Source organism: Mesorhizobium monacense (genome assembly GCF_056781675.1).
Map to the genome: position 1 here is coordinate 4,445,378 of NZ_CM165567.1, position 57,671 is coordinate 4,503,048.

The window sequence follows — 57,671 nt, forward strand, 5'->3', positions numbered from 1 at the left end:
TCAAACGCGAGTCACGGCCAATACTTCATGCCCGTAGCTTAAGCAGAGCGGGGGCTCGCACACATGTATGCTGATATCATCTCGGGAATAGCTGTTACTTCGATAGTCGTCGGAATCGCCGGTCAAGCCGTCCTACTTTGGATCGCACTGCGCGGCCTCAGTTGGACGCCGGCGGCAGATATCCAGACCATCCGAAGCGGCATTGCAGCGCGAAGGCGATTGGCCTGACGGCCACGCTGTCGCTCCCGGCCAAGCGGGTTTAGGGCGCTGTAAACTCAACCTTCATGTTCAGCTTGGAGGGCGCAGGGAGTCGCATGAGATAAAGGTCGCGGGAGCACTCGGGCAACCCCTGGATGGTCATGCGCCCAGTTTCCATCACATAGCCTCGGTCGGCGATGCCCAACTCGGCACACGTGTTCTGCTCTACCAGAAGCACCATGATGCCCAGCGTCTTCGAATTGGGATCACATCCATGATTTGCGCGACCAGGATTGGTGCCAGCCCCATGCTCGGCTCGTCGAGCAAAGGCCGGCAGGCCGCGCATCAGCGCGCGGGCAATCGCCAGTTGCACCGAAGTCGGAATGCCCTGTCCCCCGGCGGCTAAGCAAACACCGCCAGGTATCCGGCGCAAAATGGTCTGGCTCGGAACGATGACGTCTTGTACCGCAACATCGGTTTCTTCAAGGTAGGGCAACGACGGATATAGATGTCGTTGCTTGCCGATTTGACCGGAAGGTTAACAGCACGATGCCGCTCATGACTCGACGATTGGGAGCCAGGAAGCTGGCGCGCCCAGCACGACGTCTCGGAGACCTGACTGCGATGTTTGTCCTGATTGCCAGGCCGCTCGCTTTTGGGATCGCCCTCTTGTTGGCTGGTCAGGCACAGGCGCAGGCGCCGGCGACCGTCCCGCCTGAAAGGGTCAAACAGCTGTTCGAGCTTCTCGACGATCCTTCAGTGAAGGCCTGGGTGGCCGAACAACGAAATCAGGACGCAGGGTCAACGGGAGCGCCTGCCGGGGCAGGAGCTACGCCGACCGACGCATCGTCCGGCGCTGCGGCCGCACCAGGCCAGATGAATACGATGGCATCCTCGACGCTCGATCGGATCAGGCACCATATCGAAAGGATCGTGCGAACTTTGCCCCTGCTGCCAGGCCAGTTCGGGCGCGTTCGGGCAGAGACCATGCAGGATATGTCCAGCAAGGGGTCTGCCAGCGTATTGATTCTGATTGCGATGTTCATCGCTGCCGGCCTGGCGCTCACTTGGGCAACGTACAAGGTCACCCGTCCATTTCGCCTTTGGGTTATCGCGCAACCGAAGGATACGCCCATTGGGCGAGCCAAGAAGATTGGTGGTCGCACGCTTTATTCCAGCATGCTGATCGTCTCGTTCGCACTGGGCAGCGCCGGCGCGTTCATGTTGTTCGACTGGCCAATGCTTATCCGCGAGATTGTACTGACATTTCTGATGGCGGCAGTCCTTACATGGGGTGTGCGCATATACGTCATGGCCATGCTCGTCCCTTCCTTCATGAACGTCGAGAACGCCGTCGAGGTTCGTGGTTTGCCGATCACCAACGAAGCGGCTGACCATTGGTCCTATTGGCTACCCCGGATCGTCGGTGTCTTCGCCTTCTTCGGCGCCGCGTTTATCCTTTTGCCAGGTCTCGGCATCGATCGGGATGGAATGATGGTCCTGTCACTGGGTGCCGATTTCGTGCTGCTGTTGCTCTTGATGCTTGCCATTTGGCGTCGGCCAAGAACGCAGCGAGACGGTGCGCGCCACAGCGGTCACACGGAAGCGACATGGCTATTGACTGCTTATTTCGTCGTCCTGTTCCTGCAGCGTATCGCCGGCCTTTATATATACTTCTGGTTTACCTTCGCCGCATTCTTCCTGCCTTTGGCAATCGTGCTGACGCAGCGCGGGGTTAATTTCGTCCTGCGGCCGGGTTCGGAAGATGTCGGCCGGCCTACGATCCCGGCGGTGACGATCGCTGTCATCGATCGCGGAATCCGGATGATTTTGATCCTGGCGGCGGCTTACTTTCTCGCGCGTGTCTGGGGTCTGAACATGCAATCCATGCGGGACAGCGATACGACGACGACGTTCATATTGCGCGGCTTGATCAATGTCGTGGTCATTGCCCTCGCAGCCGATTTCGGCTGGTCGATCATCAAGGCTTTGATCGAACGAAAGCTGGGCATCGAAATACCGCACCCTGTGATCAGCGAGGAGGACGTCCCGATCCTCGATCCGCAGCAGGCCCGGCTGCACACGCTCTTGCCTATCCTCCAGAACATGCTGCTCGCATTGATCGTCGTGATGGCGGTGCTGATGATGCTCGCCTCTATGGGTATCCAGATCGGCCCACTGATCGCCGGCGCTGGCGTCGTTGGTATCGCTGTGGGATTTGGGGCACAAACCATAGTCAAGGACGTCATTTCGGGCGTGTTTTTTCTACTTGATGATGCGTTTCGTGTTGGCGAATACATTTTATCGGGCAATTACAAGGGTACTGTGGAAAGCTTTTCGCTGCGTTCGGTGAAGCTGCGCCACCATCGTGGTCCGCTGTTCACGATACCTTTCGGTGAACTCGGGGCAGTCCAGAACCAGAGTCGTGACTGGGTTATCGACAAATTCAACATCACCGTTGGCTATGACACTGATATCGACTTCGCTCGCAAGCTGATCAAGCGGATCGGCCTCGAACTGGCGGAAGATCCCGAGTTCAAACACTGGGTACTCGAACCAATCAAGATGCAGGGCGTACAGGAGTTCGGCGAATACGGCATCGTATTGAGGGTCAAGGCCACAACCAGACCGGGAGGCGCCTTCGGTATGAAACGCAAATTCTATGTACGCCTCCGCCAAGTCTTCAAGGAGCAGGGCATCGAACTCCCAATTCCGACAGTCCATGTCCAGGGGCTACAAAACCCCCATGGGGCAGAGAATGCGCCGTTGGAGATCACACCCGAGTTAAAAATGGCCGTCGCGCAGTCGCACACCAATCGGCGCAGAAAAAAAGGTAGCACGACAGAGTAGGAAAGCTGTGACACCTGCCGGTCACAGCGCGGCTTTCCGCAGGGCCAAAAAGTGAACGAGATGAACCGCAAATCGTTGTTTTTTCTGCGAAAAAAACTACGCCGGAGCACTCCAGACTACACTAACCCCTCACTCCCACCCGATCGTTCGCACTATACCTAACATGCTGATTTTGGTCGCGTAAAAGTCTTCGCTCTCAAAGATTACCGTCAGTTGTACCGTCTCGAAAGCTCGCTGTTGATTTCATTGGCAAATTTCGACGCTTCAGGTGGAAGTAGTGCGGGCGAAAAAAAGAGGCCATAGCTTGATGCGAGTTCGACAACGGAACTCCTGATTGCTCCGCTGCAGGCAGCACCAGCCTGACTACCTTACGAACGGATGCTCAATGACCTCTTTGCCGCCTTGAGCTTGGCAAAGTGTGCATCAGTGCTTCAGAATCTGGCTCAGAAACAGCTTGGTCCGGACATGTTTGGGATTGCTAAAGAAGCTGTCCGGCCTGCCTTCCTCGACGATCTGTCCGGCATCCATGAAGATCACGCGATCGGCCACCGCACGCGCAAAACCCATTTCATGGGTAACGCAAACCATAGTCATGCCATCGCGTGCAAGGCCGGTCATCGTGTCGAGCACTTCCGAGACCATTTCGGGATCGAGTGCCGACGTCGGCTCGTCGAAGAGCATCACCGCCGGCTTCATGCAAAGGCTACGCGCGATCGCTACGCGCTGCTGCTGGCCGCCGGAGAGCTGGACCGGGAATTTGTTCGCCTGTTCGGGGATGCGCACGCGTTCCAGAAACTGCAGCGCGGTCTGGCGCGCCTCGGCGGCCGAAACACCTTTGACCCACATCGGACCGGCCATGCAGTTCATCAGCACGGTCATGTGCGGAAACAGGTTGAAGTGCTGGAAGACCATGCCGACATTGCTGCGCACGTCGGCGACGTTCTTCATCTTCGGATGAAGCTCGATGCCGTTCACGGTGATGTCGCCTTCCTGATGCGCTTCGAGGCGGTTGAAGCAACGGATCAGCGTTGACTTTCCGGAACCGGACGGGCCGCAGATGACGATGCGTTCGCCCTTATGGACCGTCAGGTTGATGTCCTTCAGCGCATGGAATTGACCGTACCATTTGGACACGGCCTTGGCCTCAATGATCGGCTGAGCGCTCATCGCACCTTGCTCCTGGCATAGTGCCGTTCGATGCGGGACTGGATCAGTTCGAGGCAGATCGACAGGATCCAGTAGATGACCGAGGCCGAAATCAGCATCTCCATGTGCTGGAAGGTCTTCTGGCCGAGCGTGCGGGCAAGGAACATCAACTCCCAGACGCCGATGACCGACACCAGCGAGCTGTCCTTGAGCATGGAGATGAACTGGTTGCCGGTCGGCGGAATGATCACGGGAAGCGCCTGCGGCAGGATGATCCGGCGCATGGTCAGCGAAAAGCCGAATCCCATGGAGCGCGACGCTTCCCACTGACCCCGGTCGATGCTCTGGATGCCCGACCGGAAAATCTCGGTCATGTAGGCGCCGTAGCACAGCGACAGCGCCAGGATGCCGGCCGGCACGGCGCCGACGACGAAGCCTAGCTGCGGCAGACCGAGATAGATCAGATAGACCTGCATCAGCAGGGGCAAGCCGCGAAAGAAGGAGGTGTAGAAGCTGGCAATGGCATAGGCGAAGCCGTTGGTGGAGAGCTTGGCGACGGCGCCCAGGATGGCGATCAGGGAGGCGATGATGATGGAGATCGCCGAAACGTAGAGCGTGGTCACCACGCCCTGGGAAATCAGGAACGGCAGCTTTTCCCAGATGAAGGGCAGGCTGAGATGGAAGGTCTCGAAGAAGGCCAGGAAAAGCAGCAGCAGTTCCAGCCAGACGATGGCGATCTGGACGCGCAGCGAAGCAAAGCCGATCAGAACCACATTGAAGACGAACAGAAGCGCGATCATGAAAGCAATCGCGAACCTGCCGTAGAGACCGCTCTGGGACGGTTCGCCGATGATCGGGCGCATCAATTCGCCGAAACTCGTCGACGTCAGGTTGAAGGCGAGGAAGATCGCAAAGACGACGCCGAATATCGTCGCCACAAACCATGGCTTGTGCACGAGAATTTCGGCTTCGACGGTATCCGGGTAAAGCATCGACTGTCCCTTGGGGTGGTTGGCGGCCCGCTTAGAACAATTCGCCGTTTCATGGAAACGGCGAATTGTTCTATCTCTTTGTTTTTACGCAATTCCTGACGGAAAACCGCTTACACTTTTCCTGGAATTGCTCTTGAGCGGGCCGCCTGTGAAAGTCGAGACTATTTTACGATGGAATAATCGACCCCGTACCATTTCCTGGAGAGCGTGCTGAGCGTTCCGTCGCCTTTCATGCCCTTCACCGCATCGGCGATCTTGGCCGAGAATTCCGGGTCGCCATGTTCGATGGCGACGGCCAGTGGCTCGTAAAACACCGGCTCGCCGATCTGCTTGATCGGATAGCCGGCTTTCACCGCATCGACGATGCTGGGCTGGGACGAGACAACCGCGTCGAGCCGAACGCCATCGCCGATCCGCAGATCATCGAAGGCGGTGGTGGAATTCTCGTAGGAGTGCACCTCTTTCGGGTTGAGCTTGTACCCGAATGGCGGTGCGCCGGCCGCGTCGAGCGTCAAATCCTTCTTGGCGTAGGCTTCGAAGGTCGATGTCGTCGTCGCGCCGACGACCTTGCCGCCCAGATCGCTCAACGATTTGGCCTTGCTGTCCTTGTGAACGGCAACGGCGGCTGGCGTGAAGTAATAGACGGCGGGGAAATCGAAAATCTCGGCCCGCTTCTTGGTCGGCGTCATCGAGCCGACATGCATGTCCCAGCGGCCGACCCAGTTGCCGGCGGTGATGATGTCCCAGCCCGGCGTCACGAACTCGACCTTGACGCCGATGCGCTTGCCGATTTCCTTGGCCACGTCGACATCGAAGCCGTCGAGTTGGTTGTTCGCGTTGAGGAAGGACTGCGGCGCCCAGTTGGCATCGGTGGCGACCTTGAGGGTGCCGGCCGCCACGACACGGTCCAGCACCGCCCCGGCATAGGCAGGAAGCGTCGCCAGGGCAAAAGCCAGTGAAGCCGCCAGCGTGGTCAGTTTGACAGATGTTTTCATATGTTCAGTTCCCCTTGTTGTTGTTTGCTAATTTAGAAACGAGCTGGCTGGCGCCGTCTTCCGGCGAGCCAGAGGAGGTTTTTCGTGGCGGTTGCTCGGAAGGATGGTAAGCCGACCGCCGTTCCTGAGCCGCTTGTCCGGCCAGGATCCAGATTTTTTGCCGGTCATCGCGCTTCCGCCTTCATCTCGTCGCGCACCGTGCGCGCCACCCGAAAGGCCTCGACGCCGGCCGGAATGCCGCAATAGACTGATATCTGGATCAACGCCGCGCGGAGCTCGTCATCGCTCAGGCCATTGCGCATGGCACTGCGGAAATGCACGCCGAATTCATGCATGCGCCCCAAGGCGGCAAGCATGCCGAGATTGAGCAGGCTGCGCTGCTTGAGGTCGAGCGCCTTGTCGGTCCAGCATGTGCCCCAGCAATATTCGTTGAGGATATCCTGGAAGGGCCGTGAGAAGTCGTCGGCGTTGCCGATCGCCCTGTCGACATAGTCGTCGCCGAGAACCGTGCGCCGGACCGTTTCGCCGGCTTTCTGCAACGCTTCATCCATGGCTGGTTGCCCCCGCCGGTTGCGAATGGTCGGCCAGGAAATCCGCCATCAGGCCGGCCACCTGCGCCGGAGCCTCGATCAGGATCGAATGCCGCAATCCCGGCAGGATCTCGAGACGCGAACCACGGATCTGCTCGTGCATGTGGCGCGCCATGCGCGGGTTGGAACCCTGGTCGTCTTCGCCGGTGATGATCATTGTCGGCGACCTGATCTGGTCGAGGATGCCGCCGAAATCGGTCTCGGCCAGCACCCGGTAGGCGGCGGCGTAGCATGCCGGATCGTTTTCGGCATCGCGCCGGCGCAACTCGGCGATGACATCCGGATTGCGCTCCTGAAAATCCTCGGTCAGCCAGCGCGACAGCGACGCGGCATGATGTGCGCTCGGCTGGCTGGCGGTGAGCGCGGCAAGACGACCCAGAACCGCCTGGCGTTCCTCCACTGAGCGCCCGGCAACGGTTGCCAGCAGCACCAGCCGGTTGAGCCGATCGGGATGGGTCAGCGCCAGGCGCTGGGCGATGAGGCCACCGAGCGAGAAGCCGGCCAGATGAAAACTTGCGAAACCGACGTGATCGGGCAAGGCCAGCGTGTCGCCGACGAAGTCGTCGATCTCGTAGCGGCCCTTGATGCGGCTTGACCGGCCGTGGCCACGCAGATCGAACGTCAGGACCGTGAACTGGTCCTGCAGGCGAGCGACCACGCCGCTCCACGCTTCCAGGTAGGAGCCGACGCCGTGGATGCAGACCAGGTTGTGTGGCCCGCTTCCGTCGATGCGATAGTTGAGCTTGATGTCACCGTGGACGAAGGTACCGGCCGCCATCGCCGTCAACGCCCCACCGCAACAGCCTTGGCGCGATCCCGCGCGGCGAAATGCGGCATGACCTCGTCGACGAACAGCCTGATCGTCTTCTTCTGCAGCTCGAACGGCAGATTGAAGGTGAGCCCCAGGCAGTATTGGTCTACGCCGGCAGCCTCGTAATCCTCGAGCTTCTCGATGATCTCGTCGGGTGTGCCGAACATCAGGTTCTTGCGAATGCTCTCGGGATTGTAGTTGCCCTTGCCCTTGACGCTTTCGTAGGGAACGGCTTCCGGGAAACCGTTCTTCACCGTGCCGATGTTCTGGAACAGGTTCTCGAAGGCGCGCCCATAGTCGATCGCGTGGCGGACGGCGACCTCCCAGTCTTGCGGCCTGTCGTAGATGCAGGTGCGGCGCTGCATCATCAGGCGCGGGCGCGGCACCTCTGGATGGTCGGCAACCGCCTTGCGGAATTTTTCTCCAAGCACGGCGATTTCAGCGGCAGGCGCGGAAAGCGGCGTTGACAGGATGTTTGCGCCGATACCGACGGCCCAGTCGAATGTGCCGGGGTCGCGCGCCGCGACCCAGATCGGCGGATGCGGCGTCTGCAGCGGCTTGGGCACGCCGGCGGCGAGCGGGAATTTCCAATAGTGGCCGTCATGCGCATAGTCCTCGGCCCACAATTTCTTCACCGCCGGCACCAGTTCCTTCAGGTAGGCGACGCCCTTCTGTTGCGGCATGCCGCCGGCCATGCGGTCGAATTCATACTGGTAGGAGCCGCGGGCGATGCCGAACTCCAGCCGGCCGCCGGTCAGGTGATCGCAAAGCGCTGCTTCGCCGGCCAGCCGGATCGGGCTCCAATACGGCGCCACCAGCGTCGAGGTGCCAAGCCGGATCTGCTGCGTGTGCTGCGCAAGCCAAGTCAGCGTCATCAGCGGATTGGGCGAGATGGTGCACTCGATGGTGTGATGCTCGGCTGTCCACAGCGTCTCGAAGCCGCCCTCGTCGGCCATGCGGGCCAGTTCGAGCAGATTGTTCTTCACCGTCGCCATCGGCGTCTGCGGCGAGAAGCGCTCCATGGTCAGCGACACTGCAAACTTCATTCTCTGCTCCCGCGGGCTTTTGGTCGGTTTTGGACAGCGCTCAGCGCAGGCGAATGACGAAGGGATCCTGCATGGCTCCCGAATAATCGATCATGATGTTCTTCAGCCGGGAGAACTCCTCCATCACGTCAAACCCGCCCCGGCGGCCATAGCCGCTTTCCTTGAAGCCGCCATTCGCCGACATGAAGGAGGAGGCGCGATAGGTGTTGATCCAGACCGTTCCGGCGTCGACATTGCGGGCAAACCGCAGCGCGCGGTCGATGTCCTTGGTCCAGATGCCGGAAGACAGCCCATAGCGTGTGTCATTGGCGAGCGCGGTCATTTCCTCTTCCGAAGAAAAAGGGATGACGCCGACAACCGGCCCAAAAATCTCTTCCTGCATGAAGTCCATGTCGTTGCGGGCGTCGACCATGACCGTCGGTTCGAAATACCAGCCACCTGCAAGGTCGGCGGATTGCGGCCTGCGGCCGCCGGCGGCGATCCTTGCCCCCTGGCGGACGCCCGAGGCGACATAGCTTTCGACCTTGGCAAGCTGCGCCGACAGCGCCAGCGGTCCCATGTCGGTATCGTCGTTCAAGGGATGGCCGACCCTGATGCGCCTGGTGCGTTCGACCAGTGCATCGGCGAACCGGTCATAGGCGCTGGCCTCGACGAAACAGCGCGATCCGGCGACGCAGCTCTGGCCCGCGGCGGCGAAGATGCCCGAGACGACGCCATTGACGGCATGTTCCATGTCGACGTCGGCAAAGACGACATGGGGTGATTTCCCGCCAAGCTCCATCTGGCACGAAACCAGATTGGCCGCCGCATTCGCGGCAATGCGCCTGCCGGTGGCCGTGCTGCCGGTGAAGACGATCTTGGCTATACCCGGATGGCGGGTCAGCGCCTCGCCCGCACTGGCGCCCGTGCCGGTCACGACATTGACGACGCCTGAGGGAAAGCCGGCTTCCATGATCAGTTCGGCGAGTGCCAGCGTCGAGGCGGTGGCGTGTTCGGACGGCTTGATGACGACGGTGTTGCCGATTGCAAGACAGGGCGCCAAGGTGCCCGTAAGCAGCATCAGCGGCGAGTTCCACGGCGTGATCATGCCGACGACGCCAAGCGGCTCGCGCATGTTGAAGTTCAGCATGTCGAGCTTGTTGACGGGGATGGTGTCGCCCAGCAGCTTGTCGGCCATGCCCGCGAAGTAGGCGTAGGAATCCGGCATGGCGCGCATCTGCGCCCGCATTTCCTTGAGCAGCTTGCCATTGTCGCGCGTCTCGATCAGCGCCAGTTCGTCGGCATGTTCGGCCACGAGTTGCGCCAGCCGATGCACAAGCTTGCCGCGGTCGGTCTGAGTCATCCGGCGCCATGCCGGATCGGCAAAGGTCTTTCGCGCGGAGGCTACGGCGGCGTCGACATCGGAGGCGTCCGCTTCGGCCAGTTCATACCAGGGCTTGGCCATAGTTGGGTCATAGCTCGGAATATACTGGCCGCTTTTGGGAGCGACGAAGCCGCCGCCAATGAAAAGCTGCTGACGAGAATTCTCGAGCGATTTGACGATCGTTTTCATGGCTTTTCCTGTTCGATGTCCTGGGGACCCTGCGTCCATGGCTGCGAGCCACCGTCGATCCGTGCGAGACGCCCGCCATCGCCCGAATCCATGTAGATGCTGAAGCGCTCGTCGCTCCGCTCACGGCTATAGCGGCGCAGCAGCGCGCGGATCTCGCGGGCCGGGATGTCCTCGTGTGGAAGGTCGGCGAGCGGAAAGAAGCGGAACCCCGCGGGCATGGCGAAGGCGGCCGAAGCGCCGGAGAGACGGGCGCGATAGATGAGGTAGCCGGGATCCCTGTCGGCGACATCGAAGACCGAATAGAGGAACGTCTCGTCGGGCAGCAGTGTCAGCGCATCGCCGCCTTCGAGCTTGAGTTCGTTTTCCGCTTTCCGGCTCTTGGCGCTGGGCAGCACCCAGCCGCCCTTGCCGTCGGAGCGAAGCAGGATGTTTCCGTCCGCTTCGATCAGATAACCAACGATCATCGAGTGCGAGGCAAGCCAGCCCGGCGGCAGCGGATCCTTCACCGACGCATAGCGCCCCCGGCAAAAGCCGAGCGGCGCCGAGGGACTGGTGCCGAACGCCTGCACGGCGCCGATCAGCACGACGTGATCGCCGGCGTCGACGCGGTTGTGCACGGTGCAGTCGAACCAGGTCAGGCACTCGTTGAGGATCGGCGCGCCGGTGTGCACGCGGTCATGGCTGACGGATCCGAACTTGTCGTGAGCCTTCGAGGCGAAGACCGCCGAGACCTCGGTTTGCCCCTCATGCAACAGGTTGACCGCGAAGGAATCGGAAGCATTGAACGCCGCATAGCTGGCCGCCGCCTTGCCGACGCAAACCAGCAGAAGCGGCGGATCGAGCGAGACCGACGTGAAGGAGTTCGCCGTCATGCCGCGCGGCGTGCCGTCGGCATCGCGGGTGGTGATGACAGTCACGCCGGTCACGAAGGTTCCGAAAGCCCTTCTGAGGGCGATCGGATCGATCGTTGGTTGCGGGGTGGTCAGCATCTGGCCTCGTATTCCCTCTGCGATTGCCAGAAACGTTAGCCGCTCGTTGGGAACCGTTCTTCCTCCTGTTGAGAGGAACAGGAGGCGGAGGCGCTGCTGTGTTTGCGAGCAAGAACAGGGCATGCGATCCGGACAACAGTGGGCGTGTTCCCAAGCCGGAAAGCGTCTGCTCGGCGGATGCTGGACTGACGTTATTTTTCGGCGGAGGCGCGGCTGTCAATGACTTCGCGCAAGCGAATGGCGAGCTCAAAAGCAAAGCGCCGATCGGGCGAATCGAGATCGACGCCGAACAGTTCGTGAATGCGCGCCAGCCGGTACCGCAAGGTGGTCACGTGCAAGCCCATCGCGTCGGCGCAGGCCTGGCTGCGGCATCCTTCGCGCAGATACGAAAACAGCGTTTCCATATAGGGCGTGCCGTGCTGGCGATCGTGGTCGGCGATGGCGCCGACACTGTCCTGCACGAAGTCGCGAACGTCCTCGACATCGGCGGCAGCGACCAGCATCGGCAGTGGGCCGAAATCCTGGCTGGCAAACACGCCGGTGCGGCCGAACGAACGGCCGATGCGGATCATGCGCCGGCAGCGATCCCACGCCGTCGGATAGTCCGCAAGTTTGGTGCAGAGACCCGAGAGAACGACGAACGGCTCCTGGCCGAAATAGCGCCCCAGCTCCTCGGCGATCTTGCGCAGCAGCTTGTTGATGCGCTCCTTGTCGTCGCCCAGTTCGGGCGGGATCAGGCAGACAAGGCCGTTGTCGACGACGACGATGCCGGCCGCGACCGAATTCTGCTGCAGTAACCGGGTCACCGCATGATGCGGATCGACCGAACGTCCGGCGCTGCTTTGCGCGGCTTCAGGCAGGTCGATAACGATCATCTGCTGCGGCGACGCCAGCCCGACGCCGAGCCGTTGCGCCCGCTGCATCACGTCGGCGGCGTCGTGCGAACGATGCTCGACGACCTCCATGAACAGCTCCGTCAGGGTGCGCGTTTCGAAACGGAAGCGGATGAAACTGCGCATCATCTGGACGCTGAGCGCGAATTTGGCGCTGTCGAGCAGGAGCAGATCGAGCTGGCTGAACGGCTCCTGCATGGTGAAGATGACCAGCGCACCGACGGCCTCGGCGTCAACGCTCAGCGGCTCGATCTTTGCAGCGACACGCAGACGGCGCGTGCCGTCATCGAGGAAGAAAGTGTGAGCCTCGTTCTGCGACCGGTCGACCGCCGACCGCGCGACCTTCATGATCTGCCTGTGCAAAGTCGTGTTGGCAGCGAGCTGCCAGGCCGCGTCGTCGAAATGCTTCTCGCTCGGCGAGCGGCTGGCGACGATCAGGTTTGCGGTGAAATCGACCACGACTACCGGGTTGGGAACAAGCGCGCTGATCTTGCCGGCAAGCGATGAAACCGAGCTTTCCGCCAATGCCTGTTGCAGCAGCGACGTATGTGCCTGCAGGGCCTGCTGGAGCCGCTCAGCCGCCCGCTTCTCCCCACGCAGCTTATGCTGTTTTTCGACCGCGATTTCACCGAGATGGACGATCATGCCAATGAAGGCAAGGTCGTCGCCGCTGACGTCCATGATCTCCCGGGAGACGACGCTGAGCACCATTGGCCGACCGGCCTCGTCGACGCAACTCATCGGCATCACGAGAACGCTGCGATAGTCGCGTTCAAAAGCCTCCTTGCGATAGCCCGAAAACTCCTCCGAGACCCGGGCATCCCTGATGTAAACCGGCTCGTTGCGTTGCAGGGCGATGATCGACGGGCTGGTGGCGAGTTCCCAGCGGTCGGGGAGCGGCCGCTGGATCAAGGTCGGGTCATGGCGCACGATCACGTAGGCATGGCCATGCGGCGCGTCGATGCTCATGATCGAGCCCATCGTCCACCTGGCATGCCGGCAGGCAGCCAACACAAGATCGCGCAATACTGTGCTCAAGTCGCCGCCAGAGTTGATCAGGCTGGCAGCGTCCCGCAAGGACAGGATTTGCGACTGGTGGTTCACGTTGCGATCTGTTCCTGCTGGCCGGTCTGTTCCTGCTGACACGCCAAGGGCTGATAGAAGGGGCTGATATAAGCAATTCGCGGCCTTGCGAAGCTACACGTCTTCCGACAGCGAGACATCCAGATTTTCCTCCGAAGCGGAGGAAGACGCGTGGCCGGCCCCTCCCCTAGCCTGACGTCCGAGTTCTGCGCAGGAAAGGCCGTTGAAGCGAATGGAAATCAGGAAAATCTGCACCTTCATCGACGAGGTTCTGATCGAGGGCGGCAAGGCGGCAGGCAAGCCGGTGACATCAATCGTCGTCGCGGCCGTTTTGAAGAACCCTTGGGCAGGGCGAGGCTTTGTCGAGGATCTTCGCCCCGAGATCCTCGACGTCGCCCCAAAAGTCGGCGCCGAACTCACCCAGCGCCTGATCGCCCTGATGCCCCCGGCCGACATCGAGTCCTACGGCAAGGCCGCGGCAGTCGGCGTCAATGGCGAGATCGAGCATGCCTCGGCGCTGATCCACACGCTGCGCTTCGGCAACCTGTTCCGCGACGCGGTTGGCGGCACCACCTATCTCGAATTCTGCAACACCCGAAACGCGCCCGGCGCGCTGATGTCACTGCCGATGATGCACAAGAGCGAGAACGGCAGGCGCTCGCATTTCATCACCGCGAACTTCCAGATCGCCGACGCGCCAGGTGCCGACGAGGTGTTGGTTGCCATCGGCGCAGCCAATGGCGGGCGGGTGCACGCACGCATCGCCGACAGGTTTCAAGATATGGCGGAGATGGAGGCGAAGAACGGCTCATCGTGACCTCGAGGCGTTGCTCCAAGTGACGTGAATTTCGGATTGCCACGCTAGGTCTCGGCATTGCTCAGCACGGCGTCGCTCTCGGCCAACACCGCTCCCGGCAGCGGCCCTTTTCCAGAGCACCGAGATCGTCCTCGATTTGCTCGCGCCCGTGTGAAGCCGAGAATCGGCAAGGCAATTGCCGACTTGGCGAAGCTATCCTCAAGATATTGATTTTATTGGCGTTTTGTGGGTGAAACTCGGAACCCTTCCCGTATCGTTCCGTATGATCTCGCCATTGATTTAGCTCGAACTCGCGATTTCCAATATTGAACCCGGCTCGCAACGCCATTTGGCCACCCTTCTGCGATTCCCAGTTGGAAACGTTCAGTCCGACGATCCTTCGCGCCGAAAATCCGCGGCGAGGTAGTCGATGATGGCGCGGACGAGTCCACCCCTCGACGAGTGACCGAAGCAGGCGACATTGGCACCGGCCTCAGCAAGGCCGACCGCTATGGCCTGACCGATACCGCTGCCGGCGCCGGTGACCAATGCGACGTCGCCATCCAGTTTGAACAGATCCATTGGGGTTGTTCCTTCCGATTCCCTTGATCGCACAAGCAGGAGAGCCGATACGACAGCAACGATGCTATTACTGAACGACGTTTTGGCGATCCGCATTCTGATCAGCGGCCGAGAGAATGTTTGAGAGAGACAGCGACTGTCCACGACGCTCCTCCGGCACCCAGCGGAGAAAGCCGCCGATACGCCGTTGGACCTTGATCAGATGGCCGGCAGCGATGTCGCTCAGACGATGGTCAAGAAAGGGGTTGTCGACAGCGGACGACGCGGCCAAGAAGGTGAACGACCTGATGGGCGGCGGACTCTAGCCGAAGTCCATTGGCGTCGGCCCGGTATGGGCCGTCTGACCACGAAACTCCACTAGCGCGCCATGTGATGCGTAGCCATGGGTGACGACCCCAACCTGCACCTTCACGGCATCGAGGACAGGGCCTTGCGGCATGAAGGTGTAGACATCAAGCAGCGCGCGAAGCAGGAGATCATAAGCGTCAAGACTGTGCAGGCCCAGCGGATTCTGCACGATCTCGGCGGCCGGCTTCAGCGAGTCGGCGCCGCACACCGATCGCGCGCTCGCGGCGGCCCGACAGTCTGTTGGGGTAGAACTGCGTGACCGTCGGGCCTTACCGGCATGGGTGGCAAAGCCGGCTAAGCGTCAGTAGTAATATTAGCAATTCCTCAATAAAACCCCAGCGGCGCAGTTTTCCCCAACTTTAGGGCTATGTAGCTCCCCCAGGCAGGCGCGCAAAGGCGATGTCGCCAGCCGCCAGACACCCTGTTTGCCCGTTAGGCCCGGCGGCCGACCCCACACCCGACAGCTGGGCCGCTCCGGTGCTCACCAAACTTGGACTCCCCGATGCTAGGACCATTGTCCGCAGAGACCGGACCATGGTCCCGCTTGCAAAGCGGGCTGCCGACAGCACGTCATTCTAGAAACCGGCTGGCCTCGCAATTCGGTCGGTTAAGGCCCAGCGTGCTTGGCGCGCCGCCGGCCGCTGGCCCTTGTTTTGCAGTCGTTCGTCCGCACTGCCAACGTCGTAATAGATCATAGCGCCAGGAAAACCGGCGACCGACGAAGGTGGCCAAGGCGGCACAGGTGTTCAGTTTTCTTCTTCAATGCGAGGAAGGAGGCGACCATTCTCTATGGCAGCAATCCGGAAGCACCTCCTGGCCTCTTGCGGTGTCGCTTTGCCAGCCAGGGCGGCGGTGCAAACGCGTGCCGCTCGGTTCCAGTGCGGGCCTCGCTCGGTCCATGTCAGGAGTTCCTGGGACGCAGCTTGTACGTTACTGACCAGAAGTCGATGACCGGCATTGGTCTTCACGGGGACCTTCGGGGTGAAGGAGAGGATAGACATTAGTAAAGTCTAATGGAACGAGGGAACGTTGGGTAGAAATTTCTGAGCCGAGGTGGGCGCAGACTGCCCGCTTGCCCGTCGCTTCTCGCGAAGGCTCGCCGCAACTGCAGCTCCGCTTGCAGGATTTGTTGCGTATGAGCCATCTGCTAATGGGTTCCGTCAGGGTCGCCTGAGCGCAGGACGCTGCTGAGGGACAAAGTGGACTAAAATTTAGAGCGCTGACGGCAGTGCGCAAGCGCGAAACGGCTCGCTGCCTGGCTAGCAGCGAGCCGTACAGGTAGGGCCGGAACAAGGGGGGCATTAAGAGTCTCCGGCCAAGGCATCAAACGACAAGCTGGAAATTTCGTTCCGTGGGGCTCGATTTGGTTAATTTCGTACACAATGTGAAGGTGTCACCGCCCGTTTGGCCTTCGGCTGGGTGTCGGGCGCGTAGATCAGCCCGACGCGCTTGCCGCCGCACTTGGCACGTTTCAGCTTTGGAATGATATCGTCTGCCATAGCCGCCGCATCCCGGGGGCACGCGAGCGCCTGGGGCGGCGAAAAGATCGATGCGGCCTACCACAACAAGCAGCAGCCCACGGCGCATGGCTGTGTGAGATGCCTCCCTTAACTGGCGGTCGAATTACCGCAATGGCGCTTTCGTAGCAGCCACAGCACGCCTGTTGCGGGCAGGGAGGCGGTCAGCCCGACCTCGGCCCGAAGGCGGGAAGGGTGCCAGAAAGGCTATCCCAAGCACGTTAGCGACAGCTTGTTAATTCACTCACATACAACTTCCCTGAGTGGCGTAAAAGAAATACGAGAACAGGCAATCTAGCCTCTCTTAAGGGTAGATCTGGCGGCGACAACAAAGATCATCGCCAGAAAGAGGATATTGGCGTTTGAAACCAACCCAATATCGTTCTCATCACAAACTTTGTGATGGTATCAAAAATAGCACCAAAAGAGCTAAATATGTACAAGATCGCTGTGGCCGCGTCTGCACTTTTCATCCTGACGGCACCTTCGTTGGCGGCTGAGTCAAATTTTTGTCCGCAGCCTTCGTGCGGACAATGGCTTTGAGCCTCCGGCCGCCTCGAAGGGTCAACATTCGTTCGATTCAAAAGAAATGGTGGGGCCCGTGCAGACAGGGTCCATCGGGAACGCCGGTGCCGTTCCGACATCCAAGTGCGTCGGGGTGAGCCCAAGAGAGCACGACCCTCTCAGCCCGACTGCCGGAACTGAAATCCAAAATAGGAGCGGTGGCTTAGCGCCACCGCTTTGCTTCTTCTGAGATCACAAACGCCCCTCATTGGCCAGCGCCTCGACCAGCCTGCGACCCCGGCGTGGCTCCGCGGCGTCGACGAGGAGCCGTACACCGTTGGGGGCGAGCGGATACGGTGCATTGTCCGGTGTGGCGACTTACGACGCCGACGAAAGGGCTCTACCGAGGGATGCGAGAACGACCGGCGGCACGTCGGTTTATTGCCTCCCCTGCCATAAAGATGCCCGAGCACGTGGGATATGCATCATCGAACGATCAAAGGCGATTTCGCCAAGAGCAACAGACTCTAACGCGGCCCGATTGAGGATCGTCAGCGAGCCGTGGTCGTATTGGGTCAGATGCCGCCGCTCCCATTCTCTCAGGCAACGATTCACTTTCGCTCGAGAAGCCGGGACCATTGCCGCGAGGTCGGTCTGCGAAATGTGAATGCTCCGAGCTCTATCCACGGTAGCCATGCTGTGCGGCCTCCCTGTCAATCGCAAGAGCGTGCTCGCCAATCGAGTGGATAGGGCACTGGCCGCGCTGTGGATCACTCGCTCTTGCGCGTCGTGCGTTGCTTCGCACAAGTACGGGATCACCTTTAGTGCGAGATCGGGGTGTTTGTCGAAGACCCTAGCCATGAAAGCTACTTCGATCTGCATCAAGTCGCTGTCCACAACTGAAGCAGCGTTCATGCTACTGCGTCGCGTGATGAACAATCTAGTCAGGTCGAACGTGTCACCAGGACCGAGATCAGAAAAGATAAATTCTCGACCGTCCGAAAGTGGAGCACTAAGCCGAATTTTTCCTTGAATTATGTAGTAAATATAACTTGGTATGTCACCAACGTGAGTAAGAATTTTATTCTTAGGAACCTTTCGTAGGATGGCCACTTTCGCCAGTTCATTAAGAACATCTTGCCCAAATAGCCGAAATAAGCGTATTTTATCGAGCTGTCCGACCCGAACCTCAGCGCTACTCAATGCCATGGCTCTCGCCCCCTTCGTAGGGTAAAGCGCCCCGGTCCCCTAAAGCATTGCCTTGACTACCTGGAACGAGTCCGACTCCGGGCCGTTCTCGCGCAAACGCACTAAGCCAGAAAATATTAGCACATTAGCATATTAGGATACCACCAAAATAGTCCCCCCCTCTGTGCCCGGGGTAACAGCGACATGTGTCTGAGAGAGTTTAAATCAAATTTGACCGACTGGAAGCCGTTGAGAGACACAACAGGATCCGGGGGCTTGTCTCCATGCGGCATGCACCAACCCAAGCGTCGAGTGCGTTCTTAAAGCGGAGCATCGAACCGCTACGGCTTCCTGTGGGAGCAGTTTGCATATTTCTTGCAACTGCTGATTTCCTCCTTGCAGAGACGATACTCCTTGCCTCAAATGAGGTCTATCATAGGCACCTCGGGGTGAGCCCGTCAGATATTTGGGGGACGATTTATCTCAGCGTTACCGCCGGCCTATTGCTCGTCGCATTCATGGCTGCCAGAGGCGCCTATACGGTCAGTGGCATCCTGGACGATCACCGTGTGATCAAAACACTCTTCACCGGGTGGTTGTTCGCTTTCTTTGCAATTCTCTGGCTCGCCTTTCTCACGAAGACCACGTCGACTTTCTCGCGCGGCTCTTTGACTCTGGCGTTTGCTGTCGGATTCCCAATCCTGCTGCCTGGCCACGTGGCTCTCGCGCGTGTGCTGAAACGGCTTCTGGCCGCTGAGAAGCTCGTCTTGCGCACAGCCTATCTGTTTTACGCTGGCGTTCCTGGAATGGAACAGGGGATAATCAGCAAGCTCGGGCAACAGGGCATCGCGGTTTGCGGTGTTTCGAACATCGAGAACCGCGATGGCACGATCGCAGCACAATCGGTGCATGCCGGCGTCGCAGCTGCGCAGGCTGCTTTCCGTTTTGGTCCATATGAGGCAGTTTATCTGTTTTGCCCGTGGGACCAGCGTAAGTTGATCGAACGCATCCTGGAGGAAATGTGCCGCCTCCCGCTGCCGATCTATCTTTTCGCCGATGCCTACACAGATAAGATTCTGGCCGGATGTCCCCTGCACACCGGCTGGCAGCGAGCCTTCGAAGTCCAGCGCGCGCCTTTGAGACCTACCGACCGCTTGCTGAAGCGGTTGTTCGACGTTGTTCTTGCATCCCTGCTACTGCTGTTCCTGTTTCCGTTGATGGCGGTAGTCGCATGTGCCATAGCGATCGAGAACGGTCGCCCAGTGCTGTTCCAGCAGACGCGGCGGGGTTTTTGTGGTAACCCATTCAATATTTACAAGTTCCGATCGATGACCGTGCAGGAGAACGGTAAGGAAATTCGCCAAGCTCAACGTAATGATAGGCGAGTTACCCGACTTGGCCGTATATTGCGCCGGTCAAACATCGACGAGTTGCCGCAGTTATTCAATGTGCTTCGGGGAGAAATGTCCCTGGTAGGCCCGCGACCCCACGCCGTCGCTCATGACGATACCTATAGCAAGGTTATTGAGAGCTATGCTTATCGCCATCGTGTAAAACCCGGTTTGACAGGCTGGGCCCAGATCAACGGCTTCCGAGGGGAGACGAAGGAGCTGTGGCGGATGGAAAAACGCGTTGAGCATGATCTCTGGTACATAAAGTCCTGGAGCGTGCGGCTCGATCTTAAGATAATTTGGACGACCGCTTTGCTGTTGCTTTCGGATCGTGATGTCTATTGATGTATAGCACCTTGTCAGGGCTCTCCATGGTTCGATGCGATTGGCCGCCGCTCGCCTGGCTTATGTGCGCCCACACCAGAGCCAGCCCTTTGCGAGCCGTCCACTTGGCACTCTCTTTCGTGTATGTTTGTGCGGCAACGGAGAGCTGATGGTGTCCGACGTCGAGCATACAGTCGGGGTTCAGAATCCTGCTGTGCCGTCGCCGACTTTATGGAAACGAGTCCGCAGACGTCTCTATCGCTTCACGTTCACCAAGAGGAAATTGTCGACCAAGAATCTGGACCGACTGTGTCGCGAATTTGCGACCCCTGAGCGGACGCTGGTGATCCACTCCGAAGACGTCGACTACAAGCCCCATTTCCCCAACGCATTCACCGTCACGAAGCGGCCCGACAAACCGGCGGACATGCATGTCGATTTGTACTACCGGGATTTGAGCAAGATCGCTTCGGAAAGCTATCCCGTCATTGTCTGCACGGGCCTTCTCGAGCACATACCCGATCCCGAACGCATCGTCGCGGATATGTGGCGGATTCTTGAGCCTGGCGGTCGTCTTGTCATTTCCGCGAGCGCGGTGTTTTCATTCCATGAATGCCCGGACAACTTCTTCCATTTCACCCCCTATGGCTTCAAGCTGCTGTTCAAGGATTGGACGCGGTTCGATATGCTCCGCGGCTCGAGCCAGCCCTTTGAAACGATCGGAATTCTGATCCAGCGCATTCACTTGCAATGTGACATTTTCCCGCTCGCCCGGCCTTTTATCGAGCTATTGTTTCATACCATCAGGGTCTTGGACGTCTTTGTGGTGAGACAGTACGAGACGCGTCAATTCCTGGATGAGCGAAGCCGAATCGACTCCATGTTGCCGTCAAACCTGCAGGCGGTGGTGGTGAAGTGACTTCCTTGGGCAATTCACTCATGCGCACTATGCCCAATCGCTTGCGCGCAACTGCAATCCAGAGGTATTCGCGCTGCCACCATGCCCAGGGCGATTAGGATCTTCTCTGCACGCTGTTTCCAAGTATAGCCCGATAGCAGGAGCTCGCGCGCGGAGCGCCCCAGGCGTCGTCGTTCTGCGGGATCCTGGGCAAGGCGCTCGAGCGCTGCCGCCCAGGATCTGACATCATCAGGATCGCAGAGCAATGCGGTAACGCCGTCGGTCAGGATTTCGCGCAAGACAGGCAAATCCGAAGCGATGATGGCTTTCTCCGAGGCCATGTACTCGAATATTTTCAGCGGAGACATCCATGACGCCACATCCATGCGGCCGTTGGACACAATTACGGAACGCTTGTACGGCGCCAGGACGACATCGAAATGAGCAAGCTTGGCAGGAACAGCAGCGTGAGGCAGGGGTCCATGCAAAGTCAGATTGGGGAGTGTCGCTGTCCGCTCCTTCCAATATTGAACATCTTCCCGGCGCCCACCCACAATGTCGAAATGGGCCCACGGACATAGAGGTGCCAAATCGGCGATAATCTCCATGCCCTTGCCGGGGTAAAGGTGTCCGACATATCCGACCGAGAGCTGTGAACGTGACGGCGCCTCGATCGGTTTGGGAGGAGATATCATTGCGTCGGCGCCGTCAGCAGCCACAATGATCTTGGAATCGAGAGAGGGAAAATCCTTGAGTACCGCGTCGGCAATTGCTTGAGAAATGGCGACCAAACCCCTTAGGCGTGGATTTTGCGTCAGCGCCGCAAATGCGGCCTTGGACTTCGGCCCAAATGAAAGATGGTCGTGATGCAATTCCAGCGCGGCGGGAAATCCGGCACGCGCAAGCCACAGCGCGAAGCGCGGCTCTCTCGTATACACGAGGTCAATGCGAAGGATACGCGCCAGCATAACTCCAAACATGATAACCCAACGGGAGTTGGGCTGCCGAAGCCCTATGGTCCACACCCTGAAACCGTGCTCCAGCCCGTAGTGTTCTGCCAATTCAGCTTGCAGGCGCCGACGGAATCGACCTGAGACAATGAGGGTCACATCCGCACCTGAAGCGGAGAACGCGCTGCACATCTTAGCGATATTGACGGTATGCGCCTGCGGTCCTGGCATAGCCGTCGCGGTTAAGTACATTATCCGCACGGATCTCACTCTCGGCCCAGCACACGGCTCAAATGATCGCTCAATCGAAGGGATAGAGCGGCGATCGTCAGGAACGGATTGGCATTGCCGTATCGCGGAAAGACGGAAGGTCCGGCGACAAACAAATTGTGCAACCGGTGGACACGGCAGTTCTGGTCGACGACTCCTTGGCGGGGATCGTTGCTCATTCTCGTAGTACCCAGGAAATGCGAGTGAACAGCTGTGAGGGGCCAGGAATCCGAATCGCGAAGGTAAGAGTAATCGAGGTGGCCAACATCATGTGCACGAAGGAAGCGATCCAACATGTCGAGAAAGGTCATAGCCGACCTGCGATCCGCTAGATCATATCGCCATCTCAGGTTGAGCAGCTGGCGCCCTTCCCGATCGCAGTCCTCGGAAAGGGTCAGCCTGTTCTCGGCGTTCGAATGCTGATCCAAGTTCAATCGGACCACGAAGGCATGTGCTTTGGCCTGCAATCGTGCAGCCTGTCCTAGGCGGTCAAACGCCATCTTGCCCGAGGCAATCAGAAGACGTCGTAACCTGGCGCTTCGATTCACGATCGGCGCGCCTCGGAATGCCGCGCTCTTGATAGACTCGAAGACCTTTTCGGCCTTGTATTCGGCAATGGGGTAGAGACGCGCGCAATGGTTCAATGTGCCGATGGAGATTTGCGTAGCCGTGGAGAGCCCGATACCCGCTCGTACCTGCACCCCGTTGCTCGTAGCTTCTCGAAACAACGGATGCTCCGCACTAACCGGTTGTTTAGCCCGTAGGACGGCCAAGTCCGCCTTGGGATGCGTCGAGAAATATCGACCGATTGCCCCCTCTTCGTCCCTCCAGTGACGGCGCGCATAGCCCAGCAAGAGCCGGGTGGTTTCGAGCCCACCGGCGGCGAGAACAAACACCTGAGCTTTGATCGTTTTGTGGTTTTGCCGACGACCGACGGTGACGCTTTCGATGGCCCGCCGATCTCCATTTGGTGTGACGTCGAACACGGGAGCGTCAGTCAGAACCCGTAGATTGGCGAGATTTCCGTCGGACTTTGTCACGAGCTCGGCGACTTTGAAGGCTGGTCGCGACCACATGAGATATTTTATGTCAACCCGATCGCTCGCCGCGAACGTCTTCCAGCTACAGGGCATGCGTGGCAATTCGTTGTAGTGTTCGGAACTGGGCATACCCAAGATGTCCAACGCACGCTCGTAGTATGGAGAAAGTTCGGACAGCGGAAATGGCCAAGCCGGTGAGCCAATGTCCGGCCTTTCCACGAAATCTGCCTCGTCCATTCTCGCCACGCGACCGGCCCAAAGATTTGAAGATCCACCGAGCTGCAAAGCCTGGGCGTAAGACAGATCAACCGCACCGTCGACGTCGAGTTGCGCCAGGGGCGCAGATGAAAGTGGTGTCGGATCCCGGTTTCCCGCCTCCACCAGGATCACATCCATCCCCCGTTCTGCGAGGGGGAGGGCAACGAGCGCTCCGGCGGGTCCGGAACCAATGACGCAGGCCTGGCACGTCAACTCGGTTGTCGTCACATCCAAAAGCGAATTCATATGCGAGGCACATCCCGTTGCCTTGACTGCCTCTTCGAACGAGTCCGGTCCGACGTCACACAAGCGCGGCAAAGGAGAAAAGTATTCGCGCATAACTATACGACGAATAGGCACTCGGCTGTGCCCGGGGTAACAGCGATACGTCTCTGGGACGCCTAAAACATAAATCAAATCTGACCAACTGAAAGCCGTTTGGAACCTGTCCTTATGGATAGGGGAGGTGCGACCCAAGAGAGACGAGGTGCGCCAGGAGTCAGGGTTTGTCTCCATACGGCATGCACTTACCCGAGGACGTGACATGTCGCTCCAACGCAGTAGCACCGCTATCGGGAGGTCAGGAAACCAAAAACACGCCCGGGGGGGCAGCACCACCATCGGTTGGATTGAGCCCGGTAGCGGCGATTTGAAATCACGGGATGCGGAAGGCAAAATTGGAGCGGCGCATCGACTGCGTATCGCTCATGTCATTACTCGTCTCATCAATGGCGGTGCTGATGAGAATACCGTCTATTCCTGCAATTGGGCCGCGCAAAGAGGACATGATGTTTTCCTGCTGCACGGCGAGGCGGTTCACCCAGAAATTTTAGCTAAAGTAGACCCGCGGGTGGAACTCATTGGTGTCCCCGACTTGACCCGGTCCATTTCGCCTGCCTCCGACGTGAGGGCATTGTTGGCGCTTACGCGGAGATTCCGCGCCTTGAATGCCGACATCGTACATACGCATACCAGCAAGGCAGGCATTCTCGGCCGTTTCGCGGCATGGGCGGCGAGGGTTCCAGTGGTCATTCATGGCGTGCATATCGTGCCTTTTGTCAATGTCGGCGTCGCCGAGCGGCTCACCTATCTCGCTTTGGAAAAACTGGCGGCGCCAGTCACCAGTGCATTCATCAGTGTGAGCGAGGGCATCCGTGACTTATGCATGAGCGCGGGAGTGGGACATGCTGACAAACATCATGTCGTCTATTCCGGATTCGATCTCGATCGCTTTCGCAACGCCAGTCCGCCTGCCGATTGGCGTGAGTTGTTGCGCTTGACACCGGACGCGCCGCGCCCGCCTGTGCTCTTGATGATCGCGGCATTCGAGCCACGCAAGCGACACGCGGAATTTCTAGAGGTTTTCAAGAAAATCGCCGCCCGCGTACCCGACACGGTACTTGTGCTCGCAGGCGATGGGCCGCTTCGCTCGATCGCCGAATCGCAAGTCAACCGGCTGGGGCTCCAACGCCGAGTGGTCTTTGCCGGTTATCGCGACGACCCCGAGCGGCTGATCGCACTCGCGGATCTCTGCCTGCTCTGTTCCATACGGGAGGGATTGCCCCGCGTGCTCATGCAATATCTCGCCGGCGGTAAGCCTTGCGTCGCTTGCGATCTGCCAGGTCTTCGCGAAGTGCTCCGTCCTGGCACCAATGGCATGATCACACCCGCGGACGACTTGGGCGCTATGGCCGACGCCACGGCCGCCCTCCTGGAGGATCGTGAAAGACTGGCTTGCCTCGCCCGAGGTGCCGCAGCGACGGATCTTTCGAACTGGGACGCCAAGCGAATGGGCAAGCGGATCGAGGCCATTTACCGCCAGGCTCTTAACCAGCATCTGGAGAGCAAGGGAGCGTCGACCAGGCCTCCTGTTCGAAATCTGGCGCTTCCGCGATGAAGTGCCCCACAGAGATCGGGCAGATTGCCGGATTTGTTGGAGGTAAATCCGGTGGATTGATATGAATGTAACAGACGTTGCCTCTGCTTATCCGATGATTACCCCGCGAGTCGAAGCCCTTCACAGCATACGCATCTTGCTCGTGCTCTCCACCTATTTTCCAGAGTCATATGGCGGCGCCGAGCAACAGACGCGGCGATTTGCTCGGGCGCTGATCGAAAGGGGCGTCTCCGTAACCATTTTGGCACCCAGATTGTCGCACTCGACGCCGAAACGGTCCGCCATCGACGGAGTGCCCATCGAGCGCCTTCGCTTGCATGCCGCGCCGAATTTGGGCGGGCGGCATATGCTGTCGTTCCTGTCGTGGTGCGTCCAGCTTGTGATCTGGATGCTGCGCCGTCGCGACGAATTCGATGTTGTACATATCATCCATGCCCGACTTCACGCCGTTCCAGCGGTGTTGGCAGGGGCCCTCCTGCGCAAGCCCGTTCTCGCAAAAATGGGCCGCGGCGGACGCTGTTTCGATCTCGACGTTGTGCGCGAAAAGAAAATTGTCGGTCGCTGGGCGTCGTCCGTGATCAAACGGCACGTCACGGCCTTCATCGCCAATAGCCACCAAATCGCAGGTGACCTGAAGAGACATGGTATCGAGGCGGATCGCATTCACATGATTCCAAATGGGATCGATCTGCCCCACAAGCCGCGCCGCCAGCCGAGCACAGATGGCACCCGACGCTTCATTTGCCTTGGTCGCATCGAGCCGGAGAAATGCCTTGAGCACATGATCGACGCGTTCGCGGCCCTTCCCGCCGAGGCGAAGGCGCAACTCACCATCCTAGGCGATGGCCAGTGTCGCGCCGCGCTAGAGGAACAGACGGTGCGGTTGGGCCTTTCCGGCAGGGTCAAATTCGCCGGCGCCGTCGAAGATGTCTTTCCATTCCTGTGGAAGGCTGACTTCTATCTTTCCACCTCGGTGTCGGAAGGCATGTCAAACGCCCTGCTCGAGGCCATGAGTTGCGGCGTGGTCCCGATCATCACCGATGTCAGCGGTGCGTCCGATATTGTGGAGCATGAGCGCAGTGGTTTTTTGGCTGGCTCGCATGTGGAGTATGGCGGGCTCCTGCTTCGCGCGCTTGGCCTATCGGAAGCCGAGCGCGATGCGATGGCGCGCCGCGCCATACGAACTGTCGCTGCGCGATTCAGCATGGAAAGCGTCGCAACACGGCAAATGAGTCTCATCGCGACGCTTATGCAGAAAGATCACCATGCGCCAGTTCACCTGCCGGCAAAAGTAACATGAGGCTCATCCTCCATATCGGCACGCATAAGACGGGAAGCACGGCGCTACAGCAATTCCTTTGCGCAAACGGAAAAGGATTGGGCGAGCATGGCATGTACTACGCGTCGCCAGCACACGAGTTCCATTGCAATAGTCTTGTGAACGCACCTTTGGTAGATGGGCAAGAGAGACTCCGGAATTTCATTCTTGAGAGTTTGAGAAAGGCAGAGCAAAACGGAGCTGACACAATCATCGCAAGCTCCGAAAATCTTTATGCTATGGTGCGGTACCTGGAATGCTTCCACACCCAGAAAACGAGCGCGGAGGTCCTTGCGAAAGAGCGCAGTCTCATTGAGCGCCTGCACGCCGCTATTCCTGCCCACGTGAAATGCCACATAATTTGCTACGTACGAAGGCCAGATTGTTATCTTGAGTCCCTTTACAATCAAAATGTAAAGAAGGGCGCTCTGTTTAGCGGCGATGTTGGCGACTTTCTCAGCATAGTTTATGACATGCTGGACTATCATCGTTACCTATCGATCTGGCGCGATGTCTTTGGGAGCACCGCTTGCTCGGTGCGCGCTTACGAAGCGGCTCTGCCGAATCTGATCAATGATTTCGTGCGGCATGTTCTCGTAATTGAGGATATCTCCTCTTTCACAAAACCGCATCTTCGTGCCAATGAGCGGCTAAGCAGAGATCTCCTGGAATATAAGCGGCGTAGAAATGAACATATTCGATATTCCGAGCGCAAATTGGAACGTAGGATCTTTGCAGCAGTAGACAAGAGAATAGCAAGCCCCAACAACAATGACGAATATCTCTCACCCGATGAAAGGGCCGAACTCCTTTCTATGCTGGAACCCTCGATGGAGCGTCTGCGAACGGAATTTGCTCTGCCGCCCTTTCTGCGGTTCAACCTCGAAGCGGCCAGGGCGTCCTGGCAACCTTATCCAGGACTTTCGCTCAAAAACAAGCGAGAGATCGAATTCCACTACCAGGCAGTTCAGCGCCAAGTCTCCTTCCGCTTGGAACGCGTTCTCATACGGGCGGCGTCGTTGGTACGCGGGCGGCTGCCATTTCTCTCATGGCCTCTCGATTTTGCACGCGCCAGCGGAATACGCCGACTGCTGCTGCAGGCGGCAGGCCGGTTTCAGTGAACCGTGACTGCGGAAACGGTGATTGGGCGCCAAAGGAATGAGTAATTTGAAGCTTGTCTATGCGCATCCCGTGCCTGTTCCGAGCCAAGCGGCAAACGCCGTACAGGTCGTGAAGGCATGCAACGCGTTTCAAGCGATCGGCTGCAGAACCGTCCTTGCAATTCCCCTTGATCGACCCGGTACCAACAAGTGGGGCGAAATCAGGAAGGCCTACGATCCAGAGCAGCGTTTTGGTTTGTGGCACATACCATTCGATCATATTCCAGCCCGAAAGCTCGCCTTTGGCGGTGCCGTGTCGTTGCTTGCATGGCTGACGGCGCGCGATGCCGTGATCACACGGTCGATCTCCGTTGCCAGGGCTACGGCTGCGGCCGGCGTTCCGACAGTGCTGGAGCTGCATAGCTCGATTGATACCGAGCACCGGGCCGTCATCAGGCGCTTCGACAACTTGGCGAAGTCGAAAAACCTCCTTTCGCTCGTCGTCATCAGCGAAGCGTTGAGGAAACACTTTGAAAGCCGGTGGCCCGAGCTATCAGGTCGCATCCTGTCCATGCCGCTCGGTGGCGATCTCGTCGCAGCGCCGGAGGAAGACGCGATCCCGCTCTGCGGGGATTTCAATGTCGGATATGCGGGGCAACTCTATCCAGGAAAAGGAATGGAGGTCATCCTTCCTCTAGCGCAAGCTTGCCCTTGGGCCACCTTTCATATCGTCGGTGGGGCGCAGCATGACATCGACCAATGGCGGGCTCGGGCAGAATCCGAGAGAAATATTATCTTTCACGGATATGTGCCACATGCCCGGATCTCCTCGTTCCTGGCGGCATTCGATGTGGTGCTCGCGCCCTATCAGCGGGTTGTACGAGGCGTCGACAACAATACGACGAACCTCGCTGACTGGATGTCGCCCTTGAAGGCCTTCGAATACATGGCGCATGGAAAAGCCATCCTGTGCAGCGATCTTCCGGTTTTGCGAGAGATATTTACTGCCGGCGAAACTGCCCTCCTTTGCTCCCCGGACGACGTTGTGGACTGGACTCGCGCGCTGACGCAATTGCGCGACAATAAACAGTTGCGGACGCGGCTTGGGGAGAACGCGAGACGGCGAATGCAATGTGAATTCACCCGCGAAGCGTGGGCGAGAAAAGTAGCTGACGATATTGCTGCTCGCTTGCATGCACTGAAGCGTCGCCGACCAATTGGACAGTCTGGGTCATGTCAACTTGGACCAAATAGCTGAACATAGGAAGCTGACACGAAGGGCAGCCATGGGCCTCTCGTGGGCGGGTACCACATTGCTTGCTCGAACCTTGTTGAATGTCCTGGTGACGGCCGTTCTCGCGCGCCTGCTTTCCCCACGAGAATACGGTATTGTTGGCGCTGCGCTGATCATCGTGGCCATCGGCAGCAACATTGCCAACCTTGGCATGTCGCAGGTCTTGGTACAGCGAGCGGACATCGAAGAGCGCCATATCGGAACCATAGTTTCCTTGTCGCTGACAATCGCTCTTATCCTCGGCTTGCTTCAATGGGTGTTTGCAGGGCAGATTGCCGATTTTCTTCATGTGCCGGAACTGGTTCTCGTTTCGCGCATCCTTGCGGTGATGATGATTGCGAACGCGTTCAATCTGACCGCCGAGGCCATTTTGTCACGGCATCTGAAATTCAAAATATCCTCCATAGCGAGGCTGGTCGCCTGGATTGCTTCCAATGTCGGTCTAGCCATTCCGCTTGCCTATTTTGGCCTCAGCTATTGGGCCTTGGTGGTCGCGTACATGGCCGAGGCATTCATCTTGGCCGGCATCTATTTCTTCATTGCCAGGGACTATCTCGTGGGTCCTCGTTTCGACATGCAGTCCTACCGCGATATCCGCGGCCAGAGCCTGGGCTATTCGCTGGCAGGTATATCGAGCTTCGTCGCCAAATATATCGACAATGTTATTGTCGCGCGCTTGATCGGCACCTCGGAACTGGGCATCTATTCGCGGGCGTTTTATCTGATTGCAATGCCGGCAAATCTGTTCGGCGATCTGAACAAGAGTGTCGTCTTCCCCCTGCTGTCAAAGGTTCATCACGACAAGGCGAGGCTCCGCACAGCTCAGCTTAAGGGTTATGCTTTGACGGCGGCGCTTGCCCTGCCGACCAGCGCGTTTCTATGCTGTTTTGCGAAAGAGCTTGTCCTGACGGTCCTCGGCCAGAACTGGATCGGCGCCGTTGCTCCTATGGTCGCATTCTCTGCAGTAATTTATTTCCGCGTCGGTTACAAAGTGTGCGGAGCCGTCACGCTTGCCACAGGCCGCAGTTACCGGACGGCCTTGATGCAATTCATTTACATGGCCCTTGTCGCTGCGTCCGCATTCTTCTCAGCGCCCCACGGCGTGAACGCGGTCGCCTTTGCAGTGTCCGGCGCCATTGCGACGAGTTTCTTCCTTTATGCGGCGGTCAGCTGTCGGATGACGGGATTGTCAGTTCTGGATTTCGCGCGCGTTCATGTACCGCCTGTGGCATTTGCCGCCGTGGTCTTCGCCATTGGCTCGGCGGTCAAAACGCTGCTTGCCGGATCGCCCGACTATCTGGTGCTCGCGACCGGGCTTCTCGTTATAGGTACATTATCTGTCGCTACTCTCTATCTGAGAGCGTCGCTCCTCTTCGGGAAGTATGGTGCGGAAGTCCTGCAAACGCTGACATCCAAGAACGCGAAATGGGTCAGATTTGCATAGTTCATTGTAGCTGCATTCTCGCCGCATCAACGGCCGTCCATCCGAGGATGAATCATGAATGTAGGGAGTTTGAAGAAGCGCAATGGTTGGCAACGGGTGTCCACGGAGGAATCCCGTGCCGGCACGCCGACGATGACCAGCCGCATTTCCCGCCGGGATCTGGCGCGCGGCGCATGCGCCGCCCTTCTGCTGACGGCATCCGGTCGCCCAGGACGGGATGCTTTCGCCGCCGGTCCGGACCAGGGCTCGCAGCAGAAGGGACAACTCTGGCATCCAGATCTGTTCCCGGAGATGATCGTGAAATCCTGGTATCAGGAGGATTTGGCCGAAGGCGAGGTCTCCTCGTGGCAATCCCGCGGCGTGAAGCCTGTAGCTGCGGTGCAAGCCGAGCCCTCTCTATGCCCGACAAAGCTTGGGAAAGACGGCGTCCTCTTCAAGAAGGGCACGAAACAGGCATTGACTTGGCCTGCCGACAACGACGCCCCATACCTTCACCGCTGGTGGCTCGTGATCGCCCGGTGCGATTCCGCAGCCAACTCCGATGCGAACAACGTTTCTGTTTTGTGCGTCAATGGCGCCGAGGGTGGTTCGGTGCACCGCCAGCCGCGCGTCTGCTTCAGGCCATCGAAAAGCACATTCGTTTCACAGGTCGATGATGGCAAGATCAAGAGCGAGGAAGGGAAATGCTCGACGGATTTTGGCGGCTGGAATGTCATGGTCGGGTACCGCCGGGGATTCGTGATGCAGGTTGTGGTGAATGGGGTCAAGACGGCTGGCCAAACGATTTATGCATTGGCACCCAACCGGGTGAAATCCGAGAGCTTCATGGGCGATGTGATCAATCCGATGGGGGCCGATGTCGCGATCGACTGCGTCATCATCGGGCAAAGCGAACTAGATGACTCGCTGATCGACATGCTGATGGGATGGGGCATGTGGCGCGTCGGCCGGCAATCCGACCTGCCCAGCGATCATCCCTATCGCCAGCGCCCTCCTTCATCCGTGGATGCGAACAACAAACCGGGGCGTTACGCATTCGACTCAGCCTCGTGGGAGTCCTGGGCAGCCATCGGCAATGAGCGATATGCTCATCGTGGAGAGGCGGCGCCACCGATCCGCGGTTACACAACGGTTTTTTTTGATGATTTCGATTCCAACACGGTTGTCGATGATTCCAAAGGCGCCCAAGCCAGCATCTGGTATGCGCCGACCTCTCTGGCGAATGTCGGCGTTGACGCCAATGCCCAGCGGATCTCGGCGTCGCCTTCCTCATATGTGCACGACGCCGCCAGCCACACGCTGGCGCTCCGGCTCTTAAATAAGGGCCGCTGGAGAACAGGTGCGTTCTCTTCAGTGAACAACAATGGCCAAGGGCGGTGTTGGGGAAAAGGAATCTTTGAGATCCGCGCCAGATTTCCAAAGATCGCAGCGCCCCGCCCCGGATTTTTTCCTGCTTTTTGGGCGTATGGCAAAGAGCATCTGTTCTGGAGGACGCGCAATCGTCTTGAGACCGACTTTTGGGAATATGATGGTCTCAATGGCGCCTACATCAACATAAGCCAGCACGTTCACAAACCCAAACTCGGTTATGCAGATCCAGAGATCGCGACAGCCGGCGTGCACCGGAAAATAGCCGGTTATCAAGTCGATCCATCAAATGGCTTTCCAGCGACAGTCGACATATACGATGGCGAATTTCATACCTGGTACGCGCAGATCGAGGATGATTATAGTTATTTCGTGATCGATGGCTGGGAAGTGGCGCGCGTTCCGACGAGCCCGGAACTCGCAGCGAAAAAATACATCATGGTGGATTTCGCTTACGATCAAAACAAGGGGCATGCTCAACCGGACCCGTCGCAGACGTATGACATGGTCATTGACTATATAAGGGTCCGGCAGACGGAAACGGATCTGGCTAGGGTTCCGCCGGGTTTCAGCGCATTGCCGACCTTGTCGGGCCGGGCTTCACCAAGCCAAGCGCTGACCGTCGTACCGAACGTGGTTGCGTCGCAAATAGAGTGTCTCTGGTATCGTGACGGCATTCCGATCGTGGGCGAAGCCGGCACAGGCTATGAGCTCGGCTCGCAGGATATGGGGCATAAAATTCGCTGCCATATTCGCGCACTCTCTGTGCTCGACCAGCCAGAAGCCTGGACCCCGGAAAGCGAGACCGTCGCCTAGGCCGCATCGACTGCGCACCGTAACGATGCGCCATCACTCTCCGTCGACTGCCTGATGAGCTCTGCCTACGCTCGAGGCACCGTTGGACATTGGAAGACGCAGACCTTCATCGCTGGGCTGCTCTGTCGTGGGCCCACCGCCCCTTTCGTCGTCGACACACCGATGAACCGGCGCAAAGTCTTCTCCGCCCGCCGGCATACCAACAAGAATCTGTCTCCAGGAAAGAGAACATGTTAAAAGGATATCGCGCCGCGTGGGGCTATGATGCGTTATCTCCTCACATTCGCGATACTAAGCCTTTTCCTGCCAATCAGGCTCGAGACGGGTCTTGTATTGCTGCGCCCGTTCGAGCTGATCACATTGCTGTCGCTCATCATTGGCCTCACGACGGGGCGTTGGCGAGGTTTGGTTTTTCCAGCCGGTTTTCTACTCCTCCTGCCCTTCTTGGGCTGGCACATGGTCTCGGCCTTTAGCGTGGACATAGAGAACGGCCTGCGCGAGCTGTTGCAGATGTCCGCAGTGGGCGGCTTTGCGTTGGTCCTCGCACAGGAGGCCAGACGGCTCGATACGCACCAGACAGTGAACATCTTGCTTTTCGGCATGGTGCTGATCCTCGCCTATACGATCGCCTGGCATGTGGCTCATGGCTACCCGGTCGGTTGGAAACATCTGTTCGATCCAAGGCTCGTGTTCACCTTCCTTCCAATTACGCTCGCGGGGCTGCTGCTCTTCGCCAGCCGGGCCAAGCGGCGCAACCTTTGGTTTGCATGGGCAGGGTTACTCCCCCTGCTCGTGCTATCCGGGGAGCGCAAGGCTTTTTTGATCTATCTCTTTCTGACCGCTGCGCTTCTGACACGCGGAAGGCTCGCTGCGATGGTGCCGGCGATCGCCGCCGGCTTCGTGGGTCTTTTTGTGCTATCGACCACGATGGACAACGCCTATATCCAGAAGCAATTGCAGACCATGCTCGATCCGCTGAGCATGGGGCAGTACGAATACCTGGCCGCAAAGGGGAAATATGCCCCTGGAGATACGCCGAGCAACGTCCAGCGCTCGTTTGCCTTCACTCTGTCCAAACGGCTCATCTCCGAACATCCACTAATGGGCGTGGGCACGAACCAATTCAAAAATATCATCGATACTGAGTTCCGCAGTCTTCCTGACGAGTTGCGGCTGGGGATCCATGGCGAATTTCAACGCATATTCACCGAGAATGGCATCATTGGGCTCGGCCTCTATCTTCTGATATGGGCGGCCGCATGGTTTCGGTTAAGCCGTGTTTTAGGCTCGGCACTTTTTCACGGATTGATCGGAGCAGCCCAGGCGCGGCTTCTGCCCCTCGTAGTCCTTGTTCCCTGCGCTTTCTACGTTGGAACGGAAGCCTCGGGCACACGTGCTTTCGTCACACTGATCCTTGTCTCGCTCCTGCCGGAATTGACGGGGCACGGGCTTTGCCTGGTATTGAACAGGGCGCGGAGGTCCCACCCGACGAGCACTGGTCATTCTCGATTTCTTGGCCGCGCCTTGCCAGGCAGCACAAGATGAGTGTTTCGGTCATTTTGACATGCCACAATGAGGAACGCTTCATTGTGCAGGCAGTGGAAAGCGTCATCAATCAGACCGCTTCGAGCGCCATCAGAGAGATCATCATTGTCAATGATGGCTCGACGGACGGCTCGACCGAAGTGATTGCGTCGTTGGTCGATCGGGAGCCGCGCATCCATGTCCTGACAACGGCGGGTATCGGGCCTTCATCGGCGAGGAATCTTGCCATCAGACATGCTACCGGTGATTTTATTGCATTTCTCGACGGCGATGATTTCTGGGCTGAGGACAAGCTTGAGCGTCAATTGACCGCCTTCGACAATGGCTGCAAGGCAGCTCTCGTCTATGGTGATCTGGTCGACTTTTCCGCTCCAGATCTTTCCGATGCTGTACCCGTGGCCGTTGGCCGCTATCGCGCGGATCAACGCGATACGCTGCCGACATATTTTCTGCATGATGGACCGATTGTTCCTTCCAGTATCGTCATGCGGCGGGAGATTGTTGAAGATATCGGGTTGTTCAACGAGACAATCAGGGTTGGAGAGGATACAGAGTTTTGCATGCGCGTAGCCGAGCGCTGGACATTTCAACATGTGGCCGGAGCACTCGTCTATAAACGGCGTCATGGCTCAAACACAACTCGCAGACTCGACGCGCTTCTGCCGGTAGCTGAACACCTCACGCGAGAATGGGTCATCCGACGGCCGGAGCTTGCGCACCTCGCGAGGCGGCGCAACGCGCGTTTATACGCAAAAGCCGGCAATGATTGCGTGGCTCAAGGCGAAAAGAAACGCGGAGCGCACTTACTCTTTCGCGCGATACTGCACGATCCATTGTCCTGGCGGATATACGTTTACATTTTTCTCTGCGCCCTACCTGCAGGCATGGAGCCGCAGGTGCGCCGCGCAGCCAAGCTATTGTTCTACCGCGCCATGCGCAAAAAAATTTGACCCTAAAGATGCTAGCGGATTGGCGAGAGTTCGAGCATCTCATGCGGCAGCCTGGGGATCCACCACCGCCAAATCCTTCGAAAGTGTCCTGGCAAGACGGTAGGGTGCGTTTATTCGCATTTCCTAATATTTTACCGCTCTGACCCATTCGGATATGTTATGATGGTTAACGCGCCGAGAGCTGGATAGCCAAGGAGCGCGTCACGCGAGCGGCTGCGAGTGGGACGGCGATGTCCTTTTTGCTTTTTTTGCGCGGCCTTATCATAGTCCTGTTGGCATTCGCCATCAGTACATATTTGCTTACCGGCTCGCTCTGGAGCACGTTTGTCCAAACGGTAATTTGCGGGATCTTGATACAGATTGGGTACTTTGTTGCTGTCCTGCTGCTCGTGTGGCGCTCGGTCTCCAAAGAATCCGTGATTCAGAAGTCACACATCGCGCGCGATGAGCCCGAAAGGGAGCAACGGCCGCGCCACTTGGTGAATAAGACGGACCACTTTCCACCTAGAGGAGGACGATCAGCAGGATGACACCCCACACCACGATGCAAAATGTGACTGCAGCCTGTCTTATTCGAGCACTGGAGAGGCGTTCCGCGAGGCGCCAGATGCGCGCACACCTCTCACGGTGATCGTTATCGCGCGCCTGTGAAAGACGAGGCATTCCAATCGACATCCCTGTTTCCCGCAGGACAGGCTCAACCTGGGCCCGGAATCTCTTGCTCAGATGTTTTGCCATTTGGCAATACGACTCAATTTCTTCCTTGAATCGCACGACGTGCAGCGGAGCATGGGCCGCGTGAGATTTCGTTTTATTGCAATCAGAGGTTAGGAATTCGCGCCTTTGCCGAGGAGCGGGCTGATACCCGCCCCGAGCGGTCTGCCCCTGAGCCTCGCCGGCGCCGATACTGAATTTGCGGACATTTAGTCAGATAGTGTGGTAGGGTGTTTCTCCCATGCGCTGCCAGTCTCATCCCACGGGTTTGAAGGCTTATGCTCCGCGAAGTTGAAAATCGGCACCCGGATGCTGCCTTCATATTCGGCGATCCTCTGTCGGGAACGATTGATCTCGAAACACTCCTGGCGGCAGCGCGACGGCAGTTGAGGTTCGTACTTACATGCGCGCTCGCAGGCCTTGTGCTGGGGCTGGCGTACCTTGCCGCAGAGGTGCCCTTGTACGAGTCGACGGCCAGAATCCTGATCGACAAGAACCAGCCATCCGTCGTGACGAAGTTAACAGAGAGCGGAAGCTCCACACAGCTTGACCCGATGATGCTGAGTCAGGTCGAATTGTTGCGTTCCGACCGGATCGGGCTAAAGGTCGTTGACAGCCTCGGTCTTGCTACCGATCGCTCCTTCTTGTCAGCGCCGTATTCGTTGCTCAACAGTCTCAGAGGATCGGTCGCTTCGGTGGTGCGGTCACTCATTGGCAGTTCCGAAGATAGAGGAGCGCCGGCGAAACCGAGTGCGGCGCGGGGGCCTGATCGATGGCAGGCATTTGGCATTCTGGCTGAAAATTTAACGGTAGCTCGCGTAGGCGATTCTTATATTCTGCAAATCCAATTTCAGTCGCCTAACGCTGAAATGGCGCAAGAAATAGCCAGTAAGTATGCTGAAATCTATATCTCTGACCAAGTTGGAGCTAAAGACGAGTCGATCATCCGGGCTCGCAGTGCCCTGGCGGAAGAACTCGAGACGGTGCGGAAGCGATCGGTCGACGCCGAACTCGCGGTCCACAGGTTCCGAACAGACACCACGCTGACCAAGGAAACGCTGGTTACCTTGCGCCAGCTCGAACTTGAAGCGTCTTCCCTCAAGTCGCAATATGAACAGGTCCTGCAGCAGTACCAAGCGAGCCTGCAGAACCTTTCGATGGCGTTGACTGAGGCGCGGATTATCTCGGAAGCATCATACCCCGGCAGACCAAGTTCTCCGAACAGCATTGTTACGTTGGCGATCTGCGCCGTGCTCGGCGGCATGATTGGAGCCGGTGTGGGCGGAATTCGGGAGTACCGGGAGCGCTTTTTCCGCACGAGGGGTCAAGTGCGCGATGAACTCGGACTCGACACGCTGGGAATGATCCCGTTGCTGGACGGGAAGCCAATTCGCCGGAACAAGCATGACCGTGCGGCCGGAGATCGGTCATTTATAGAGGTGGGGAACAGCGCTTTTAATTGGGTAGAGCAGCATCCGCGCTCGGAATTCGCTGAAGCGATGCGTACGGTGAAAGTCGCTGTTGATGTCGAGTTACCGAGGAAGAGCACCAAGGCGATCGGCATCGTTTCGTGCCTCCCGGGAGAAGGGAAGTCGCTGGTCGCGGCTAATTTTGCGACGGTTCTTGCCATGCAGCGTTGTAGGACGCTGTTGATCGATGCCGACATCCACAATCCGGGCTTGTCCCCTATGTTAGCCAACGGCTGGGAACGAGGCCTGGCCAACTTGTTGGCTGGAGACTTCAATGCGAGAGATATGCTGGCCCATCAGTCATTGCCATTGAGGTTCCTGCCCGGCGTGAACCAGAGCCAACAAAAGCTCGCAAAGACCGTGCAACCTATCGAGAAAATGGGCGACTTTCTGCTCAAGGCGGGCGCTACGTTCAATTACGTCGTCGTTGATTTGCCCCCGTTGGCTCCAGTCGCGGACGTGAGGTCCTTCGTCCAGCACCTCGACGGCCTTGTTCTGGTTGTTGAATGGGGCGTGACCGCTCGTACATTCGTGCGCGAATGCCTCGACAACAATCCGATCCTTGCGGACAAATGTATCGGCGTTCTGCTCAACAAGGTCGATATCAAAAGAATCAAGCTGTATCAAAAGTTCGGCAGTGCCGAATTTTACAGTGAGCGTTATGGTCAGTATTACCAGACTTAGTTGTTGAGCAAGCTTGACGACTAATGATGTTCGTCCGGACCTATCCGTGCGAGACACAGGAAACGGTGTTCGACGCGCAAGACCGGCGTTCCCCTTCTAAATTTAGGCGGAGTCTGCGCGCATCCTCTACGACAACAAGAAGACGGTGGTGGAGACGATGTTGGTCGGCAAGGACGGGCAATACAATCGTTGCTTCCTTCAGCCGGTGGCCTGCGCGCTGGCATCGGCTGGGAGAAGGACCAGAACCATGTCGGACAGGTGAGATGCGGAGCCGTCAGAATTCACGTTCGGCCCAGCTATCTTGGTCGCCAGTCCTTTGCCGGTCCTTACATTCCGCCACCCAACACCGCCGTAGCGCGGACACGCAAAGCACCCTGCGAATAGGCCTGCAGCATATTCTGTCGTGCCTGCATTCCGATCCTCTTGCGGAGCGTTTTATCGCCCACGAACACCAGTGCTTGCGTCAGCGCCATCTCCGCCGAGGGAACGGCAAGCTTCAGCATATTCTCTCCATCCTTGCCGTAATCCCGGATACCGCCGACGTCGGTCGCGACCACCGGAAGGCCGGCAAGCATCGCCTCGGCGACGACGATGCAGAACCCTTCCGTATCGGACAGGTTGATGAACACGTCATGATCACAGGCTAGCTCGAACCAGCGCGCGACATAGCCATGGAAATGCACGCGATCTCCAATGCCGAGCTCATCCGCCTTGCGCGAAAGCGCCTGCCGTTCCGGCCCGTCGCCGTAAAGATCGAGGCTTGCAGAAACGCTGCGGTCCTGGAGCATTCGGATGGCCTCGATCAGGCGGTCAAAGTTCTTCAAAGGGATAAGCCGCCCGGCAGCAGCAAGGCGCAAGGGTGTGTGAAGCGCGTAATCGCGCTTGTGGCTGGAAGCCTCATCGGAGCAAAATAGAGGCACGACATGCGACCGGCGCCTGCGCGGTAGGAAGTATGCTTGCGTCTCCTGCAGCGTACTTTCGCAATCGGCCCAGATTTCGTCGACGCGCCAGGATAGCGCCTTGAGCACAGGGCCATAAACGCCTGCGGCGCGCCGGGAGCGGTAGCGGTAGCGGGCGGTGTGTTCGAATGAAACGCAGCGCAGCCGTGGAGCAAACATCGCAGCAAGCCGTCCCAGGAGATTGGCCTGTTTGAGCGACAACGCAACCATATCCGGCCGCCACTCCCAGATGAGGCGCAATACTACAAAGAACGACCCTACGAAGTTGCGCAAGGAAGTCTCTTCACTCTGCGAAGTCAGGATAAAATTGTGCTCTCCGATCTGTGCCGCGATTTCATCGGCAAGAGCCCCACCTCGACCACGGCAACAGGCGAGTATCTTCAGCTGGTGGCCGCTGAAAAATCCTGCTCGCAACAAGGTAAGCAGCCCGTGCTCGGCGCCACCGGGATCAAATCCGTAGATGAAATAAAGAATTCGCATGTGATAATGAAGCGCTCCGGTTATATTGCACCTCGTATCTACTATCGCAAGTAACTGTCCGGTCTTGTGTGAACTCTACGCCGCTTCTGGTGAGGGCCCGGCGGTGCGGGTTGGGAGATTTCTCAGCCCCGCCGCCTGGCCGGTTTCTGACCTTTCAGACGCGATCGTATGGCTTTGTTTATCTCCCCTGCCTGCCAAATGAATATTGGTGCGCGACGCAGGCCGAAAACAATCAACTCGAAGGCCTGCGTCGCCAGCCGCCGCCCAGCTCCATGATTCTGCCTGACCGGGGATAGGTGTCCGTCTCACCTGCCCCTAGACGCCTGAACTTCAACGATAGGCCTGCGGGAACGACGCTAGCTATTCGGTCCGTCACGCTGATCCCGTCCAACTCCTCCACCTGGGCGACTTTTGTACCGAGCTTTGCCTGGGATTAAGTGAGGGCATATCGCACAGACGCGCTGTGACCGAGGGCACAGTGAACTCGATATTTTCGTGACAGGTTGGAGCAGCTGATATCCTGCTCGATCCGTAACTGCTCAATCCATTGAATGGGTTGCGACAAGGGGCTGAATTGCGTGAGCACAAATGTCGAATAGATCGGCGCGGTGGTGGGCAGGCAGCTGCGCCGCGCCCGCGTGTATATTTTTGTTGTTCGCATACGCGAATCTGTCGAATGGCTCTGCCCTGGCTGAGGAGCACAATGTCGACGAGTACCGTCTGCAGACTGGCGACGTGATCGGCTTCGCTGTCATAGGCTATCCCGAGATGCAAAAGCGAGCTGTTATCGATCAGAGCGGTATAATTGTGTTGCCGGTCTTAGGCCCCCTAAACGTTCTCCAGAAGACAATAGAGGATGTTCGCAAAGAGGTAATCGAGGCTCTAAAACCGAAGTCCCTTCCGCAACGATCTGCTGATGGCACTGAGAATTGGACAAGTTTCTATCCAGATCAGATTATTGTTGATATTGAAGAATACCGACCCATCTATATCGACGGGGACATTGCCACTCCTGGGACTCAGCCCTTCAGACCAGGGATGACTGTGCGACAAGCTGTGGCGGCTGGCGGCGGCTATAAGCTCGGTCGCGGTGAGGTTGCAAACCCTGATCTGACTGTGGCGGACCTTGGCGGCCGCCTTGACGTTCTGCGCATCCAGTATCAGGAAAGCGAAATCAAAGTTGCTCGGATAAAGGCGCAGCTGAGCGGCGCCAAGGCGATTGAGGTTGCGGACGCACAACATGACCCGAGCCTCGAACCTCGTCGCGACGAAGCTTTGCAACAGGAGCAGAAGCATCTTGAAGCTCTCTATGCGGATCAGGAGAAGGAGCGCGCTTCAATCAAGTTGGCCACGACCAAAGCTGCCGAACGGATGGGCTATCTGAAGGAGCAGCAGAAGGCGGATCAAGCGGGCGCGGCAGCGGATGCGGCGGAACTTGTTCGCCTCAAGAAGCTCTTCGAAAAAGGTCTGATCCAGATCACCAGAGTCAACGATGCTCAACGCGCAGTGTTCTTGTCAGCGACCCGCGCTTTGCAAACCAACGCTGAGATCTCTCGACTTGAACGCGACCAAGGTGATTTGCAGCGAAACCTCGAGAAGCTTGCCGATCAAAGTCGAATTGACCTGCTGGCTACCTTGCAGACCGAAAGCGCGGCGATGACGCAAATGCGCGCCGAGATGGATTCGTTGGCCAAACAAATCGCCTATGTGAGGCAGTTGCGCAGCGACCTTGTGGCCGAGGGGAGCCGGCGGGTTACGATAGGTGTAACCCGTTCCAATGACGGACAGACAGAGACGACCGGGGCGACTGAAGATACCCTGCTCGCTCCGGGTGACACCATCACAGTTACGCTGCAGGACCCAACAGGAGCGGCGGTCGCGAACTAGCCAGCCAATATTTGTATTGGAGAGGCGCAGAGGTGTCCTATCGAGATGTGATCCGGGCCAAGAGAGTTCTGATGGCCGCTCAGGGTCTGGGCAACGACGTGATTGCCGCGTGCCTGGATACGCTATATCGCCCGGTTTCAGCTCCTTGGCACGAATAGTAGTTTCAGCTAATATGTCCAGTGAACGACCCATCCCAGCAACTCTGTGCCTAGCGTTGCGGCGGATAGCAGCAGACGAAGAACGCTGAAAACCAAAGACATTCAGCGATTTTTGCGAACGCCTGCATACCAGCGGAGAAGGGTTTAGATGACACTCTGTCCGTCAAACTCTCGTCAGGTCTTTGCGAACTCTGGGCTGCTTGATTGTCTTATTGATGAATTGTCCAAAAATCATTTCTGGCCAATCTGGGGGCGATCGCAGTGCTCTTCGTTCGGGCGTGACTAGGGATGGCGGAGTTGGCGGGCAATTCACAACATTCTACCCACGCGCTCGTGGCGGTTATCATCCCTGCCTACAACGCGGAACCATTCATCGAGCGTACCTTGGCGTCCGTGCTCGCCCAAACGCATAGGAATATCGAAATAATAGTCGTTGACGATGGTTCGACCGACGGAACAGCATCGATCGTTAGACGACTGTCTGATGGCGACGGGCGCATCAAGTTGCTCCAACAGAAGAATGGTGGCGTCGCGTCGGCGCGCAATGCGGGGATGCGGGCAAGCAAAGGCACGTTTATAGCGCCCGTAGACGCCGATGACCTCTGGCACCCGACCAAGCTCGACAAGCAACTGCGAGTTCTCGCTGCGGCTGGCAATGATCTAGGGCTTGTCTATACACTTTACCGGACGATTGATGCCGATGATATGGTGATCACGACGCCGAAGCGGACGCACCCAAATGGATGGGTGTTCATGCAGCATCTCGGACAAAATTTCATCGGCAACGGCAGTTCGGCGATGTTTCGGCGCGATGTTCTCTTCGAAATGGGTGGCTACTCCTCGCGACTGCGCGAGAGCGGTGCAGAGGGTTGCGAGGACTTCTTCATCCAACAGAGCATTGCCTCGAAATACCGTTTCGGCGTCGTTGAGGAACATCTTGTCGGATATCGCCGAACGCCAGGGAATATGTCGGCAGATTTCGTGCGAATGCTCATCTCGCGTCGGTTGGTGCTCGAGAGCGTACTTGCCCGCTGCACGGAGGCGGTGAAGCCTGTCCTGCTGGATGCGATCTTCCTCACCGATGTCGAGATTGCCAAGCTTGGGCTAATGACGCACCGATTTGCTGCGGTCGCCAGGCACTGCGCCAAAATGCTCTGGCGATCACCTGTGCAGTTCGCGAAACTCGTTGCAGCATTCGCGGCCATCTTCTTGCGCAACGTGAAGCGAGCGCTTCCCCAACCGGAAAGCCAGGACCGCGGCTCGGAGATCGGAGGAAATTTTTGGAGCTACTCTATTCATGATTTTGCGGATTCCGCCGGGAATGCCAACTACCGCGTGGGGCTCAGCAATCTTGCGGTAATGGACGAGAAGCTTGGACCAAGCGGAGCCTATTTGACCCGGCCTCCTGAACAAGGGACGCTTGCAATGCCCAACGAGAACACGAATTCCGACAGCCTACTCCGTCCCCTCGAGACATGAGATGAAGAAGCTGTTGCTGGCTGGAGGAGCAGGATTCATCGGGTCGCACCTGGTCGACCGGCTGCTCAAAAGAAACGATTTGGACATGCTGGTTGTGGTCGACAGCCTATGGACCGGCAGGGCTGAAAACATTGATCATATCCGAGATCAACGCCTGGTGCTGGTCCGCTCCGAGGTGGAGCATTTCAAATCCGATTTCCAATTCGACGAGATCTTTCATCTTGCGTCGCCCGCGTCGCCGCCAGTCTATATGCGGGAGCCCGAGCGGACCGTCTCAGCAAATCTGATTGGCGCCATGCGGCTCTTGAAGCTGCTCAAAAAGGGTGGGCGGATCTGCTTTGCGTCGTCCTCGGAGGTTTATGGAAACCCGTTGGTCAACCCGCTGCCCGAGACGTATCGGGGGGCAGTGGACTGTACGGGCCCGCGCTCTTCCTACGACGAAGGCAAGCGCTGCACCGAGGCGCTCCTCTTCGAGAGCAACCGGGTTCGTGGCGTCGATGTGCGGGTTGCCAGGATCTTTAACGTCTACGGTCCGCGCACCCGAGCCGATGATGGACGGGCTGTTTCCAACTTTATCGCCAATGCGTTGTCCGGCAAGCCGATCGTCGTTCATGGTGATGGTCTCCAAACCCGCAGCTGGGGTTATGTCGACGATATTGTCGATGGGCTCGAACGGCTGTTCTGGCTGGAGAACTTCAATCATGTGGGAGCAGTCAACGTAGGAAACGACCGGGAAATCTCGGTGCTTGAGATCGCGCAATATGTTGCGGGCCTCATTCCCGGAACGACAATTGTTCATGATGAGCCGACGCCGCAGGATCCGACCAACCGGCGTCCTGACCTGACCCTGTGCCGAAGAATCCTGCCGGGGTGGTCGTGCAAGGTGCCCTATGAAGAGGGTCTCGTGCGCACCCTACGCTGGTTTGAGGGCAATGGTGAAATTGCGGAAATGAGGGCAGCCCATGCGATCTAGAGCCGGCATGATCTGAGATAGGCGGTCGGCATGTATTGCGGAGCGGAAGGTGAATGAATCAACGGTTCGCGTGACCGTCCTTATTGTCACTTACAATCACGCACGCTACGTGGCGGCCGCAATCGACAGCGCTCTCATGCAAGAGGCCGATTTCGGTGTCGAGATATTGATCAGTGAAGACTTTTCGACCGACGGTACCCGGGAGATTGTCGAGCGATATGTTTCCAACCATCCTGAAAGGCTGTCGGCGATCTATTCCGGCAGTAATGTGAGATCGAACGAAGTCGTCGCGCGAGGACTCCGGGTGGCGCGTGGGCGCTACGTCTCGATCCTCGATGGCGACGACCTGTGGACATCCAGGACCAAGCTGAAAGATCAGGCGGCCCATCTCGACGCGCACCTGGAACTCTCCGCAATATTCTACAATGCAGTCGTGGCGGATGGCGATGAGGTCACATCGACGCGGTGGACGCGGGCGGACCAGAAGCCCATCGTGACGCAAAGGGATATCTGGGAAGGCAACCCGTTCGCAACTTGCGCAGGCATGATGCGAACCGCGTGCGTTCAAAACCTGCCGTCGTGGTATGCTGATTTCTTTCCGATCACTGACTGGCCGCTGTATGTGCTTTGCGCAAGGACAGCAGATCTCGCCTTCGTCGACGAGGTAGCAGGTGTCTACCGTCTGCATCCGGGCGGACTCATATCGGCACTGCCAAACCGACCCAAGCTGGATGCGATCGAAGCATTCTACCGGCGCATGGCGCAGGTTCTGGACACTCGAGGGGCAAATTCTGCGCGTTGCGGCTGCTCCCGCTACTTCTATGAATGGTCAATGCGGTATCTGGTAGAAGGCGATTTGCCATCTGCCAGATTGTGCTTCCTGCGGAGCCTTCGCGGCGGTGGTGTCGGACATGATGTGCCTAAACGCGACATTGCCAGGTTGGGGCTGCACCTGCTGAAGTCCTCGGTGCTCCCGAGATGACGACGGTCCGCGACTTCGAGTATCGCGATCCGATCTCGCCGTTGCCACGGGAGGCTATTCGCCCGAAATGGTCGGTGATGATCCCCGCCTATAACTGCGCCCGCTTTCTTGCCGCAACGCTGGAAAGCGTGCTGGCGCAGGACCCCGGCCCGGCTCAGATGCAAATCGAGGTGGTTGACGACTGTTCCTCCGATGATCCGCAAAGAGTCCTGAATGAAATCGGCAGGAACCGCGTTGGCTTTTTTCACCAGCCGCAGAATCTAGGGCATATCGGCAACTTCCATACCTGCCTGGATCGTGCCCAGGGCGAACTCGTACATCTCCTGCACGGCGACGACGCCGTCCGCCCCGGCTTCTACGAATTGCTCGGACGAGGCTTCGATGCGGACCCGAGTACGGGCGCGGCATTCTGCCGGGCGATCTTCATGGATGCCCACGGACAGGAGCTGTCGATCCCGCCTGCAATGCAGTCAAGCCCCGGACGGCTCGAGAATGCGGCGGTTCGACTGGCGCTGGAACAGCACATCATGACGCCATCAATCGTGGTGCGGCGCGCGGTCTACGAAGAACTCGGCGCGTTCGACCGGCGGCTGAAATGCAGTGAAGACTGGGAGATGTGGGTCCGCGTCGCTTCTCGGTTTCCTGTCTGGTACGAACCGCAGGCCCTTGCACTTTATCGGATGCACCCCCAATCGAACACAGGGCGCCATATCCGAAATGCCGAGGACATGGCCTACACGCGAATGGCGATCGATATTTTCAAGAGCTATCTTCCAACCGAGCTTGCGGACGATGTCGCCGCGTCGGCCCGGCGGACCTATGCGCTAAGCGCTCTCGAAACCGCGCGGCGACTGTTTAGCGCCGGCGATTGGGCTGGATGCCTGGCGCAGATGAGCGAAGCGTTCCGCTTCGATCCCTCACTCAAGACAATTGGGCGTATGCTGCGGCTCGTTGCAAGACAGGGAGGCAGGATTGTCCATCCTGGTTGAAACCGAGCAGCGCCCTGCAGGACTCCGGCAAGATGAACCGGTCCGGCTCGTTTTGGCCGGATGTGGCGCCGTCACAAAACTCTACTATGCGGAAGCGCTTTCACGCCTTCAAAGCAGAGGCCAAGTTGCAGTCGCGGGGATATTCGATCCGGAAGCCAAGCAGGCCGCACTCGTTCAGGCGCGACTGCCCTCAGCCAAGGTTGCGGCCAGTTTTGAGGGCCTTTTGGCTATGGACGCCGATATTGCGATCATTGCTTCGCCACCTCGATATCACGCCGATCAGTCGATACGGGCGTTGGAAGCCGGGATGCATGTTCTGTGCGAAAAGCCGATGGCCACGAGCAGCTCCGAGGCGGATCGTACCCTTGCGGCAGCGGCAGTCAACAATCTTCATGTGGCAACAGGGCTCGTCAGAAGGCAGTTCCCTGCGACGCGGTCGATAAAGGCCATGCTGGAAAGCGGAATGATCGGACCGCTACGAAGCGTCAGTTGTTTTGAGGGCGGCTCCTTCCAGTGGCCCGTGGCTTCGATGAGCTATTTCAGCTTCACGGAGTCCGGGGGTGGCGTGCTTCAGGATATCGGCACGCATTGCCTTGACCTCCTGACCTGGTGGTTTGGAGAACCCGATGAAATCCACTACGCCGATGATGCAATGGGCGGCGTCGAGGCAAACTGCCTTGTCCGGCTGCGTTTTGGCGGCTTCGACGCGACGGTCAGGTTGAGCCGGGATTGGGCTCGCCCGAATCTGTACCGCCTTGAGGGCGAACGTGGCTCGATTTCCTGGACAGTCAATGAGACCGAGACTGTGGAGGTCGCCTTGAATGGAAGTCGCACGACAGGCTGCGTTTCCTTCACCAATGCCGACGGCCGGTCGCGCGATTTTGTCGATGCGTTTTGCGATCAGATTTCGGGCTTGGTGGATGCGGTCCGGAACGGGGCCCCCCTTTCCGTGCCGGCCAGCGCTGGGCGCAATGTGCTCGATCTGGTCGAAGGATGCTATGCCAGACGGAAACTGATGGACATGCCCTGGCTAGGCCCGGAAGAATTGCTCCATATCGCCGCTTGCGCCGGGACCAGACAATGACCGGCACTGTTGCAGTGCTTGGCGCCAATGGCTTCATAGGTTGCCGCACCGTGGAGTTGCTGCACCTTTCCGGCTGGGCGAATGTGAGGCCGATCGTTCGCAGGCCGGATGCTTTGGCCAGTCTGTCTCGCTTTGCGATTGACGCAATGCTGGCGGATGCGCGTGATCTTCGGGCTCTTACCGCGGCCTTTGCAGGCTGTCAGTACGTCGTACATGCAGTTGCCGGTGATACCCGCACGATCGTCGATGCTATCGAACCCGTCTATCGTGCAGCCGCCGCTGCCGGCGTGCTTCGTCTGATCTATCTCAGCAGCGCTTCCGTTCATGGCCAATCGCCCCCGCCCGGGACGGACGAAACGAGCGCGCTGCATGACGATCAAACGATCGAGTACAACAATGCGAAGGTTCATGCCGAACGCCGACTCGGCCAACTGTCACGCGATGGCGCGGTGCAGATCGTGGTGCTGCGGCCTGGAATTGTCTTTGGCCCACGCTCCAGTTGGACCGGTGGGTTTGCCGACGAGCTCATCGACGGTTCCGCCTATCTGGTGGATGGCGGTCGTGGCATCTGCAACAGCGCCTATGTCGACAATGTCATTCACGCGATCAAGCTTGCCATCGAAGTGCCCGAGGCGTCTGGGCGAACCTATCTGATCGGAGACCGGGAAGAGATCAGTTGGGCAGATCTTTGCCGACCGATCGCCGAGGCACTGGGGTTCGACCTGGCCGCGATTTCGATTTCAGCGCCTTTGTCATTTGCTCCGAGCTGGAAACAAAGGCTGAAGGAAGGCGAAGGATATCGGCGGCTTGTCCGAAGCCTGCCAAGGCCTGTTCGCAGCGGACTGAAGGCAGGCTATGCCGAGTGGCGGAAGGCAGGACGCAATGCGACCGGTGCGACCATGGCCCCAACGGTCATGGTATCGGAAGAGCGCGCGCTTTTGCACCAGTGCCAGACGAAACTTCCATGGCACAAGGCCGAGCATGAGCTCGGATACCAACCTTCTGTCAGCTTCGAGGAAGCATGCCGGCGATCGGTCGGCTGGTTGACTTTTGCGGGCTACCCGACCTGCCGAAACGGGGCGGGTGAGAGATGACCGCCGGCCCCGCTGCATCCAGCGTTTCGGTTGTCATCACGACCTATAATCATGCGCGGTTCCTTGCCGAAGCGATCGACAGTGTCCGCAACCAGACCGTAAAGCCCGATGAGATCATCATTGTGGACGATGGGTCGTCGGACAATCCCGAAAGTGTTGTTCGTCGATATGACGACGTCCACTACATCCGCCAAAAAAACCAGGGTCTGGCCGCTGCGCGCAACACCGGGATGACGGCAGCGCGCGGCGAATTCATTGCCTTCCTGGATGCCGACGACAGGCTGCGCCCGGTGGCGCTCGCCACCAATCTTGCCTTGTTTCACCACAATCCCGATTGCGCGTTGGTCTACGGTGCCTACCGCGACATCGACGAGGCCGGTGCAGTCAGGAATACTGTGCCACTGAGGTCGGCGGGCGAGGACCCGTATGCGGGGTTCCTGACCGGCAACCTGATTGGAATGCATGCGGCGGTGCTCTATCGCCGCAGGACATTGGAAGCCGCCGGCGGATTTGACCGGTCACTGCGGGCTTGCGAGGACTACGACGTCTACCTTCGCCTATCACGGGCGAACAAGGTAGCCTGCTCTCCGGAATGCCTTGCAGATTACCGTCGGCACGCAAGCAATATGTCAAAGGGCAATCCGATGATGTTGCGCGCGGCGCTGAAAGTCCTTCGCCGGCAGCGGAACATCGCACAGACCAATCCTGATTGGGCGGCCGCCCACCGTCAGGGCATCGAAGAATGGAAGCTCTATTATGCGGACATGCAACTGGCACAGCTTGGTACAGCGCTGCGATCCCGTTCTTCGCTCGCCAGTCAACTCAGCAGCACGATCGCCGTTTCGCTTGCAGCGCCGATGCAGACCGCCGTGATGCTGCGGCGCCGCTTCAGGCGCCGTTCAAGTCGGCACCGCTCGAGCGCCTGGTTCGGTGACCTCGAGCGTACCGCACCCTTCAGCACGGAGTTCGGTTTTGATCGCGGCAAGCCGGTGGACCGCCGCTATGTCGAGACCTTCCTCGCGTCCTGTTCGTTGAACATATCCGGAAGGGTCCTGGAGATTGGCGACAACGCCTATACGATGCGTTTCGGAGGCAGTCGAGTTACCACAAGCGATGTTCTGAACCGCTATGACGGCCACCCGTTGACAACCTTCGTGGGTGACCTGGCGAAGAGTGAGGATCTGCCCTCCGAGACCTTCGATTGTATCGTGCTCACCCAGACCCTGCACCTTGTTTTCGATCTACCCGCTGCGGTCGCAACCCTGTGGCGGATCCTGAAGCCGGGAGGCGTGCTTCTGATTACAGTGCCTTGGGTGAGCCCGATTGACAGGGGAGAATGGGGCGGGAGCTGGTACTGGTCGATTACTCCGGGTGCCCTGAGGCGACTTCTGTCGGACAGGTTTGGGACGAAGAACGTCGAAGTCAGTCACTATGGAAGCGCGTATTCTGCTACCGGCTTCCTCTACGGCCTGGCAGAGCATGAGCTGAATTCGGCATTGCTTGATGTGAATGACCCCTGCTGTCCAGTAATAGTCGCGGCACGGGCTTTCAGGCGATGAGCGACGCCGTGACTGCGCGTCAAACTGTCAGCAAACTCCTGCGACGCGGGCGCCAGCTTGCCGGCTTCAATCGACCTATCGTGCTGATGTATCACCGCGTCGGAGCACCGCTCATCGATCCTTGGGAACTCACGGTTTCGCCGCAAAATTTCGCCCGCCAGATCGAAGTCTTGACGAAAGCGCGTGACATTGTTCCCCTGCAATGGCTGGCGCAAAGGCTTCGCGAGGGACGGCTACCGAGAAATGCGGTGGCAATCACCTTTGACGACGGCTACGCGGATGTCCTCCAAAACGCCGTGCCGACCATGCGGCGTATGAACTGTCCTGCGACTGTCTTCGTCACCACCCATGCGATCACCGATCCGTCGGTGTTCTGGTGGGATATTCTATCCCGCATCATTTTGGAAATGCCAGCTCTCCCCAATGCTCTGGAGATCGAGATCGCTGGCCGAAACTACGACTGGCGCGTGAGGGAGGACGCGATGCAGGCGGACACCAATAACGCGATCAACCGCACGAAGCTCCATTTCGACTTGCATGCACTGCTGAAGCCGTTGAGAGCACCCGAACGCGAGAAGGCGCTGGAGCGGCTGGCAAGATGGGCAGGAACCGACGCCAGTCCCCGGGGGCGCGATCGCGCCATGACGCATTCGGAGCTTCGGCAGCTCGCCGACATCGATGGCGTTTCGATCGGCGCCCACACCTGTACGCACCCATCTTTGCCGCTGCTGAAACGGGACGATCTTAAACGCGAGATCTCAGGCAGCCGCCAAAAATGCGAGGAGATTACAGGACGGCGGGTGGTGGGATTCGCATACCCGTTTGGAGATTTCGATGGCAGCACCGCCAATGCCGTGAAGTCTGCCGGCATGTACTATGCGGTAACCACCCTGCCGCGTGAAGCGGGGCCTCGCGTCGACCCTTTCCGATTGCCGCGTGTTGCGGTCGGCGATTGGGGTGAAGCTGACTTTCGGCGCATGGTGCTATGCCATGGCTGACAATTCAGCCGGACAGCCGCGTGTGACGGCAATCATCGTCGTGTTCAACGGTGAGAGGTATCTTAGAGAAGCTGTTGACAGCATTGTAGGTCAAAGCTTCGTCGACTGGGAACTCCTGGTTGTCGACGATGGCTCGACTGACCAGTCGTCCGCCATCATACGCGGCTATGAGCAGCGCCTGCCCGGCAAGGTTCGGCTATTGTCTCATCACGACAACCGCAATCATGGTATCAGTGCCTCGCGCAACCGTGGGCTGGCGGAGGCGCGCGGCGCCTATGTCGCGTTTCTCGACGCAGACGATACATGGCTGCCCGAAAAGCTTTCCGAACAAGTCTCCATCATGGAAAGCGATCCGGCGCTAGGCATGATCTATGGCCGCACTCTGATCTGGCATAGCTGGGACGAGGCTGCTGATCGTGCAGACTTCCACTACCCGCTCGGCGTCGAACCAGACGCCCGTTATGAGCCACCCATGCTGCTGGAGCTGCTGCTGCAGAACGAGGTCCAGACGCCGACAACTTGCAATGCCCTGATGCGTTCAAGCTTGTTTGCAACGCTTGGGGGATTCGAGAACAGCTTTCGCCTGATGTTCGAGGATCAGACATTCTTTGCCAAGGCGCTCGCCTTCGCGCCCGTCTACGTATCCGGCCGCATCTGGGCAAAATACCGCCAGCACGCTGAAAGCTGCTCTGTTGCCTCCGCCAGGGCAGGCGCTGACGAGGCCGCGCGCATCGCGTTTCTCAAGTGGCTGAATGGCGTGATGGCGGATCAGGGCGCCTCTTTGCGCATTCGTTCCGCAATCTGGAAAGTGCTCGCGCGCGAAACCTGGAATGCGAACAAGCGAAGTATCAAGAGACGGCTTCAACGATGACTTCCCTGCCGCAGGTGACGATCATAACACCGTTCCTCAATGCGGAGGCAACTCTGGGCGAAGCGATCGCCAGCGTCCGAGCCCAGACGGTTACGGATTGGGAGCTCTTGCTGGTCGACGATGGCTCGACGGATGACAGTGTCGAGATCGCCACTGATGTTGCGGCAACCGATCCCCGAATTAAGGTGCTGCGCAGGCCTCCCGGATCCAAGCGTGGCGCCGCGGCAGCGAGAAACGCCGGAATAGAGGCCGGCAGCGGCGATTTGCTTGCCTTCCTCGATGCAGACGATCTGTACGAACCGCATATGCTCGAGACGGTCCTGGCGGCAGCCGTTGCCAACCCAGATGCCGCAATGATCTTCGGGCCAACCAGATGGTGGTATCCTGATAGCGCGCGCCCCGACTGGATCGAACCGACAGACGGACTTGCCAGACGTTTGCATCAGCCTCCCCGCCTTCTGAGGCGGCTTCTGCTGATGCAGGACGGCCACGTTCCGTGCACTTGCTCCGTGCTCTTGCGCAGAAGGGCGATTGCCACGGTTGGCGGCTTCGAGGAGCGCTTCGAGCTCTATGAAGACCAGACTCTGTGGGCGAAGCTATTCCTGCGCTTTCCCGTCTTTGTCACTCCTGTAACGCTCGCACGCTACCGCCAGCATCCCGGTTCGGCATCGGCGTCGGCCACAGAGCGAGGGCTCTACGACCACATGGGGAAACACCCTGCCCGCGCACCCTTTCTCGACTGGCTCGCCGAATACGTTGTCAAAAGCGGGCTAAAGGATCCGAAGCTCGATCGCGCAATTCGCCTCGCGCGATCGCCTTACACCAGCGAGCCGACCGTTCGAAACAAGGCCGATCGGCTGTCATTGAAAGCCGCAATGCAGCTCGCGCGGCTTCGTCATCGCTTTGCGCGAAGACTTGCTCGCCTTTACAGGTTGATGACCGGGAGCGTCAGCAGATCGTGACCATCAATCGGTGAGTGCGTCAGCGATACGCCCGAGGCTCTTTCATCCTCGACGAAGCATAGTGAAAGCTCCCCGGACAACCTTGCGTCTCCACGACTTGGCCGCAGGCGGCGTCTCCACAACGTTCCGTTCTGCTGTCAAATCGCCGACTGGCTGAAGGCCGGCCCTGAACGCTTCCATTCGCTCGGGCAATTGACGGGCGCCGAACGAGGCCTCGACCTCGTCACCGGTCAAGCTGTCCAACAGCCGCTCGCGGGTTTGAAACAGGAGTTTCTCGGCGCCCGACGCGCACTCTCCTGCCAACCGCCTTGCCTCGGGACTCAAGGCGAAATCCAGCGCCTGCGCTAGTTGCTGCTCGTCGATCTGGTCCAGCGTGAGCACGTTCGGCCAGCCAACCCGGGTGCATTGCTTGGCGATCTTGCCGCTGCCCGGCACCGGATCGATTGCAAGCGCCGGCACGCCGTTCTTCAGGGCAAGGACGAGGCCGTGCAGGCGCGTCGTAATGAGGACGTCGACTCGCGCGATCAGCGCTTCGACTTCTCCGGGGGTGCGCAGACCCCCCTCATTGACGTCGAGCCGCGTGTCGATGCCAACGACGGCGAGCTCGCGGGCTTCGATCAGTTTCGCGATCGCCGCGTTGGCGAGCGCGACTTCCGCTCCCGGATGCTCCTCGACGAGGCAGACGCCGACGACCGGAGGAAGATCCTGCCGCGCCGCGAAGACCATATCCGGATTGGTTCCGGCTGAACTGTCACGCTCGATCAGCAGATCGAACGGGTTCCATTCGTCCAACGGGAGGTCCATCGACAAGTTCAGCCCGATGAGCCGGCATCCCGCGAAATGCCCGAGGAATTCCGCTTCAAATTCGCCGCGGCCAAACGGACCGCAAACGAAGATCACGTGGGAATAGTCGCCAGGATCGAGCAGTCGCCAGTTCAAGCCGCCGGCAAAGGGCGGATCGGTCGCCAGATCGTAGGCAATGGATCTTTCGTCGAGCCATCGGCAAAGAACGTCGCGTGACAACAGGTCACCGGCCGTGGCGTGCCCGCGCGCGAAACTGAACCAGCCGGCCACCAGTATATTCATCGATATCCTAGCCTACGTTCCCCTGGTCCAGCGGTGAGGCATCGTCATGCTGCCGTACCCTGGCGCTGCATTGACCAGCCGTCCGCCGAGGACGCCCGGCTGCACATCGAAGGTCGCCGCACCCTCGACGTGATCCTCGAGCGCACCCTCTCGCGATGTCAGCGCGGCATTGATGCGATAGCGGCCGGGACGCAGCAGCAACGGCTGGAACTCGCAAACAAAACTGTCGCCGACGAGCTCGCTGTCAGAATGCTCGGCAGAGTCGAATGAGGTCACGGCATCACCGAACTCATCGTAGATTGTGAAAGAACAATCGACCAGCGACTGGTCGCCAGCGGCACGAAAACGAAAACGAGTGCGCTGGCCGGAGGTCGGGACGCTCGCATCGCCTTCGATCTCGATCGCCGTCAAGCGAACCCGCCCGCGACCGGAGCGGACCGCGCGAGTGGCGAGATCCTCCGCGGCCTGGTCCGTGATCGTCCGAAGGTAAGTTTCGATCACTTTTGCAGTGGGGCCGTCTGCCTTGATCGTGCCGTCGCCGATAAGGATCGCCCGGTTGCAGAGTTTCTGGACCACGGACAACTGGTGGCTGACGAAGATGACCGTGCGGCCAGTCTGCGCGATCTGCCCCACCTTGCCGATGCACTTCTTCTGGAATGCCGCATCGCCGACCGCCAGCACCTCGTCTACGACAAGGATGTCGGGCTCGACATGCGCCGCCACGGCAAAGGCGAGCCGCAAGTACATACCGCTTGAGTAACGCTTGACGGGCGTGTCGAGAAACGGCTCGACGCCGGAGAAATCGACGATCTCATCGAGCTTGGATCTGATCTCGGCGCGCCGCATGCCGAGTATCGCTCCGTTGAGATAGATGTTCTCACGGCCGGTGAGTTCCGCATGGAACCCCGTGCCGACCTCCAGCAAAGCTCCCAGCCGTCCGCGTATCCTCGCGCGACCGGAAGTCGGCTCCACAATCTGCGCCAATATCTTGAGAATGGTGCTCTTTCCCGCGCCGTTGGGTCCGATCACGGCAAGGACTTCGCCTGCGCGCACCTCGAAGGAGACGTCCCTCAGGGCCCAGAATTGATCGTCTCCACTGTTGCGCCGACCCAAATCTGGCTCCCCGTGAATTATTCGCCTTGCGCCGCTGGCCAGCGCGTCCCGCAAGGTAGGGAAGCTGTTGTTCGCCACCCCCAGTCTGTAGGCCTTGGAGAGATTGGTGGCTTGAATGACTGTGTCGGTCATTGCTCAGATCAGGTCCGGAAACGCGCGTTCGGACTTTGAGAAAATAGCCAGTCCGGCAACGAGAAGGGCCAGTGAGGAGAGGGTCGATATCGAGATCATGACCCAATCGGCGGGCGTGCCCAGTAAGCTCCAGCGCACGGCTTCGACTACCCCGACCATAGGGTTCAGGCTGTAGAGCGGCCGCCAGAAGGGGGGCACGAGATTGCCCGGATAGACAACCGGGGTCATGAACAGAACGATCTGGAGGCTGAACGGCACAAGATATCCCACATCGCGAAAGCGGACATTGATCGCAGATAGCGCCACTCCCAGCCCCGTCGCCGACGCTGCCATGACGAGCACGAACAGTGGCAGGAAGAGCACCTGCGGTGCCGGCCAGCTTCCGAATGCCAGCAGCGCGGCGAACAAAAGAGCGAAGCCGACGATCATATCGGTCAGGCACGCGGCTATAGCGGACATGGGAATGATCAGACGTGGAAAATAGACGCGCTTCACCAGTTCCTGGTTGCTGACAAGACTGCCGGTCATGCTGCCAACCGCTCGCGAAAAAAAATTCCATGGCACGAGCCCACACAGGACAAACAGCGGGTATGGCGCGCCGTTTGATGAGATGCCTACGAGCCGGCCAAAGAAGACACTGAAGACCGACATGGCAACGAGCGGCTGCAACATTGCCCAAAGCACACCCAAATAAGTCTGGCGGTATTTGACCTTGAAATCGCGCCAGGCCAGGAAGAACACAACTTCCCGATATCGCCAAAGCTCGGAAAGGTCGATCAGCCGCCGCTTGCGGGACGGATCGATCACCGTCTCAACAGTTGCAGGTAGCGGATCTGTCCGAACCGACACTATGATGGCGTCGCTCCTTCCTTGACGGCCCATTGAGGCCTACATTTCCGCGCAGTGCAATCAGGACTTTCTCCGAAGTCTATCCTTGGGAACGCTCGAACGCCTGGCGGTGCGCGCCTTCACCCTGTCGTGGTTTCGAGTGGTTCGCCCAGCCATCTCCTTCCTATGGTCTCGTATTCGGTCGCGAACCCGGCAACTAAGACCCCCTGTAGAGGCTCTGATCCGCTCGCGTGCACGGTAGACTCACTTGACGGCTGCTTGTCCGGCATCGATCTCCAAAGATGGAATGGGGATCGCGCCGGACAATGTATCAGCGCCTACTGCAGTTTTGCCTGCAGCGCGTTGACGTCGTCGGTGGTCATTTCGCCGTCGGTCGTTACCTTGCCGTCGACGATCTTCCACAGCCGGAACGGGCCGGTGATGTCGCCATATTTGTCGAAGGCGACGGGACCGATGACGCCTTCGTAGCGGATCGGCTTGCCGTCCTTGATCAGGCCGAGCGCCTTGGCGAACTCGTCCTTGCCGGCAAAGATCGGCGTGCCGGCCGGGTCGACGGCCTTGTCGCCTTAGGACGAACATTGCAAGTCCGGGGAATAATCCTGGGTGGAGTCCTATGACGATTGCGCGCGTGGAAGTGATCACCTCGGTGCAGCGCCGGCGGAGCTGGTCGCGGGCGGAGGAGGAGCGGCTGGTTGCGGCGACGTTCGAGCCCGGCGTCACGGTATCGGAGGATTCGCAGTATCGTACGCCGGCTACGTCAACCGATTTGCGACTTCTCCCAAATTTCTCGTGAAGCGTTGGGGATAACCGTACTGACCCCATTTGCGGCGGAATCGGTGTCCATTAGCTTTCCGTTAACAAATGAACGATTAGATCTTGGTGGGGGTCAACCGCGAAAATGTTGCGAGAACGAGGGCCCCATCAATGGCTGCGATTGCTCTTCCTGGCGATTGGACCGGACAGTACCAAGGATCGGAGCTGAACCTCTCCGGTTTCAACCTCTCCTTTTCCGACGAGTTCAATACGATGGATGTCGTGCCGAACAACGGCACCGGCAAGTGGTTCGCGCCGGTACACGCCCCCTATGGGGCCGCCACGTTCATGTCGCCGGTGGGAGCAACGAACCCGTTCTCCGTCTCTGACGGGAATCTGACCATTACCATGAAGCAGGTGAACGGCGTCTGGCAGTCGGGAACGATGCAAACGGTCAACAGCGCCGGCCAGGGTTTCGCGCAACAGTACGGGTACTTCGAGATGCGCGCCGCCTTTCACGGCGGGGCGGGAGCCTGGCCAGCTTTCTGGATGCTGTCGCCCGATCAGACTGTGCCCCGCGTCGAGGTCGACATCGTTGAAGCGTATGGGGGCGATCCCGATGGTCATCACCAGGCGGTGCACTTGAGCAATGAGGAAGGCCACGCTTCGAAAGGCAACTATACGGGCCTTGCCGGTTCGATGTTCGACGGGGCGTTTCACACCTACGGCGCGAGGATAACGACGGACTGGATCACCGTGTACTATGACGGCAAGGAGCTGAACCGCTTTCCAATGAGCGAGTTCTTCCGCACGCCGCTCTATATGGTGGCCTCGCTTGCCATGAATCCCCTTGAGGTCGAGCGGGCGTCCGGCACGTACAACATGGTCGTCGACTACGTGCGCGCCTATGCGGCGCCAGACGTGATGGAGCAGCACCTGACCGGGACGGATGCGGCGGATATCCTCAACGGCGGCAATTTTGATGACGTTCTGGACGGCGGAGGTGGTGCTGACAAAATGTCCGGCGGCTTGGGGAACGATACCTACCGCGTCGACGACGCATTCGACGTAGTCATTGAGGCTCGCGGCGCCGGAATCGATCTGGTCTTCAGCCCGATGTCGTATTCGCTGTCCGGCCAGCAAATAGAGCAGCTCACGCTCACCGGCGTTGCCAACATCGACGCGATGGGTAACGAACTCGACAACACGCTGGTCGGCAACGCCGGCAGGAACCTGCTCTCCGGCTCGTCCGGCGACGACGCCCTGCAGGGCGGCGCCGGAGCCGATCGGCTCGACGGCGGGGTCGGAATCGACAAGATGGAGGGCGGCGCAGGCAACGATACCTACTATGTTGACAATGCGCTCGACCGCGTGGTCGAGACCGACGCGGCGGGCAACGACCGGGTATTCAGCTCGATCACCTATTCACTGCCCCGCAATGTCGAAAACATGA

The 57,671-nt window shown here is 58.7% G+C and carries 46 protein-coding genes and 3 pseudogenes (1 of these 49 cut by a window edge); 27 read left to right on the forward strand and 22 right to left on the reverse strand.

Going from position 1 to position 57,671, the window contains the following annotated elements:
• Positions 1-259 precede the first annotated feature (259 nt).
• Entirely contained in the window at positions 260-694 is a 435-nt protein-coding gene (locus AC1RUK_RS21500) for an ATP-binding cassette domain-containing protein (RefSeq protein WP_481839051.1), read from the reverse strand.
• A 128-nt stretch (positions 695-822) separates the two neighbouring features.
• On the opposite strand from AC1RUK_RS21500, the gene AC1RUK_RS21505 reads away from it, so the two are divergent.
• On the forward strand, positions 823-3,048 hold the full coding sequence (locus tag AC1RUK_RS21505) for a mechanosensitive ion channel family protein (protein WP_481839050.1): 2,226 nt from the start codon (positions 823-825) through the stop codon (positions 3,046-3,048).
• 423 nt (positions 3,049-3,471) lie between these two features.
• On the opposite strand, the gene AC1RUK_RS21510 is transcribed toward AC1RUK_RS21505, so the two are convergent.
• From AC1RUK_RS21510 to AC1RUK_RS21550, 9 genes are all read right to left on the reverse strand, one after another.
• Complete coding sequence (locus AC1RUK_RS21510) at positions 3,472-4,215, reverse strand: amino acid ABC transporter ATP-binding protein (protein ID WP_481839049.1); 744 nt, start codon at positions 4,213-4,215, stop codon at positions 3,472-3,474.
• The gene (locus AC1RUK_RS21515) at positions 4,212-5,186 is read right to left on the reverse strand and encodes an amino acid ABC transporter permease (protein WP_481839048.1); all 975 of its coding nucleotides are present in this window, start codon (positions 5,184-5,186) and stop codon (positions 4,212-4,214) included. Before AC1RUK_RS21515 ends, AC1RUK_RS21510 begins: the two co-directional genes overlap by 4 nt.
• Before the next feature lie 161 nt (positions 5,187-5,347).
• Positions 5,348-6,181: a transporter substrate-binding domain-containing protein gene (locus AC1RUK_RS21520; RefSeq protein ID WP_481839047.1), complete on the reverse strand. Its 834-nt coding sequence runs from the start codon at positions 6,179-6,181 to the stop codon at positions 5,348-5,350.
• 164 nt (positions 6,182-6,345) lie between these two features.
• Positions 6,346-6,732, reverse strand: a complete 387-nt coding sequence (locus tag AC1RUK_RS21525) for a carboxymuconolactone decarboxylase family protein (RefSeq protein ID WP_481839046.1) — start codon at positions 6,730-6,732, stop codon at positions 6,346-6,348.
• On the reverse strand, positions 6,725-7,549 hold the full coding sequence (locus AC1RUK_RS21530; protein ID WP_481839045.1) for an alpha/beta fold hydrolase: 825 nt from the start codon (positions 7,547-7,549) through the stop codon (positions 6,725-6,727). Before AC1RUK_RS21530 ends, AC1RUK_RS21525 begins: the two co-directional genes overlap by 8 nt.
• Before the next feature lie 5 nt (positions 7,550-7,554).
• A complete protein-coding gene (locus tag AC1RUK_RS21535; RefSeq protein WP_481839044.1) occupies positions 7,555-8,628 on the reverse strand; it encodes an LLM class flavin-dependent oxidoreductase in 1,074 nt (357 codons plus the stop codon).
• Positions 8,629-8,668: 40 nt separating this feature from the next.
• The gene (locus AC1RUK_RS21540) at positions 8,669-10,180 is read right to left on the reverse strand and encodes an aldehyde dehydrogenase (protein ID WP_481839043.1); all 1,512 of its coding nucleotides are present in this window, start codon (positions 10,178-10,180) and stop codon (positions 8,669-8,671) included.
• A complete protein-coding gene (locus tag AC1RUK_RS21545; protein ID WP_481839042.1) occupies positions 10,177-11,169 on the reverse strand; it encodes a flavin reductase in 993 nt (330 codons plus the stop codon). The genes AC1RUK_RS21540 and AC1RUK_RS21545 overlap by 4 nt, the downstream gene beginning before the upstream one ends.
• A gap of 191 nt (positions 11,170-11,360) precedes the next feature.
• Positions 11,361-13,166, reverse strand: coding sequence for a helix-turn-helix domain-containing protein (locus AC1RUK_RS21550; RefSeq protein WP_481839041.1), 1,806 nt, complete (start codon positions 13,164-13,166; stop codon positions 11,361-11,363).
• A 211-nt stretch (positions 13,167-13,377) separates the two neighbouring features.
• Here AC1RUK_RS21550 and AC1RUK_RS21555 point away from each other — a divergent pair, with 211 nt between their 5' ends.
• On the forward strand, positions 13,378-13,962 hold the full coding sequence (locus AC1RUK_RS21555; RefSeq protein ID WP_481839040.1) for an amino acid synthesis family protein: 585 nt from the start codon (positions 13,378-13,380) through the stop codon (positions 13,960-13,962).
• Between the two features lie 423 nt (positions 13,963-14,385).
• On the opposite strand, the pseudogene AC1RUK_RS21560 reads toward AC1RUK_RS21555, so the two are convergent.
• From AC1RUK_RS21560 to AC1RUK_RS21575, 4 genes and pseudogenes are all read right to left on the reverse strand, one after another.
• A pseudogene (locus tag AC1RUK_RS21560) lies at positions 14,386-14,523 on the reverse strand (SDR family NAD(P)-dependent oxidoreductase); the annotation flags it as partial.
• Positions 14,524-14,824: 301 nt separating this feature from the next.
• Complete coding sequence (locus AC1RUK_RS21565; protein WP_481839039.1) at positions 14,825-15,079, reverse strand: hypothetical protein; 255 nt, start codon at positions 15,077-15,079, stop codon at positions 14,825-14,827.
• Between the two features lie 538 nt (positions 15,080-15,617).
• Positions 15,618-15,872 (reverse strand): DUF982 domain-containing protein, encoded by a 255-nt coding sequence (locus tag AC1RUK_RS21570; protein ID WP_481839038.1) that lies wholly within the window; start codon positions 15,870-15,872, stop codon positions 15,618-15,620.
• 1,458 nt (positions 15,873-17,330) lie between these two features.
• On the reverse strand, positions 17,331-18,101 hold the full coding sequence (locus AC1RUK_RS21575; RefSeq protein WP_481839036.1) for a Crp/Fnr family transcriptional regulator: 771 nt from the start codon (positions 18,099-18,101) through the stop codon (positions 17,331-17,333).
• A gap of 263 nt (positions 18,102-18,364) precedes the next feature.
• Here AC1RUK_RS21575 and AC1RUK_RS21580 point away from each other — a divergent pair, with 263 nt between their 5' ends.
• A complete protein-coding gene (locus AC1RUK_RS21580) occupies positions 18,365-19,816 on the forward strand; it encodes an exopolysaccharide biosynthesis polyprenyl glycosylphosphotransferase (RefSeq protein ID WP_481839035.1) in 1,452 nt (483 codons plus the stop codon).
• Between the two features lie 148 nt (positions 19,817-19,964).
• Positions 19,965-20,714: a methyltransferase domain-containing protein gene (locus tag AC1RUK_RS21585; RefSeq protein ID WP_481839034.1), complete on the forward strand. Its 750-nt coding sequence runs from the start codon at positions 19,965-19,967 to the stop codon at positions 20,712-20,714.
• 14 nt (positions 20,715-20,728) lie between these two features.
• Here the strand turns inward: AC1RUK_RS21585 and AC1RUK_RS21590 are convergent, their stop codons facing one another.
• From AC1RUK_RS21590 to AC1RUK_RS21600, 3 genes and pseudogenes are all read right to left on the reverse strand, one after another.
• Positions 20,729-21,895, reverse strand: a complete 1,167-nt coding sequence (locus tag AC1RUK_RS21590; protein WP_481839033.1) for a glycosyltransferase — start codon at positions 21,893-21,895, stop codon at positions 20,729-20,731.
• Between the two features lie 14 nt (positions 21,896-21,909).
• Entirely contained in the window at positions 21,910-23,349 is a 1,440-nt protein-coding gene (locus AC1RUK_RS21595; RefSeq protein ID WP_481839435.1) for a GMC oxidoreductase, read from the reverse strand.
• 15 nt (positions 23,350-23,364) lie between these two features.
• Positions 23,365-23,832: pseudogene (locus tag AC1RUK_RS21600) on the reverse strand (hypothetical protein); the annotation flags it as partial.
• On the opposite strand from AC1RUK_RS21600, the gene AC1RUK_RS21605 reads away from it, so the two are divergent.
• From AC1RUK_RS21605 to AC1RUK_RS21650, 10 genes are all read left to right on the forward strand, one after another.
• A complete protein-coding gene (locus AC1RUK_RS21605; protein ID WP_481839032.1) occupies positions 23,756-25,108 on the forward strand; it encodes a glycosyltransferase family 4 protein in 1,353 nt (450 codons plus the stop codon). The pseudogene AC1RUK_RS21600 and the gene AC1RUK_RS21605 sit on opposite strands and share 77 nt — an antisense overlap.
• Positions 25,109-25,169: 61 nt before the next feature.
• Complete coding sequence (locus tag AC1RUK_RS21610) at positions 25,170-26,408, forward strand: glycosyltransferase (protein WP_481839031.1); 1,239 nt, start codon at positions 25,170-25,172, stop codon at positions 26,406-26,408.
• Entirely contained in the window at positions 26,405-27,547 is a 1,143-nt protein-coding gene (locus AC1RUK_RS21615) for a hypothetical protein (protein ID WP_481839030.1), read from the forward strand. Before AC1RUK_RS21610 ends, AC1RUK_RS21615 begins: the two co-directional genes overlap by 4 nt.
• Before the next feature lie 22 nt (positions 27,548-27,569).
• On the forward strand, positions 27,570-28,784 hold the full coding sequence (locus AC1RUK_RS21620) for a glycosyltransferase (RefSeq protein WP_481839029.1): 1,215 nt from the start codon (positions 27,570-27,572) through the stop codon (positions 28,782-28,784).
• A gap of 28 nt (positions 28,785-28,812) precedes the next feature.
• On the forward strand, positions 28,813-30,264 hold the full coding sequence (locus AC1RUK_RS21625; RefSeq protein ID WP_481839028.1) for a lipopolysaccharide biosynthesis protein: 1,452 nt from the start codon (positions 28,813-28,815) through the stop codon (positions 30,262-30,264).
• Between the two features lie 54 nt (positions 30,265-30,318).
• The gene (locus AC1RUK_RS21630; protein ID WP_481839027.1) at positions 30,319-32,448 is read left to right on the forward strand and encodes a hypothetical protein; all 2,130 of its coding nucleotides are present in this window, start codon (positions 30,319-30,321) and stop codon (positions 32,446-32,448) included.
• Positions 32,449-32,709: 261 nt separating this feature from the next.
• Positions 32,710-33,993: an O-antigen ligase family protein gene (locus AC1RUK_RS21635; RefSeq protein WP_481839026.1), complete on the forward strand. Its 1,284-nt coding sequence runs from the start codon at positions 32,710-32,712 to the stop codon at positions 33,991-33,993.
• On the forward strand, positions 33,990-34,943 hold the full coding sequence (locus tag AC1RUK_RS21640) for a glycosyltransferase family 2 protein (protein WP_481839025.1): 954 nt from the start codon (positions 33,990-33,992) through the stop codon (positions 34,941-34,943). The genes AC1RUK_RS21635 and AC1RUK_RS21640 overlap by 4 nt, the downstream gene beginning before the upstream one ends.
• Positions 34,944-35,173: 230 nt before the next feature.
• Positions 35,174-35,473 (forward strand): exopolysaccharide production repressor protein, encoded by a 300-nt coding sequence (locus AC1RUK_RS21645; protein WP_436173714.1) that lies wholly within the window; start codon positions 35,174-35,176, stop codon positions 35,471-35,473.
• Between the two features lie 462 nt (positions 35,474-35,935).
• A complete protein-coding gene (locus AC1RUK_RS21650; RefSeq protein ID WP_481839024.1) occupies positions 35,936-37,810 on the forward strand; it encodes a Wzz/FepE/Etk N-terminal domain-containing protein in 1,875 nt (624 codons plus the stop codon).
• A gap of 326 nt (positions 37,811-38,136) precedes the next feature.
• On the opposite strand, the gene AC1RUK_RS21655 is transcribed toward AC1RUK_RS21650, so the two are convergent.
• Positions 38,137-39,249, reverse strand: a complete 1,113-nt coding sequence (locus tag AC1RUK_RS21655; protein ID WP_481839023.1) for a glycosyltransferase — start codon at positions 39,247-39,249, stop codon at positions 38,137-38,139.
• 651 nt (positions 39,250-39,900) lie between these two features.
• Here AC1RUK_RS21655 and AC1RUK_RS21660 point away from each other — a divergent pair.
• The 11 genes from AC1RUK_RS21660 to AC1RUK_RS21710 all read left to right on the forward strand — a co-directional run bounded on the left by AC1RUK_RS21660 (position 39,901) and on the right by AC1RUK_RS21710 (position 52,285).
• Entirely contained in the window at positions 39,901-41,136 is a 1,236-nt protein-coding gene (locus AC1RUK_RS21660) for a polysaccharide biosynthesis/export family protein (RefSeq protein ID WP_481839022.1), read from the forward strand.
• A gap of 446 nt (positions 41,137-41,582) precedes the next feature.
• On the forward strand, positions 41,583-42,773 hold the full coding sequence (locus AC1RUK_RS21665) for a glycosyltransferase family 2 protein (RefSeq protein WP_481839021.1): 1,191 nt from the start codon (positions 41,583-41,585) through the stop codon (positions 42,771-42,773).
• A 1-nt stretch (position 42,774) separates the two neighbouring features.
• Positions 42,775-43,746: an NAD-dependent epimerase/dehydratase family protein gene (locus AC1RUK_RS21670; RefSeq protein ID WP_481839020.1), complete on the forward strand. Its 972-nt coding sequence runs from the start codon at positions 42,775-42,777 to the stop codon at positions 43,744-43,746.
• 49 nt (positions 43,747-43,795) lie between these two features.
• Positions 43,796-44,728 (forward strand): glycosyltransferase, encoded by a 933-nt coding sequence (locus tag AC1RUK_RS21675; RefSeq protein WP_481839019.1) that lies wholly within the window; start codon positions 43,796-43,798, stop codon positions 44,726-44,728.
• Positions 44,725-45,717 carry a glycosyltransferase family 2 protein gene (locus tag AC1RUK_RS21680; protein WP_481839018.1) on the forward strand — a complete coding sequence of 331 codons (993 nt, stop codon included), beginning with the start codon at positions 44,725-44,727 and terminating at the stop codon, positions 45,715-45,717. Before AC1RUK_RS21675 ends, AC1RUK_RS21680 begins: the two co-directional genes overlap by 4 nt.
• Complete coding sequence (locus AC1RUK_RS21685; protein WP_481839017.1) at positions 45,701-46,801, forward strand: Gfo/Idh/MocA family protein; 1,101 nt, start codon at positions 45,701-45,703, stop codon at positions 46,799-46,801. Before AC1RUK_RS21680 ends, AC1RUK_RS21685 begins: the two co-directional genes overlap by 17 nt.
• Entirely contained in the window at positions 46,798-47,895 is a 1,098-nt protein-coding gene (locus tag AC1RUK_RS21690) for an NAD-dependent epimerase/dehydratase family protein (protein ID WP_481839016.1), read from the forward strand. The genes AC1RUK_RS21685 and AC1RUK_RS21690 overlap by 4 nt, the downstream gene beginning before the upstream one ends.
• A complete protein-coding gene (locus tag AC1RUK_RS21695) occupies positions 47,892-49,454 on the forward strand; it encodes a glycosyltransferase (RefSeq protein ID WP_481839015.1) in 1,563 nt (520 codons plus the stop codon). The genes AC1RUK_RS21690 and AC1RUK_RS21695 overlap by 4 nt, the downstream gene beginning before the upstream one ends.
• Positions 49,451-50,452 (forward strand): polysaccharide deacetylase family protein, encoded by a 1,002-nt coding sequence (locus AC1RUK_RS21700; RefSeq protein WP_481839014.1) that lies wholly within the window; start codon positions 49,451-49,453, stop codon positions 50,450-50,452. Before AC1RUK_RS21695 ends, AC1RUK_RS21700 begins: the two co-directional genes overlap by 4 nt.
• Complete coding sequence (locus AC1RUK_RS21705; protein ID WP_481839013.1) at positions 50,445-51,323, forward strand: glycosyltransferase family 2 protein; 879 nt, start codon at positions 50,445-50,447, stop codon at positions 51,321-51,323. Before AC1RUK_RS21700 ends, AC1RUK_RS21705 begins: the two co-directional genes overlap by 8 nt.
• Positions 51,320-52,285, forward strand: a complete 966-nt coding sequence (locus tag AC1RUK_RS21710; RefSeq protein WP_481839434.1) for a glycosyltransferase family 2 protein — start codon at positions 51,320-51,322, stop codon at positions 52,283-52,285. The genes AC1RUK_RS21705 and AC1RUK_RS21710 overlap by 4 nt, the downstream gene beginning before the upstream one ends.
• Positions 52,286-52,327: 42 nt before the next feature.
• On the opposite strand, the gene AC1RUK_RS21715 is transcribed toward AC1RUK_RS21710, so the two are convergent.
• The 4 genes and pseudogenes from AC1RUK_RS21715 to AC1RUK_RS21730 all read right to left on the reverse strand — a co-directional run.
• On the reverse strand, positions 52,328-53,371 hold the full coding sequence (locus AC1RUK_RS21715) for a polysaccharide pyruvyl transferase family protein (protein WP_481839012.1): 1,044 nt from the start codon (positions 53,369-53,371) through the stop codon (positions 52,328-52,330).
• A gap of 12 nt (positions 53,372-53,383) precedes the next feature.
• A complete protein-coding gene (locus AC1RUK_RS21720; protein ID WP_481839011.1) occupies positions 53,384-54,616 on the reverse strand; it encodes an ABC transporter ATP-binding protein in 1,233 nt (410 codons plus the stop codon).
• A 3-nt stretch (positions 54,617-54,619) separates the two neighbouring features.
• Positions 54,620-55,498: an ABC transporter permease gene (locus AC1RUK_RS21725; RefSeq protein WP_481840102.1), complete on the reverse strand. Its 879-nt coding sequence runs from the start codon at positions 55,496-55,498 to the stop codon at positions 54,620-54,622.
• Between the two features lie 284 nt (positions 55,499-55,782).
• Positions 55,783-56,025: pseudogene (locus AC1RUK_RS21730) on the reverse strand (ABC transporter substrate-binding protein); the annotation flags it as partial.
• Positions 56,026-56,078: 53 nt separating this feature from the next.
• Here AC1RUK_RS21730 and AC1RUK_RS21735 point away from each other — a divergent pair.
• Positions 56,079-56,258, forward strand: coding sequence for a hypothetical protein (locus AC1RUK_RS21735; RefSeq protein WP_481839009.1), 180 nt, complete (start codon positions 56,079-56,081; stop codon positions 56,256-56,258).
• A 131-nt stretch (positions 56,259-56,389) separates the two neighbouring features.
• On the forward strand, positions 56,390-57,671 hold the 5' portion of the coding sequence (locus AC1RUK_RS21740) for a family 16 glycosylhydrolase (protein ID WP_481840103.1). Its footprint extends 767 nt past the window's final position; the window shows 1,282 of its 2,049 coding nt (coding positions 1-1,282); the start codon lies at positions 56,390-56,392; its stop codon lies off the right edge, out of view.

Excerpts from the sequence above, each read along its gene's own strand:
- AC1RUK_RS21505 (WP_481839050.1), top strand. The coding sequence starts at position 823 with ATGTTTGTCCTGATTGCCAGGCCGCTCGCTTTTGGGATCGCCCTCTTG.
- AC1RUK_RS21510 (WP_481839049.1), bottom strand. The coding sequence starts at position 4,215 with ATGAGCGCTCAGCCGATCATTGAGGCCAAGGCCGTGTCCAAATGGTAC.
- AC1RUK_RS21515 (WP_481839048.1), bottom strand. The coding sequence starts at position 5,186 with ATGCTTTACCCGGATACCGTCGAAGCCGAAATTCTCGTGCACAAGCCA.
- AC1RUK_RS21520 (WP_481839047.1), bottom strand. The coding sequence starts at position 6,181 with ATGAAAACATCTGTCAAACTGACCACGCTGGCGGCTTCACTGGCTTTT.
- AC1RUK_RS21525 (WP_481839046.1), bottom strand. The coding sequence starts at position 6,732 with ATGGATGAAGCGTTGCAGAAAGCCGGCGAAACGGTCCGGCGCACGGTT.
- AC1RUK_RS21530 (WP_481839045.1), bottom strand. The coding sequence starts at position 7,549 with ATGGCGGCCGGTACCTTCGTCCACGGTGACATCAAGCTCAACTATCGC.
- AC1RUK_RS21535 (WP_481839044.1), bottom strand. The coding sequence starts at position 8,628 with ATGAAGTTTGCAGTGTCGCTGACCATGGAGCGCTTCTCGCCGCAGACG.
- AC1RUK_RS21540 (WP_481839043.1), bottom strand. The coding sequence starts at position 10,180 with ATGAAAACGATCGTCAAATCGCTCGAGAATTCTCGTCAGCAGCTTTTC.
- AC1RUK_RS21545 (WP_481839042.1), bottom strand. The coding sequence starts at position 11,169 with ATGCTGACCACCCCGCAACCAACGATCGATCCGATCGCCCTCAGAAGG.
- AC1RUK_RS21555 (WP_481839040.1), top strand. The coding sequence starts at position 13,378 with ATGGAAATCAGGAAAATCTGCACCTTCATCGACGAGGTTCTGATCGAG.
- AC1RUK_RS21570 (WP_481839038.1), bottom strand. The coding sequence starts at position 15,872 with ATGTCTATCCTCTCCTTCACCCCGAAGGTCCCCGTGAAGACCAATGCC.
- AC1RUK_RS21575 (WP_481839036.1), bottom strand. The coding sequence starts at position 18,101 with ATGGCATTGAGTAGCGCTGAGGTTCGGGTCGGACAGCTCGATAAAATA.
- AC1RUK_RS21580 (WP_481839035.1), top strand. The coding sequence starts at position 18,365 with ATGCGGCATGCACCAACCCAAGCGTCGAGTGCGTTCTTAAAGCGGAGC.
- AC1RUK_RS21585 (WP_481839034.1), top strand. The coding sequence starts at position 19,965 with ATGGTGTCCGACGTCGAGCATACAGTCGGGGTTCAGAATCCTGCTGTG.
- AC1RUK_RS21590 (WP_481839033.1), bottom strand. The coding sequence starts at position 21,895 with ATGTACTTAACCGCGACGGCTATGCCAGGACCGCAGGCGCATACCGTC.
- AC1RUK_RS21595 (WP_481839435.1), bottom strand. The coding sequence starts at position 23,349 with ATGGATGTGATCCTGGTGGAGGCGGGAAACCGGGATCCGACACCACTT.
- AC1RUK_RS21605 (WP_481839032.1), top strand. The coding sequence starts at position 23,756 with ATGTCGCTCCAACGCAGTAGCACCGCTATCGGGAGGTCAGGAAACCAA.
- AC1RUK_RS21610 (WP_481839031.1), top strand. The coding sequence starts at position 25,170 with ATGAATGTAACAGACGTTGCCTCTGCTTATCCGATGATTACCCCGCGA.
- AC1RUK_RS21615 (WP_481839030.1), top strand. The coding sequence starts at position 26,405 with ATGAGGCTCATCCTCCATATCGGCACGCATAAGACGGGAAGCACGGCG.
- AC1RUK_RS21625 (WP_481839028.1), top strand. The coding sequence starts at position 28,813 with ATGGGCCTCTCGTGGGCGGGTACCACATTGCTTGCTCGAACCTTGTTG.
- AC1RUK_RS21630 (WP_481839027.1), top strand. The coding sequence starts at position 30,319 with ATGAATGTAGGGAGTTTGAAGAAGCGCAATGGTTGGCAACGGGTGTCC.
- AC1RUK_RS21635 (WP_481839026.1), top strand. The coding sequence starts at position 32,710 with ATGATGCGTTATCTCCTCACATTCGCGATACTAAGCCTTTTCCTGCCA.
- AC1RUK_RS21640 (WP_481839025.1), top strand. The coding sequence starts at position 33,990 with ATGAGTGTTTCGGTCATTTTGACATGCCACAATGAGGAACGCTTCATT.
- AC1RUK_RS21645 (WP_436173714.1), top strand. The coding sequence starts at position 35,174 with ATGTCCTTTTTGCTTTTTTTGCGCGGCCTTATCATAGTCCTGTTGGCA.
- AC1RUK_RS21650 (WP_481839024.1), top strand. The coding sequence starts at position 35,936 with ATGCTCCGCGAAGTTGAAAATCGGCACCCGGATGCTGCCTTCATATTC.
- AC1RUK_RS21655 (WP_481839023.1), bottom strand. The coding sequence starts at position 39,249 with ATGCGAATTCTTTATTTCATCTACGGATTTGATCCCGGTGGCGCCGAG.
- AC1RUK_RS21665 (WP_481839021.1), top strand. The coding sequence starts at position 41,583 with ATGGCGGAGTTGGCGGGCAATTCACAACATTCTACCCACGCGCTCGTG.
- AC1RUK_RS21670 (WP_481839020.1), top strand. The coding sequence starts at position 42,775 with ATGAAGAAGCTGTTGCTGGCTGGAGGAGCAGGATTCATCGGGTCGCAC.
- AC1RUK_RS21680 (WP_481839018.1), top strand. The coding sequence starts at position 44,725 with ATGACGACGGTCCGCGACTTCGAGTATCGCGATCCGATCTCGCCGTTG.
- AC1RUK_RS21690 (WP_481839016.1), top strand. The coding sequence starts at position 46,798 with ATGACCGGCACTGTTGCAGTGCTTGGCGCCAATGGCTTCATAGGTTGC.
- AC1RUK_RS21695 (WP_481839015.1), top strand. The coding sequence starts at position 47,892 with ATGACCGCCGGCCCCGCTGCATCCAGCGTTTCGGTTGTCATCACGACC.
- AC1RUK_RS21700 (WP_481839014.1), top strand. The coding sequence starts at position 49,451 with ATGAGCGACGCCGTGACTGCGCGTCAAACTGTCAGCAAACTCCTGCGA.
- AC1RUK_RS21705 (WP_481839013.1), top strand. The coding sequence starts at position 50,445 with ATGGCTGACAATTCAGCCGGACAGCCGCGTGTGACGGCAATCATCGTC.
- AC1RUK_RS21710 (WP_481839434.1), top strand. The coding sequence starts at position 51,320 with ATGACTTCCCTGCCGCAGGTGACGATCATAACACCGTTCCTCAATGCG.
- AC1RUK_RS21715 (WP_481839012.1), bottom strand. The coding sequence starts at position 53,371 with ATGAATATACTGGTGGCCGGCTGGTTCAGTTTCGCGCGCGGGCACGCC.
- AC1RUK_RS21720 (WP_481839011.1), bottom strand. The coding sequence starts at position 54,616 with ATGACCGACACAGTCATTCAAGCCACCAATCTCTCCAAGGCCTACAGA.
- AC1RUK_RS21725 (WP_481840102.1), bottom strand. The coding sequence starts at position 55,498 with ATGGGCCGTCAAGGAAGGAGCGACGCCATCATAGTGTCGGTTCGGACA.
- AC1RUK_RS21735 (WP_481839009.1), top strand. The coding sequence starts at position 56,079 with ATGACGATTGCGCGCGTGGAAGTGATCACCTCGGTGCAGCGCCGGCGG.